General features: G+C 64.9%; 47 protein-coding genes (1 of these 47 running past the window's edge). 20 read left to right on the top strand and 27 right to left on the bottom strand.

Annotation, left to right across the window (positions count from 1 at the left end; translation table 11 throughout):
* The 6 genes from Q0030_RS34600 to Q0030_RS34575 form a co-directional block, all read right to left on the bottom strand.
* Window positions 1–433 carry the 5' end (the start) of an SMP-30/gluconolactonase/LRE family protein gene (locus Q0030_RS34600; RefSeq protein WP_298377727.1) on the bottom strand. The gene continues 467 nt to the left of window position 1, outside the view, so only the first 433 of its 900 coding nucleotides appear in the window; it begins with the start codon at window positions 431–433; the stop codon falls past the left edge of the window.
* Between the two features lie 199 nt (window positions 434–632).
* On the bottom strand, window positions 633–1,058 hold the full coding sequence (locus tag Q0030_RS34595) for a globin family protein (protein ID WP_298377725.1): 426 nt from the start codon (window positions 1,056–1,058) through the stop codon (window positions 633–635).
* Window positions 1,059–1,145: 87 nt separating this feature from the next.
* On the bottom strand, window positions 1,146–1,940 hold the full coding sequence (locus tag Q0030_RS34590; RefSeq protein WP_298377722.1) for an ABC transporter ATP-binding protein: 795 nt from the start codon (window positions 1,938–1,940) through the stop codon (window positions 1,146–1,148).
* A 12-nt stretch (window positions 1,941–1,952) separates the two neighbouring features.
* The gene (gene ntrB / locus Q0030_RS34585; RefSeq protein ID WP_298377720.1) at window positions 1,953–2,855 is read right to left on the bottom strand and encodes a nitrate ABC transporter permease; all 903 of its coding nucleotides are present in this window, start codon (window positions 2,853–2,855) and stop codon (window positions 1,953–1,955) included.
* A gap of 60 nt (window positions 2,856–2,915) precedes the next feature.
* Window positions 2,916–4,226: a CmpA/NrtA family ABC transporter substrate-binding protein gene (locus Q0030_RS34580; protein WP_298377717.1), complete on the bottom strand. Its 1,311-nt coding sequence runs from the start codon at window positions 4,224–4,226 to the stop codon at window positions 2,916–2,918.
* Window positions 4,227–4,571: 345 nt separating this feature from the next.
* Window positions 4,572–5,486 (bottom strand): intradiol ring-cleavage dioxygenase, encoded by a 915-nt coding sequence (locus Q0030_RS34575; RefSeq protein ID WP_298377714.1) that lies wholly within the window; start codon window positions 5,484–5,486, stop codon window positions 4,572–4,574.
* 145 nt (window positions 5,487–5,631) lie between these two features.
* Between Q0030_RS34575 and Q0030_RS34570 the strand changes: the two genes are divergently transcribed.
* From Q0030_RS34570 to Q0030_RS34560, 3 genes are all read left to right on the top strand, one after another.
* On the top strand, window positions 5,632–6,906 hold the full coding sequence (locus Q0030_RS34570) for a serine hydrolase domain-containing protein (RefSeq protein WP_298377711.1): 1,275 nt from the start codon (window positions 5,632–5,634) through the stop codon (window positions 6,904–6,906).
* Between the two features lie 126 nt (window positions 6,907–7,032).
* Window positions 7,033–8,541 (top strand): sensor histidine kinase, encoded by a 1,509-nt coding sequence (locus tag Q0030_RS34565; RefSeq protein WP_298377708.1) that lies wholly within the window; start codon window positions 7,033–7,035, stop codon window positions 8,539–8,541.
* A gap of 101 nt (window positions 8,542–8,642) precedes the next feature.
* Window positions 8,643–9,962 carry a dicarboxylate/amino acid:cation symporter gene (locus Q0030_RS34560; protein WP_298377705.1) on the top strand — a complete coding sequence of 440 codons (1,320 nt, stop codon included), beginning with the start codon at window positions 8,643–8,645 and terminating at the stop codon, window positions 9,960–9,962.
* 50 nt (window positions 9,963–10,012) lie between these two features.
* Here the strand turns inward: Q0030_RS34560 and Q0030_RS34555 are convergent, their stop codons facing one another.
* Window positions 10,013–10,324 (bottom strand): hypothetical protein, encoded by a 312-nt coding sequence (locus tag Q0030_RS34555; RefSeq protein WP_298377702.1) that lies wholly within the window; start codon window positions 10,322–10,324, stop codon window positions 10,013–10,015.
* Window positions 10,325–10,892: 568 nt separating this feature from the next.
* Here Q0030_RS34555 and Q0030_RS34550 point away from each other — a divergent pair.
* The 3 genes from Q0030_RS34550 (at window position 10,893) to Q0030_RS34540 (ending at window position 13,608) form a co-directional block, all read left to right on the top strand.
* Window positions 10,893–11,288 carry a helix-turn-helix transcriptional regulator gene (locus tag Q0030_RS34550; RefSeq protein WP_094194089.1) on the top strand — a complete coding sequence of 132 codons (396 nt, stop codon included), beginning with the start codon at window positions 10,893–10,895 and terminating at the stop codon, window positions 11,286–11,288.
* Between the two features lie 439 nt (window positions 11,289–11,727).
* Window positions 11,728–13,059 (top strand): L,D-transpeptidase family protein, encoded by a 1,332-nt coding sequence (locus Q0030_RS34545; RefSeq protein WP_298377694.1) that lies wholly within the window; start codon window positions 11,728–11,730, stop codon window positions 13,057–13,059.
* A 222-nt stretch (window positions 13,060–13,281) separates the two neighbouring features.
* Window positions 13,282–13,608 carry a hypothetical protein gene (locus tag Q0030_RS34540; protein WP_298377692.1) on the top strand — a complete coding sequence of 109 codons (327 nt, stop codon included), beginning with the start codon at window positions 13,282–13,284 and terminating at the stop codon, window positions 13,606–13,608.
* A gap of 102 nt (window positions 13,609–13,710) precedes the next feature.
* Here the strand turns inward: Q0030_RS34540 and Q0030_RS34535 are convergent, their stop codons facing one another.
* Window positions 13,711–15,477 (bottom strand): carbamoyltransferase C-terminal domain-containing protein, encoded by a 1,767-nt coding sequence (locus tag Q0030_RS34535; RefSeq protein ID WP_298377689.1) that lies wholly within the window; start codon window positions 15,475–15,477, stop codon window positions 13,711–13,713.
* 251 nt (window positions 15,478–15,728) lie between these two features.
* Between Q0030_RS34535 and Q0030_RS34530 the strand changes: the two genes are divergently transcribed.
* Genes Q0030_RS34530 through Q0030_RS34515 form a run of 4 tightly spaced genes read left to right on the top strand, consistent with a single transcriptional unit; the run spans window position 15,729 to window position 19,993 of the window.
* Entirely contained in the window at window positions 15,729–16,796 is a 1,068-nt protein-coding gene (locus tag Q0030_RS34530; protein WP_298377686.1) for an LLM class flavin-dependent oxidoreductase, read from the top strand.
* A gap of 16 nt (window positions 16,797–16,812) precedes the next feature.
* The gene (locus Q0030_RS34525) at window positions 16,813–18,420 is read left to right on the top strand and encodes an amino acid adenylation domain-containing protein (protein WP_298377683.1); all 1,608 of its coding nucleotides are present in this window, start codon (window positions 16,813–16,815) and stop codon (window positions 18,418–18,420) included.
* The gene (locus Q0030_RS34520) at window positions 18,417–18,734 is read left to right on the top strand and encodes an acyl carrier protein (protein ID WP_298377680.1); all 318 of its coding nucleotides are present in this window, start codon (window positions 18,417–18,419) and stop codon (window positions 18,732–18,734) included. Before Q0030_RS34525 ends, Q0030_RS34520 begins: the two co-directional genes overlap by 4 nt.
* Before the next feature lie 11 nt (window positions 18,735–18,745).
* Entirely contained in the window at window positions 18,746–19,993 is a 1,248-nt protein-coding gene (locus Q0030_RS34515; RefSeq protein WP_298377678.1) for a hypothetical protein, read from the top strand.
* 52 nt (window positions 19,994–20,045) lie between these two features.
* On the opposite strand, the gene Q0030_RS34510 is transcribed toward Q0030_RS34515, so the two are convergent.
* The 8 genes from Q0030_RS34510 to Q0030_RS34475 form a co-directional block, all read right to left on the bottom strand.
* Complete coding sequence (locus Q0030_RS34510; RefSeq protein WP_298377675.1) at window positions 20,046–21,128, bottom strand: isocitrate/isopropylmalate dehydrogenase family protein; 1,083 nt, start codon at window positions 21,126–21,128, stop codon at window positions 20,046–20,048.
* 134 nt (window positions 21,129–21,262) lie between these two features.
* Window positions 21,263–22,333: an alcohol dehydrogenase gene (locus Q0030_RS34505; protein WP_298377672.1), complete on the bottom strand. Its 1,071-nt coding sequence runs from the start codon at window positions 22,331–22,333 to the stop codon at window positions 21,263–21,265.
* Window positions 22,334–22,476: 143 nt separating this feature from the next.
* A complete protein-coding gene (locus Q0030_RS34500; RefSeq protein WP_298377670.1) occupies window positions 22,477–23,445 on the bottom strand; it encodes an oligopeptide/dipeptide ABC transporter ATP-binding protein in 969 nt (322 codons plus the stop codon).
* Window positions 23,442–24,428 carry an ABC transporter ATP-binding protein gene (locus Q0030_RS34495; RefSeq protein ID WP_298377668.1) on the bottom strand — a complete coding sequence of 329 codons (987 nt, stop codon included), beginning with the start codon at window positions 24,426–24,428 and terminating at the stop codon, window positions 23,442–23,444. Before Q0030_RS34495 ends, Q0030_RS34500 begins: the two co-directional genes overlap by 4 nt.
* Window positions 24,425–25,294 carry an ABC transporter permease gene (locus tag Q0030_RS34490; protein ID WP_298377666.1) on the bottom strand — a complete coding sequence of 290 codons (870 nt, stop codon included), beginning with the start codon at window positions 25,292–25,294 and terminating at the stop codon, window positions 24,425–24,427. Before Q0030_RS34490 ends, Q0030_RS34495 begins: the two co-directional genes overlap by 4 nt.
* Window positions 25,281–26,231 carry an ABC transporter permease gene (locus Q0030_RS34485; protein ID WP_097670383.1) on the bottom strand — a complete coding sequence of 317 codons (951 nt, stop codon included), beginning with the start codon at window positions 26,229–26,231 and terminating at the stop codon, window positions 25,281–25,283. The genes Q0030_RS34490 and Q0030_RS34485 overlap by 14 nt, the downstream gene beginning before the upstream one ends.
* 6 nt (window positions 26,232–26,237) lie before the next feature.
* Window positions 26,238–27,779 carry an ABC transporter substrate-binding protein gene (locus Q0030_RS34480; protein WP_298377661.1) on the bottom strand — a complete coding sequence of 514 codons (1,542 nt, stop codon included), beginning with the start codon at window positions 27,777–27,779 and terminating at the stop codon, window positions 26,238–26,240.
* Window positions 27,780–27,896: 117 nt separating this feature from the next.
* The gene (locus Q0030_RS34475; protein ID WP_298377658.1) at window positions 27,897–29,072 is read right to left on the bottom strand and encodes a CaiB/BaiF CoA-transferase family protein; all 1,176 of its coding nucleotides are present in this window, start codon (window positions 29,070–29,072) and stop codon (window positions 27,897–27,899) included.
* A 213-nt stretch (window positions 29,073–29,285) separates the two neighbouring features.
* Between Q0030_RS34475 and glgA the strand changes: the two genes are divergently transcribed.
* Together glgA and Q0030_RS34465 are read left to right on the top strand one after the other, a co-directional pair.
* The gene (gene glgA / locus Q0030_RS34470; RefSeq protein ID WP_298377655.1) at window positions 29,286–30,713 is read left to right on the top strand and encodes a glycogen synthase GlgA; all 1,428 of its coding nucleotides are present in this window, start codon (window positions 29,286–29,288) and stop codon (window positions 30,711–30,713) included.
* Window positions 30,714–30,902: 189 nt separating this feature from the next.
* Window positions 30,903–31,961 (top strand): class I SAM-dependent methyltransferase, encoded by a 1,059-nt coding sequence (locus Q0030_RS34465; protein WP_298377652.1) that lies wholly within the window; start codon window positions 30,903–30,905, stop codon window positions 31,959–31,961.
* 79 nt (window positions 31,962–32,040) lie between these two features.
* Here the strand turns inward: Q0030_RS34465 and Q0030_RS34460 are convergent, their stop codons facing one another.
* The 5 genes from Q0030_RS34460 to Q0030_RS34440 all read right to left on the bottom strand — a co-directional run bounded on the left by Q0030_RS34460 (window position 32,041) and on the right by Q0030_RS34440 (window position 39,795).
* A complete protein-coding gene (locus tag Q0030_RS34460; protein ID WP_298377778.1) occupies window positions 32,041–33,579 on the bottom strand; it encodes a L,D-transpeptidase in 1,539 nt (512 codons plus the stop codon).
* A gap of 245 nt (window positions 33,580–33,824) precedes the next feature.
* Complete coding sequence (locus tag Q0030_RS34455) at window positions 33,825–35,021, bottom strand: MFS transporter (protein ID WP_298377649.1); 1,197 nt, start codon at window positions 35,019–35,021, stop codon at window positions 33,825–33,827.
* A gap of 130 nt (window positions 35,022–35,151) precedes the next feature.
* Window positions 35,152–35,685, bottom strand: a complete 534-nt coding sequence (locus Q0030_RS34450) for a PRC-barrel domain-containing protein (RefSeq protein WP_298377647.1) — start codon at window positions 35,683–35,685, stop codon at window positions 35,152–35,154.
* 48 nt (window positions 35,686–35,733) lie between these two features.
* Complete coding sequence (locus Q0030_RS34445; RefSeq protein WP_298377645.1) at window positions 35,734–37,935, bottom strand: amylo-alpha-1,6-glucosidase; 2,202 nt, start codon at window positions 37,933–37,935, stop codon at window positions 35,734–35,736.
* 96 nt (window positions 37,936–38,031) lie between these two features.
* Window positions 38,032–39,795 carry an ABC transporter ATP-binding protein gene (locus tag Q0030_RS34440; protein ID WP_298377643.1) on the bottom strand — a complete coding sequence of 588 codons (1,764 nt, stop codon included), beginning with the start codon at window positions 39,793–39,795 and terminating at the stop codon, window positions 38,032–38,034.
* Window positions 39,796–40,104: 309 nt separating this feature from the next.
* Here Q0030_RS34440 and Q0030_RS34435 point away from each other — a divergent pair, with 309 nt between their 5' ends.
* From Q0030_RS34435 to Q0030_RS34410, 6 genes are all read left to right on the top strand, one after another.
* On the top strand, window positions 40,105–41,172 hold the full coding sequence (locus tag Q0030_RS34435) for a glycosyltransferase family 4 protein (RefSeq protein ID WP_298377641.1): 1,068 nt from the start codon (window positions 40,105–40,107) through the stop codon (window positions 41,170–41,172).
* Between the two features lie 301 nt (window positions 41,173–41,473).
* Window positions 41,474–42,727 (top strand): ABC transporter substrate-binding protein, encoded by a 1,254-nt coding sequence (locus Q0030_RS34430; protein WP_298377638.1) that lies wholly within the window; start codon window positions 41,474–41,476, stop codon window positions 42,725–42,727.
* Between the two features lie 16 nt (window positions 42,728–42,743).
* On the top strand, window positions 42,744–43,613 hold the full coding sequence (locus tag Q0030_RS34425) for a branched-chain amino acid ABC transporter permease (protein WP_097670375.1): 870 nt from the start codon (window positions 42,744–42,746) through the stop codon (window positions 43,611–43,613).
* A complete protein-coding gene (locus Q0030_RS34420; protein WP_298377635.1) occupies window positions 43,613–44,599 on the top strand; it encodes a branched-chain amino acid ABC transporter permease in 987 nt (328 codons plus the stop codon). Before Q0030_RS34425 ends, Q0030_RS34420 begins: the two co-directional genes overlap by 1 nt.
* Before the next feature lie 10 nt (window positions 44,600–44,609).
* A complete protein-coding gene (locus Q0030_RS34415; protein WP_298377632.1) occupies window positions 44,610–45,359 on the top strand; it encodes an ABC transporter ATP-binding protein in 750 nt (249 codons plus the stop codon).
* The gene (locus Q0030_RS34410) at window positions 45,352–46,056 is read left to right on the top strand and encodes an ABC transporter ATP-binding protein (RefSeq protein ID WP_298377629.1); all 705 of its coding nucleotides are present in this window, start codon (window positions 45,352–45,354) and stop codon (window positions 46,054–46,056) included. The genes Q0030_RS34415 and Q0030_RS34410 overlap by 8 nt, the downstream gene beginning before the upstream one ends.
* A gap of 168 nt (window positions 46,057–46,224) precedes the next feature.
* Here the strand turns inward: Q0030_RS34410 and Q0030_RS34405 are convergent, their stop codons facing one another.
* The 3 genes from Q0030_RS34405 to Q0030_RS34395 are packed head-to-tail and all read right to left on the bottom strand — an operon-like array spanning window position 46,225 to window position 51,330.
* Complete coding sequence (locus Q0030_RS34405) at window positions 46,225–48,168, bottom strand: alkyl sulfatase dimerization domain-containing protein (RefSeq protein ID WP_298377626.1); 1,944 nt, start codon at window positions 48,166–48,168, stop codon at window positions 46,225–46,227.
* 47 nt (window positions 48,169–48,215) lie between these two features.
* Complete coding sequence (locus Q0030_RS34400) at window positions 48,216–50,036, bottom strand: NAD(P)/FAD-dependent oxidoreductase (protein ID WP_298377624.1); 1,821 nt, start codon at window positions 50,034–50,036, stop codon at window positions 48,216–48,218.
* 49 nt (window positions 50,037–50,085) lie between these two features.
* Window positions 50,086–51,330, bottom strand: coding sequence for an acyl-CoA dehydrogenase family protein (locus Q0030_RS34395; protein WP_298377621.1), 1,245 nt, complete (start codon window positions 51,328–51,330; stop codon window positions 50,086–50,088).
* A gap of 103 nt (window positions 51,331–51,433) precedes the next feature.
* Here Q0030_RS34395 and Q0030_RS34390 point away from each other — a divergent pair, with 103 nt between their 5' ends.
* The gene (locus tag Q0030_RS34390) at window positions 51,434–52,222 is read left to right on the top strand and encodes an IclR family transcriptional regulator (protein ID WP_298377619.1); all 789 of its coding nucleotides are present in this window, start codon (window positions 51,434–51,436) and stop codon (window positions 52,220–52,222) included.
* A gap of 96 nt (window positions 52,223–52,318) precedes the next feature.
* On the top strand, window positions 52,319–53,299 hold the full coding sequence (locus Q0030_RS34385; protein WP_298377617.1) for a tripartite tricarboxylate transporter substrate-binding protein: 981 nt from the start codon (window positions 52,319–52,321) through the stop codon (window positions 53,297–53,299).
* A gap of 21 nt (window positions 53,300–53,320) precedes the next feature.
* Here Q0030_RS34385 and Q0030_RS34380 read toward each other — a convergent pair whose 3' ends face one another.
* Genes Q0030_RS34380 through Q0030_RS34370 form a run of 3 tightly spaced genes read right to left on the bottom strand, consistent with a single transcriptional unit; the run spans window position 53,321 to window position 57,244 of the window.
* Window positions 53,321–54,424: an ABC transporter ATP-binding protein gene (locus Q0030_RS34380; RefSeq protein ID WP_298377614.1), complete on the bottom strand. Its 1,104-nt coding sequence runs from the start codon at window positions 54,422–54,424 to the stop codon at window positions 53,321–53,323.
* Between the two features lie 15 nt (window positions 54,425–54,439).
* On the bottom strand, window positions 54,440–55,477 hold the full coding sequence (locus tag Q0030_RS34375; RefSeq protein ID WP_298377612.1) for an extracellular solute-binding protein: 1,038 nt from the start codon (window positions 55,475–55,477) through the stop codon (window positions 54,440–54,442).
* A gap of 24 nt (window positions 55,478–55,501) precedes the next feature.
* Window positions 55,502–57,244, bottom strand: a complete 1,743-nt coding sequence (locus tag Q0030_RS34370) for an iron ABC transporter permease (RefSeq protein WP_298377610.1) — start codon at window positions 57,242–57,244, stop codon at window positions 55,502–55,504.
* Window positions 57,245–57,671: the final 427 nt, after the last annotated feature.

Raw genomic sequence — 57,671 nt, 5'->3', positions numbered from 1 at the left:
CGGTGAAATAGATGTCGCCGTTCGAGGCGATGTGCAGGTCGTTGCAGCCGCGGAACGATTCCGAATTGCGCGAGCGCAGCAGCGGCACGACCTCGCCCGATTTGGCGTCGAGCTCCATCAGTCCGTGGCGGTAGTCGGCGATCAGGATGCGGCCCATCGGATCGATCTTCAGCCCGTTCGGCCAGCCGTCATATTCGGCGACCTGCGTCCATGACTTGTCCGGCGCGATCCTGAAGATGCGGCCAAACGGAATGTCGACGATGTAGAGATTGCCTGACGCATCGAACGACGGCCCCTCGATGAAGCAATCGGTCACCGCGCCCGGCCGGTTGGCGTCGGCCCATTCGCTCGCCACCTTGCGGCGGAATTCGGCGGGAACGGCAGAGAAGATTTCGGTCGGGATCAGTTTCGGCGGCGTTTCCAGGAACATCATTTTTATTGGCTCGCACCCGTTTGCAGAACGGGGGACAATAGAGGAGATCGCTGGTGTCGTCGAATTCCGCACCGGCTCACGTCGTCATTGCGAGCGAAGCGAAGCAATCCATACCTCCGCTTGTGGTGAGATGGATTGCTTCGTCGCTTCGCTCCTCGCAATGACGCTGGACCGCCGTTCTGGCGCTTATGGCATTTACCTACTCCGCCGCCTGCGCGCTGCCATAGGCTTCGGAAATCATGTAGCCGGACAGCGTGCCGTAGGCCGCAGTCCATGCGGCGGCGACGTCAGGCGTCCAGGCTTCGCCGAGGCCTTTCTCCAAGGTCCACAGTAATGCGCCGCCGACCACCGGATAATGCTCGGGCGTGGCGCCATAGCCGACATGGCGCTTGGCGAGCGCGCTCGCGGCGGGAAGCACCGACGATAGATTGCTCAATCCATTGACGACGACGGCAAGCGTTCCCATCAGCTTCTTGCGCTGCTCGGTCATATCAGAGGGAAACATCGCCTTCACGCCGGGCGCGACCTCGAACAGGCGGTCGTAGAAGATGACCGCTGCCTGCTCCGAGGTCGGTGCGACCTCGGCGAAGGTCTGCTGAACGAGCTTGACCTGGTCTTCCGTCATGTGTGCCTCCATGCACGCTGCTGCCTCGCCGCGCCATTGCGGCGAGGCAGAAAAAGCTCTCACGTGAGCAAGGCGCTGCTCATCGCGCTACGCCGCCTCGACGAAGCTGTGGCGCTCATAGAGGAATTCGAGCACGCGCTGCCGGCACTTCAGGTAGCCGGGGTTGGTCGCGAGCTCGAGCCGCTTGCGCGGGCGCGCCAGCGGCACCTCGAGCACCTCGCCGATCCGCGCGCTCGGGCCGTTGGTCATCATGACGATACGGTCCGACAGCAGCACGGCCTCGTCGACGTCGTGGGTGATCATCAGGATGGTGTTGCCTAGCTTCTGATGCAGCGCCATCACCGAATCCTGCAGATGCGCCCGGGTCAGTGCGTCGAGCGCGCCGAACGGCTCGTCGAGCAGCAGCACCTTCGGCTCCATCGCGAGCGCCCGCGCGATGCCGACGCGCTGCTTCATGCCGCCTGAAATCTCGCTCGGTCGCTTGTCCTTGGCATGCGCCATCTGCACGAGGCTGAGATTGTGCATCACCCAGGCGTCGCGCTCGGCCCGGCTCTTGGTCCTGGCAAACACCTTGTCGACGCCGAGCTTGACGTTCTCGTAGACGGTCAGCCACGGCAGCAGGCTGTGGTTCTGGAACACGACGGCGCGATCCGGCCCCGGCGCGTTGACCTCGCGGTTCTCCAGCAGCACGCCACCATTGGTGGCGCCGGTGAGGCCGGCGACGATGTTGAGCAGGGTCGACTTGCCGCAGCCGGAATGACCGATGATCGAGACGTATTCGCCCTTCTCGATCGTCAGGTTGATATCCTTCAACACCTCCGTGGTGGCGCTGCCGCGGGTGAAGGTCTTGTCGATGTGATCGAGCTTCAGATAGGCCTGCATGACTTGTCCTCCTCAGTTCGCAGCCGTGCCGCGGGTCACGACTTTGCCGAGGCCGGCAATGAGCCGGTCGAGCACGAAGCCGATGATGCCGACATAGAACAGCGCCAGGATGATCTCGCTGATGTGCGAGGAATTCCACGCATCCCAGATGAAGAAGCCGATGCCAACGCCGCCGATCAGCATTTCCGCAGCGACGATCGCGAGCCAGGACAGGCCGATGCCGATGCGCAGACCGGTGAACATGTAGGGGGCGGCCGCCGGGATCATGATCTTGGTGAAGAACTCCAGCGGATTGAGCTGCACCACGGCAGCGACGTTGCGGTAGTCCTGCGGAATGTTGCGGATCCCGACCGCGGTGTTGATGATGATCGGCCACACCGAGGTGATGAAGATGACGAAGATCGCCGAAGGCTGGCCGTCGCGGAATGCCGCGAGCGAGAGCGGCAGCCAGGCCAGCGGCGGGATGGTGCGCAGCACCTGGAACAGCGGATCGAGCCCGCGCATCGCCCAGACTGACTGGCCGACCAGCGTGCCAAGCCCGATGCCCGCGATCGCCGCCAGCGAATAGCCGTAGGCGACGCGCTGAAGGCTGGCGGAGAGATGCCAGAACAGGCCCTTGTCGATGCCGCCATTGTCGAAGAACGGATCGAGGATCAGCTCCCTGGTGTCCTTGAACACTTTTGAGGGCGGCGGCAGGCTGGAGCCGGCGCGCCGGCAGATCAGCTCCCACACCACCAGCAGCAAGGCGATCACGATCAGCGGCGGCACCACGCGCGCCGCGATCTCCTTCGCCATCTTTGCGTAGGTTTCGGCGCGCGGCGCGCGCTTCGGCGTCATGGTCACGACCGGCGCCGCGGCCGTGGCCTGCGGGATCGCCACCGCTGACACTTCGGTCTTCATGGCAGGCATCGACATTGACAGACAATCTCCGTGGTCGAAGGGAGAGCCGCGCGATGCGCGCGGCTCCACTCAAAATCAGACGTCGACACGCTTGATGGACAACGACTTCAGGTAAGCGGCGGGATCGGCGGGATCGAACACCTTGCCGTCGAAGAAGGTCTCCTTGCCGCGCGAGGTCGACGCCGGAATGTCCGACACGCCGAGCTCCTTGGCGGCCTCCTTCCAGAGATCCTCCCGGTTGACCTTGGCGATCAGCGCCTTGGTGTCGAAACCCGCCTCGTACTTGCCCCAGCGGATGTCCTCGGTCAGGAACCAGAGGTCGTGGCTCTGATAGGGATAGGACGCGTTGTCCTTCCAGAACCGCATCTGCTGCGGCGAGTTGTCGACCACCCGGCCGGTGCCGTAGTCGAACTTGCCCTTCATGCGGTCGGTGATGTCTTCCACCGGGCAGTTGATCCACTGCCGCTTGGCGCAGATCGCCGCGGTCTCCTCGCGGTTGTCAGCCTTTTCGCACCACTGCTGGGCTTCCATCACCGCCATCAGCAACGCCTTCGCGGCCTTCGGATTCTTGTCGACCCAGGCGGCGCGCAGGCCGAACGATTTCTCCGGATGCTTGTCCCAGAGCTCACCTGTCGTGATCGCGGTGTAGCCGATCTCCTGATGGATCAGCTGCAGATTCCATGGCTCGCAGACGCAGAAGCAATCCATGGTGCCGACCTTCATGTTGGCCACCATCTGCGCGGGCGGCACCACGATGGTCTCGATGTCCTTGTCGGGATCGATGCCGCCGGCGGCGAGCCAGTAGCGGATCCACAGATCATGCGTGCCGCCCGGGAAAGTCATCGCGGCCTTCACCGCCTTGCCGGAGGCCTTCTTCTTCTCGAGCGCCGCCTTGAACGGCGTGGTGTCGACGCCGACCTTGAGATCGGCATATTCCTTGGCGACCGAGATGCACTGACCGTTCAGATTGAGCCGCGCCATGATGTACATCGGCGTCGGCTGATTGTTCTGCGTCACCTTGCCGGCCGAGATCAGGTACGGCATCGGGGTCAGGATATGCGCGCCGTCGATGCCGTTGCCCTCGGAGCCGAGCACGAGATTGTCGCGGGTGGTGCCCCACGAGGCCTGCTTCTGCACCTCGACATCGGGCATGCCGTATTTGGCGAAGATGCCCTTCTCCTTGGCGACGAACAGCGGCGAGGCGTCGGTGAGCGCGATGAAGCCGAGCTTGGCGCCCTTCACTTCCGGACCCGCGCCTTGCGCGAATGCACCAGCGGGAAAATTGAGCCTGGCTGCGGCGAGCAACGCGGCGGCACCGCTGGTTGCCTTCAGGAGCTGGCGACGGCTGATCGCACGGCCTGGAGGCTTGTTGGTGGGCTTGGTCATCGGTCGTCCTTTGCGTCGTTGCGTTGCGGTGTTGCGTCTTTGCGTCGAGCACCGTCCATCGGGTGGCGACGCGCGCAGGGCGCAAAAGGGCATGCACCGGGGATGCCCCGGACTGGCGGCGTCAGAAATCCGATGGGGTGGCCTCGAGGGACGGCTTCAATGGCGTCGGCACCTGACTATTCAAGCCTTGTGCCAAGCTACCGCAGTGCAAAAATCGATTTTAATGCAATGTTTTGCGCAACTTGTCGCAGCGCGCACGGAGTCCCCGCGCGCTGCCAAAGAATGCGATTCGCCCAATTCTTGTGCGCCGCACATGAATTGAGCAGAGCGCTTGGACCGCAGTGATCAGGCGTCTTCGGCGACCTTGGTTCCGAGCGGCGCAGGCGCCATTCCGCCGCCGGGCTTCACGTGGAATTCGTAGGTCATCAGGCTCCACGGGCCATCCGACCGCTGGCCGTCGGGCATCACAGGATCGGTGCGCCGCTCGACCTTGGCGATCAGTTCGTCCTTCACGCCGAACACGACATCGGAGTCGATGTACTTGTCGCCTTCGACGAAGACATGCGTGATCAGCGGCTCATGGCCCTTGGCGTTGACCAGGAAGTGGACATGCGCCGGCCGCATCGGATGCCGGTTGGTCTGCGTGATCATCTGCCCGACCGGACCGTCGGTCGGGATCGGATAGCTGCACGGCACGATGGTGCGGAAGAAGAAGCGGCCGTCGGCATCGGTAATGAAGCGCGCCCGCGAGGACGGGCCCTCGGTGGCATAGCTCGGCTTCTGCGAGTCATAGAAGCCGTCATCGTCCGCGTGCCAGATATCGACCGGCACATCGGCCAGCGGCTTGCCGTCGAGGTCGGTGACGCGGCTCTGCACGAACATCCGCTCGCCGGGCAGACTTGCCGAGATGTCGGTGCCGTGCGGCGTCACCTTGTGCTCGCCGACATAGAACGGGCCGAGCACCGTGGTCTCGGTCGCGCCGTCGCGATCCCTGTGGTTGACGGCATCGACCAGCATCGACACGCCGAGCACGTCGGACAGCAGGATGAATTCCTGGCGGATGTCGGTGCACTTCTGCCCGGTGCGGGTCAGGAAGCCGATCGCGTGGTCCCACTCCTCGAAGGTGAGATCGGTCTTGCGCACATAATCGTGCAGCGACTTCACCAGTTCCTGCATCAGGAACTTGGCCCGCGGATCGGGCGTCTGGTCGAAGCTGCGGATGACGGCTGTGGTGAGCTCGGTTTCGTTGAACTGGGTCATCTCGGCGTTTCCCTTCGGCTCCCTTGAGGGCGCGATTGCAGGGGCGACCGTACACCACCGGCCCTGTGCCGGTAAGCGGCAGCCGGTTGGTGAAAGGGACACTTTTCGGCTATCAAGTCTGCCTCGCAAGCCGGAGAAACGCCTGATGTTAGCCCCCACGCCTGCCTCGCCCGAATCCGCGGGAATGTCGACCACAGCGCTGAACCGCCTCGAAGCGCATCTGAAGAGCCGTTACATCGATTCCGGCCGCTTTCCCGGCACGCAGCTCTTGATCTACCGCCGCGGCAAGATCGTGCATTCCACCGTCCAGGGCTTTGCCGATCTCGAGCGCAAGGTGCCGGTCAAGGACGACACCATCTTCCGCATCTATTCGATGACCAAGCCGATCACCTCGGTGGCCTTCATGATGCTGGTCGAGGAAGGCAAGGTCGCGCTCGACGAGCCGGTCGCCAAATACATTCCGGAATGGAAGAACCTCGGCGTGTTCGTTGCCGGCACCGCGCCGGCCTTCCTGACCCGCCCGCCAACGCGGCCGATGCTGATCGTCGACCTGCTGCGCCACACCTCGGGCCTCACCTACGGCTTCCAGCAGCGTTCCAATGTCGACGCGGCCTATCGCGAAAAGAAGATCGGCGAGGTCATCAAGGCCGGCACGCTCGACAGCATGATCGAGGATCTGGCGAAGATCCCGCTGGAGTTTTCGCCGGGTGAAGCCTGGAATTACTCGGTCTCCACCGACGTGCTCGGCTATCTCGTCGGCAAGATTTCAGGGGTGCCGTTCGAGCAGTTCCTGAAGGAGCGGATCTTCAAGCCGCTCGGCATGAACGACACCGACTTCTTCGTGCCGGCCGACAAGGCGCACCGCTTTGCCGCCTGCTATTCCGCCGACCCGCAGGGCGGCTTCAACCCGCTCGCCGCCGAGCGCAAGGGCACGCTGACGCTGCAGGACGATCCGACCACCAGCTCGTTCCTGTCGCCGCCCTCGCTGGTCTCGGGCGGTGGCGGGCTGTGCTCGACCGCGGCCGACTATCTGACCTTCTGCCGCGCGCTGCTCAACGGCGGCGAGCTCGGCGGCGTCCGGCTGCTCGGTCCGAAGACGCTGAAGCTGATGGCCAGCAACCATCTCCCCGGCGGGGTCGACCTGCCGGCGATGTCGCGTTCGATGTTCGCCGAAGCCGCCTATAACGGCATCGGGTTCGGCCTCGGCTTCGCCGTCACCATGCACCCTGCGCAGACCCTGATTGCGGGCAGCCCAGGCGAATTCAACTGGGGCGGCGCCGCGACGACATCGTTCTTCATCGATCCAGCCGAGGAGCTGATCACGATCTTCATGACCCAGGTGCTGCCGTCGAGCGCCTATCCGCTGCGCCGCGAGCTGCGCACCATGGTCTACGCCGCGATCACCGAGAGCAATCTCTGACCAAGGGCTCTTCCGCGGCGCACGGTGTGCGCCGCGGAATTTTTCAGATAGCCAGTCATTTCCTTTGGCGGATCTTTCCCGCCTCCCCTCCGCTCACAGCGAAATGGGCACCGATCCGGGGACTTCGTGCCGAAACTGACATTGCCAGTGCGTCTCGCGCTTCTGGTCGCGGGGACGATGTTGCCGCTGATCGTTTTCGCGGTCGGGATCGTCTTCCACAATTACCAGCGGGATCGTCAGGCGGCCACACAGCGCGTGCTGGAGACGGCGCGCAGCATCCGCCTGCTGCTCGATGCGGAATTGCAGCGCATGACCGGCGGGCTGCAGGTGCTGGCGCTGACCAACTCGCTGCGCGACAGCGACTTCGACAATTTCCGCCGCGTCGCGGCCGGCTTCCTCGACCAGTACGGCAAGGACGGCGTGGTGCTGGTGGCGGACCGCAGGGGACGCCAGGCGTTCTCCTCGCTGACGCCGGACACCGCAAGCCTGCCGCCGCGCAACAATCTCGAGATCGTCGAGAAGGTGTTTACGACGCGGCAGCCGCAATACTCCAACCTGTTCTTCGGCGAGGTGAAGCAGCAACTGATCATCACCGTCGAGGTGCCGGTGATCCGCGACGGCGAAGTGCTCTACGACATCTCCTTCAGCCCGCCGATCGAGGTCTTCCAGGCCATGATCGAGCGGCAGCGCCTGAACCAGGACTGGACCATCTCGATCTTCGACGGCGACGGCGTCAACCTCGCCCGCGTGCCGAATCCGCAGGCGACCATCGGGCAGCGCGCCTCGCCAACGTTGTTTGCCGAGATGTTCCGCCGCAGCGAGGCGACACTGCCGACGGTCTCGCTCGAAGGCGTCGCGCTGATCACGGGCTTCACCCGATCGCGCGTCACCGGCTGGACCGTCGCCGCTGGCATCGCCGAGAACTCGCTGGTGGCGCCGCTGTGGCGCTCGCTTGCGATCACAAGCGTGATCGGCGGCGTCCTGCTCCTGGTCGGCCTCGGCTTTGCGGTGCGGATGGCGACCACGATCGCGCGCGGCGAGATGCTGCACGACCTGCTGATCGAGGAGCTCAACCACCGCGTCAAGAACACGCTGGCGATCCTGCAATCGATCGCCACGCAGACCTTCCGCAGCGCGAGCCGCGCCGAGCGCGACAAGTTCGAGGGACGGCTCGGCGCGCTCGCCGAGGCGCACAATTTGCTCTCGACCGACAAATGGCAGGGCTCCGACCTGCAGGACGTGATCAGCCGCGTGCTGCGGCCCTATCTGCTGAACGCCTCCGAACGAGTCAGGATGTTCGGACCGCGCGTGCCGCTGTCGCCCCGGCTCGCCTTGGTGCTGTCGATGCTCCTGCACGAGATGGCGACCAACGCCGCCAAATATGGCGCGCTGTCCAACGACACCGGCACGGTGACGCTGGACTGGGAAATCCTCGGGGAGAGCTCCGGACCGAACCTCCGGATGATCTGGACGGAGGCCGGCGGCCCACCGGTCGCGGCGCCGGTGCAGCGCGGCTTCGGTTCCCGGCTGATCGAGCGCAGCGCCCGCGACCAGCTCGGCGGCGAGGCCACGGTGGATTTCCTGCCCCACGGCGTCGTCTACACGGTGACCAGCACGCTCGAAACCGGCGACTGACCGGGCAAATGCCCCCCAAACCTGCGACATCTTGGCACGCAAGTTGCTAAGATGGGGCGGGACCGGCCGGCAAGAACACCGGCCAAAAACAGGGGGAGTTCATGTCGACCATCGCAGCGGAAGCCACGGTTGCACGCAAGCCGCTCTACACATCGCTGTTCGTGCAGGTGCTCGTCGCGCTGCTGCTCGGCATCATCATCGGCATGGCCGCGCCCGATTTCGCGATCGGGCTGAAGATCTTCAGCGATGCCTTCCTGAAGCTGATCTCGATGATCGTGGCGCCGATCGTGTTCTGCGTGGTGGTGCACGGCATCGCGGGCGCCGGCGACCTCAAGAAGGTCGGACGCGTCGGCGTCAAGGCGCTGGTGTATTTCGAGGCGATGACGACGGTCGCGCTCGTGGTCGGCTTGATCCTGGCCTACCTGTTCGGGCCCGGTCACGGCATGAACATCGATACCTCGACGCTGGATGCCAAGGCGCTCGGCAACTATGCCAGCAACGCGCAGAAGCTGAAGGGCGAAGGCATCGGCAGCTTCCTGCTCAACATCATCCCGACCACCTCGTTTGACGCGCTGTCGCGCAACGACGTGCTGCAGGTCCTGTTCTTCGCCATCATCTTCGGCGTCAGCCTGGCGCTGGTCGGCGGCGAGAAGGGCGAGAAGATCTCCTCGTTCATCGACGCGGTCTCGACCGTGCTGTTCCGGGCCATGGGCCTGATCGTGCGCTTCGCGCCGATCGGCGTGCTCGGCGCCGTCGCCTACACGGTCGGCAAATACGGTGTCGGCTCGCTGAAGCAGCTGCTGTCGCTGGTGGCGCTGTTCTACGTCTCGGTCGCGATCTTCGTGCTCGGTGTGCTCGGCGGAGTGATGGCGCTGGCCGGCATCAATATCCTCAAGTTCCTCGGCTACCTGCGCGAGGAGCTGATGATCGTGGTCGCCACCGCATCCTCCGACGCGGTGCTGCCGCAGGTGATGCGCAAGCTGGAGCATTTCGGCGTCAAGGATTCGGTGGTCGGCCTCGTGATTCCGACTGGCTATTCGTTCAACCTCGATGCGTTCTCGATCTACCTGACGCTGGCGGTCGTCTTCATCGCGCAGGCGACCAACACACCGCTGTCGTTCGGCGACCTGCTGCTGGTGCTCGGCGTGTCGCTGATCACCTCGAAGGGCGCGCACGGCGTGCCGGGCTCGGCGATCGTCATCCTGGCGGCGACGCTCAACGCGGTGCCAAGCATCCCGGCGATCGGCCTCGTGCTGGTGCTCTCGGTTGACTGGTTCATCGGCATGGCGCGCGCGGTCGGCAATCTGATCGGCAACTGCGTCGCCACCGTCGTGGTCGCGGCATGGGAAGGTGACCTGGATCGAGACAAGGCCCGTCGCGTGCTCGAGGGCACAGAGGCGGTCGACGTGACCGCGGGCTGAGCCACGCGGCACCGGGCCTGCGGCGTCCCGCGCATGGCGCGGGCGCCGGCTTACTTGATCAGCCGCAGATACGGCGGCAACTGCCTGGTCGCCGGTTCCTGCACCGGCTCGTCCGACGCGATCAGGTCACACAGCGCCTTCAACTCGGAATCCGTCACCTTGTGCAGCTCCATCCGGAGCTCGAGGATGGCAAGGGACAACAGCCGCGCCGTCTCCGTGTTCGCCCGGTCAGTCAGAAATGCCTGACATTCTTCCAAGGTCGCCAGCAGCGCCAGCAACCGTTCTTCCGTATTTGCGACCGGCATATCTTCCACTCCCGAAGCCGCGAGGTAGAGTCGAGGTGTTCCCCTCTTCCGCTTCATTTGGCCTCTCCTGCCAGAGTTCGCCGGCTTTCCGTAGGCGCACAATTGTTCCCGATGATTCAGAACTTTTAGGCAATTGTCCAGCAACATTCCGAAAGCCTGACTTGGACTTACGTCAAACTTTTCGCATTGGCGACGATTCAGTCAAGCAACCGCAGACCGTCGCCGCGACCTCAGGATGCACTAGCTGGGGTTGCATCCATACTAGGACGCTCGTACAATATTGGCTGCCCGTAGAACTACGGGCGAGTGCAATGCCGCCCAGTAAGCATGCGCGCAAAATCTGTGTCGATCAAACTCGCGCTAGTTGTGGTTTGGTCAATATTTTGCCAAATGTAGAGGGCGGGGTGTCGACAGACACCTTGGCACGGTCGACTTCAGGTAGTCGACCGAGTCGGTACTTGGGTGCTTCCAATGCGCAAGTGCGTTTGGATACCATCCCGCGATCTTCTTGGATTTCGTCGTTCAGACGAACTGACGATCCACTCGAGCTTAACGCGGTACATCATGAACGTGTCCCTGACCCGACCGGGCCAGGGATTCTCGATTTGAAGGACGGGTCACGAGAATGAACAGATCAGCAGCAAAGAAGATGAAGCAGCGCAGCGCCGGCAAGCCGGACATTGAGTTGGGCAAGCGGATTCGTCTGCGCCGTGTGGAGCAGAAGATCTCGCAGGCGGAACTCGGCGACAAGCTGGGCGTCAGCTTTCAGCAGGTTCAGAAGTACGAGAAGGGCGTGAACCGTGTCGGCGCCGCCCGCCTTCAGCAGATCGCGAGCGCGCTGGACGTGCCGGTGACCTTCTTCTACGACGGCGACAACAAGGCCCGCGAAGTCGAGAGCCTGTTGTTCCTCGACAGCGCGTTCAGCCTCCGGTTGTTGCGCGCCTACAGCAAGATCAAGGATCAGACCGTACAGCGCCAACTGGTGTCGCTGATGGAATCGATCGCCGCCAACGAAGACTGAACGCTAGCACAGGTACGATCGCGATACCGCGAACGCGATCGACCAGGGCGAGCGGATCGGCCGCGACCGGTCATTGGGATCGCCACGCGCCGGTCGGACCGGGAAGATATCGAAGCGCTGCCATCGGCGATGGCAGCGCTTTTTCTTTGACCGGTCGGCGCTGCAAGGTCCGTGCCCCGGCTTCGGCACAACGAGCGAGCGATCTCCGCGTTGATGTACGCCACAAGGTCGAGCGGCCGCGATGCCAACGATGGCGACCGCCCTGGGCCGGCACGACGGTCACGGTAATGTTCCGACCGCAACCAAAACTTAATCAAGACGCAACGGTCTCGGGATAGATCATCACCTTCGAACGAACGCGCCGCCCTCCTCCATTCGTGCGGCCGGGGCCGTGCCTTCCGATTTTTCGCGCAAGCGACGCAGTCCGGAGAATCGAGATATGCAGAGAGTGACTCTCGTCGTCGTAGCCACGATGCTTGCGGCCCTACCGGCATTCGCCCAAACCACCGGCGCGCCCGGCCCGACTGCGGCAGTCCCGCCTCATCATGCCCTGCCGGCTGCGGCACCGGCGGCCACCCAGCCAAGCCAGGCCAAGCCGGCCGCGTCGGCCTCGGTCGCGGAAACGCGATCGGCTGCCGCGCTCGCGCTGTCGCGCGAGCCGACCTACGACCAGGGCAGCGCACAACGCATTCGCGACGTGGTGAAGAGCTATTCCGATCTCGCCGCCCGCGGCGGTTGGCCCACGATCCCCACGGACGCGAAATTTGCGTTGGGCGTCCAGGGCGCCCATGACGATCTGCTGCGCAACCGTCTGATCATCACTGGCGACCTTGCCGCCGACAAGGCCACCGGCTCCTATGATGAAGTCGTGGCCGACGCGGTGAAGCGCTTCCAGACACGCCACGGGCTCGCGGCGACCGGCTCGGTGACGCCGCGGACGCTGGCTGCACTCAACGTTCCCGTGCAGAAGCGGATCAAGCAGCTCGAGGCCTCGCTGGAGCGGCTTGACCAGATGGATTTCCAGTTCGGGCAGCGCTATGTCGTCGTCAACATTCCCGCCACCTTCGCCGAGGCCGTCGAGGACGACAAGGTCGTGCGGCGCTACCGCGTGATCGTCGGCAAGACCGAGAAACCCTCGCCGACGCTGACGTCCGAGATCACCGACGTCATTCTCAATCCGACCTGGACGGTGCCGTCATCGATCACGAAGACGGAGATCGCGGCCCATATGCGCAAGGATCCGGCCTACCTGTCGCGCATGCACATGGACGTGCTCGACGCCCACGACAACCCGATCGATCCGCGTTCGGTCGACTGGTCGGGCGATCACGCGCCGAATATCACGGTGCGTCAGCAGAGCGGCGCATGGAATGCGCTCGGCGCGGTCAAGATCGACATGCCGAATTCCTATTCGGTCTACATGCACGACACCAATCAGCACAGCCTGTTCAACGACGACTATCGCTTCGATTCGCATGGCTGCTCGCGCGTCGACAATGTCCGCGATCTCGCGGCATGGCTGCTGAAAGACCAGCCGCAGTGGACCCGCGCTGCCATCGATGCCGCGATCGCCACAGGACAACGCCAGGACGTCCGCATGCTGAAGAAGGTGCCGGTGGCCTGGATCTACCTCACGGCGTGGATGACGAAGGACCGGACCGTCCAGTTCCGCAACGACGTCTACGACCAGGACCAGCAACTCCTCGAAGCCACCGCCGAGGAAGCTGCCTTCTTCAACAAGGCCGCCGAACATCGGCCGACCGCGCAGTAGAGCACTTTTCCGCGAAGCGCCGCCAAAGGTCATCACGTTTTGTTTGCGCCTCGCCATTCTGTCGCGCGGCCAATTGTCGCCCGCGCATGGAGCGACCTCACAACTCCCGTATTTCCTGCGTTGAACCGGCATCGCCGGAACCGAGTGCATCTGCCTGGCTTTTTTGTCGCAGCAACGAAGCGGCCGCATGGACGTTTTCAGGCTTCAACCAAGGAGATCTCAATGAATATCAAGCTTGCCGTTATTGGACTGGCCGCGCTCGGAAGCGCAGCGTTGATGTCCGGTGCGGCATCGGCGATGCCGAACGGGCTTCCGCAGGCCAGCCACATCGCAGGCGAAACGTCCAATGTCGACAAGGTGCGCCAGGTCTGCGATCGCTGGGGCCGCTGCTACTGGCAACCGGGCTACGGCTACGCACCGCGCCATCACGGATGGCATCATCGTCCGCACTACTACCCCCGCCACCATCATCACGGGCACCGTCATCACGGCGGGCATCATGGTGGCGGCCATCACGGCGGCGGACATCACGGCGGACACCGCCGCTAATCATCAGCGAGGGGGCTTTGGCCCCCTCACCTTTTTCGCGCCAGAGCACGACAAGAATACAAGGTGCTGCCAGCGTCTCCGTCGCCGGGCGGCCAGTGCCGGCTACGTCTGTCCCACGCGGCGGACGAGCACGTTCTCGAGGAAGAGATACTCGATGCCGGTGCCGAGGAAGGTGTCGATGGCTTCGCGCGGGGTGTTGACGATCGGCTGCCCCTTCACGTTGAAGCTCGTGTTCAGCACCATTTCGCGGCCGGTCGCCCGGCCGACCGCCCGCAGCAGTGCGTGGAATTCCGGATTGTCCCTGACGCTGACCGTCTGCACGCGGGCCGAGCCGTTGACATGCGTGATCGCCGGCAGCGCGGAGCGATGCTCCGGGCGCACGTCGGCGGTCATGATCATGTAGGGAAGCTCGAGCCCCTCCGGCACCTCGAACCAGTCATGCACCTGCTCGAGGCTGACCGCCGGCGCAAACGGGCGGAAGGCTTCGCGCATCTTGACCATCGCGTTGATGCGGTCGCGCATCTCCGGATGTCCGGGATCGGCCAGGATGCTCCGGTGCCCGAGCGCGCGAGGACCGAACTCCATGCGTCCGCGGTACCAGCCGAGCACGCGTCCGGCCGCGATCAGTCTCGCCGCCACCGCGCAGGTCTCGTCGAGATCAGCAAAGCGCGTGATCTCGATGCGGCCGGCGGTGTCGGCCAGCGCCCTGTAAATCTCGGTTTGCGTGGGTGCGGGGCCGAGGAAGGGGACCGGCATCCGGACGTTCTTCACGCCACTGTCGCGCGATGCCGACCAGAGCGCGGCGCCGAGCGCGGAGCCATCGTCGCCTGCAGCCGGCTGAACGTAGATCTCGTCGAACAGGCCGGACTGCAGCAGGCGGCCGTTGGCGGTGCAGTTGAGCGCGACGCCGCCCGCCATCGCGAGCCTGCGCAGGCCGGTGCTGCGGCCGAAATGGCCGCAGATGTGGAGCATGACGCTGTCGAGGCATTCCTGCAGCGCTGCGGCGACGTCGCGATGGTCGTCGGTGACGTCGCCGTCGGGCGCGCGAGCCGGGATCAGATGCTCGCCGAGATGGCGTCGCGTCGCGCCGTAGGTTTCGCGATCCTGGCGCTCGATATTGAGGCGGAGCAGAGGAATCCTGATCAGGCCGTCGTCGCGCAGCTCCACAGTCCGTTCGAAGAAAGCACGGCGGCGGGCGGGATCGCCGTAGGGCGCGAGGCCCATGATCTTGTATTCGTCGGAGTTGAAATCGAAGCCGAGATGCAGCGTCAGCGTGGAATAGAGGATGCCGATCGAATCCTGGGCGGTGATTTCCGCGAGCTTGTCGATCGCGTTGTCGTGCGCGTGATAGACGGTGACGGCTTGGACTTCGCCCATGCCGTCGAGGATCACCACCAGGCATTCGTCCCAACCGGAGGTGTAGTAGGCGCTGGCGGCGTGGGACAGATGATGGTTGACGTGGTGGACCTTGCTGGCTGGAAATCCGGGCAGGTGCTGATCGACTTGCGCGAGCAGTTTTTCGCGCGAGAACACCTCCCTGTATTGTCGGGCGGAGGTCGGATCCAGCATGAAGGCTGCCTTGTAGGGCGCATAGTCGAAGCCGTGAGAGATCACGTCGATGTCGGATGGCTTCAGGCCAGCGGTCTCCAGGCAGTAGCTAATGGCGCCGATCGGGAAATCACCGGTGTGCTTCTTGCGGTTGAAGCGCTCTTCGGCGGCACCGGCGACGATCCTGCCGTCGACCACCAGCACCGCAGCGGAATCGTGGCCTTGTGAGATCCGATATTCGCGCTCCTCCAGGCCCGGCCAGTGCTTCCTCTTGAAGGGGATCGAGCTCTCGAATCCACTGATGCCGATTACTTTCGCCATTCAACACCCCCTGGACGGATCGCGCCCAAGCGAAAATCGAGCAGGTGCCGCGGCATCGTTGCAGAGAGGCGGCGGAAATCAAGCTCCGCAAAAGTGCAGTGCGCCGCCCCTGAATAGTCGGCCGGGCATCCGTTCCCATCGCTTGACGGAGTACCACCTTTGCGTCGGGGGAGCTCACGAACGCATCTGCTACCATGACCCGGTTCTCCACCAGCCATGGCGTTTCGACGCCTTTTGGATGGAGGTGGATGATGGATACGTTTTCCGACATTCGGTTCGACGTTTTCAGCACGTGCCCGCAATCCGGCGCGGTGCAGGCGGCGGACTATGTCGAACGGGTGAAGGCCGTCGCCCGCTGGAGCGAAGAGGCGGGCTGCAAGGGAATCCTGGTCTATACGGAAAACTCCCTGGTCGATCCCTGGCTCGTCTCGCAGGTGATCCTGCAGAGCACCACGGAACTCTGTCCGCTGGTGGCAGTGCAGCCGGTCTACATGCATCCGTACAGCGTCGCCAAGATGGTGAGCTCGTTTGCGCATATGTACGGACGCCGGCTCTATTTGAACATGGTCGCGGGTGGCTACACGACCGAGCTTGCGGCGCTCGGCGACGCGACGGCGCACGACAAGCGGTACGCGAGGCTCGTCGAATACACCGCCATCATCAAGCTGCTGCTGGAGAACGCCGAGCCGGTGACGCTCGAAGGGGAATTCCATGCCGTGCGGAATCTGAGGATGACGCCACCGCTGCCGCAGGAGTTGCTGCCCGGCGTATTCGTGTCTGGCTCCTCGGAAGCGGGGCTCGCTGCCGCCAAGGCGCTGGGCGCAACACCGGTGAAGTATCCCAAGCCGGCCGCAGAGTACGGGCAGGCCGACGCCGACTGCGTCGGGTCGGGTGTGCGCGTCGGCATCATCGCCCGCGCGAACGCCGAGGAGGCCTGGCGGGTCGCGCACGAACGCTTCCCGACCGACAAGAAGGGGCAGCTGGCGCACAAGCTGGCCATGAAGGTCTCGGATTCGGCGTGGCACAAGCAGATGTCAGATCTCGCAGCCGAGACGGCCACCGAGGAGACACCCTATTGGCTGGTGCCATTCGAAAACTACAAGACCTTCTGCCCGTATTTGGTCGGCGACTACGGGGTCGTCTCCGACGAACTCGCGCGCTACGCCGCGGCCGGCTACGGGACGTTCATCCTGGACATTCCACCCACCCGCGAGGAACTGGTCCATACGGGCGAGGTCTTCGGACAGGCGCTGACGAAGGCCCGGCGTCTGAAGTCATCAGCGCTTCGCGATCCGGCGCGTCAGGGCCTCGCAGGCTAGTCTAGGCGATCGTTCGATGGAGTTGCGCGCGGACGGATCACGGCGGGGATTGTGGACGGGCTTCCTGCGCTCGGCGAAATTGTTTCCCGGCCGTCCTGCTGTCGTCGCGCAGGGTACGTCGCTGTCGTATCGGCAGCTTCGCGACGCCGCGGTCCGCATCGCAGCCTGCATCCAGGCGCATCGTGAAGGGGCGTCGATGCCGCTGACCGGCGTGTTCGCGCATCGCAGCGCGACGGCCTTCGCCGGCGTGCTCGGATCGCTTCTGGCCGGAAACGGCTACGTGCCGCTGAACCGCACCTTCCCGGTCGAGCGCACCAGGTCGATGCTCGTCCGTTCGGAGTGCCGATCGATCATCGTCGACGCGGAATCCTTGCCGCAAATGGGCGCGCTCATGGCGGGCGTGGACGAACCGCTGCTCGTGATCGCGCCCTGTCTCGAGGACCCGGGCCCCTATCGCGGACGATGGCCCTTGCACATCATCGTCGGAGCTGCCGATCTCGAAGGATACGCCGACTGGCGCGAGCCGGACGCGCGCACGGACGCGATCGCCTATCTGCTGTTCACCTCCGGCAGCACCGGGGTTCCGAAAGGGGTGATGGTCGCACACCGCAACGTCGCAGCCTATGTCGACCATGCCGCGGATCGCTTCGCCATCACGGAGCTAGACGTCGTCTCGCAGACGTTCGACATGACGTTCGACCTGTCGGCATCCGACATGTTCGTGGCGTGGGAACGCGGCGCCTGCGTGTACTGCCCCTCGCAGAAGGCGCTGATCAATCCGGGGCGGTTCATCCGCGAGCAGGGATTGACGGTCTGGTTCTCGGTGCCCTCGATGGTCGCGCTGATGAAGCAGTCCGGCCTGCTGAAGCCGGGAGGGTTTCCCTCGCTCAGGCTGAGCCTGTTCTGCGGCGAGCCGCTGCCCGTCAGCTGCGTCGAGGCCTGGGCGATGGCCGCGCCGAACAGCGTCGTCGAGAACATCTACGGACCGACCGAGCTGACCATCGCGTGCACCGGCTACCGGTGGGATCCGAAGCGGACGCCGGCCGAAGCGGAGATGGGCATCGTGCCGATCGGCGCGCCGTTCCCGGGAATGAGCGTCCTCGTCGTCGACGGGCAGCTGAACGAGGTCGGGCCGGGCGCGGAGGGCGAACTGCTGATGAGCGGTCCGCAGATGTCGCTCGGCTACTGGAAAGATCCCGAGAAGACCGCCGCAGCCTTCGTCGTCCCGCCCGGACGGCGGGAGATGTTCTACCGCACCGGCGACCGCGTGCGCCGGCCCGCCGGCGATGGTCCCCTGACCCATCTCGGCCGCATGGACTCGCAGGTGAAGATCCTCGGCCACAGGGTGGAGCTCGGAGAGGTCGAAGCCGTGGTGCGCGAGGCCTCGGGCATCGACGGCGTCGTGGCGATCGGCTGGCCCATCACGTCGAGCGGCTACGGCGGCATCGAAGTGCTCATCGAAGGCAGGCCGGTCGATCTCGACCGGCTTCGCGCGGCGGTCGCCGCCCGGCTGCCGGACTACATGGTCCCGAGACGATGGCACGTTCGCAGCCGGCTGCCGCGCAACGCCAACGGAAAATACGACCGCGAGGCCATGCCGGCGGTCTTGGGAGACAGCCCATGAGCGGTCCGACCACGGATGACGTCCGCGCGTTCTTCGGAGCCTTCCTCAACCAGAAGCTCCAAGACCGCGGGCAGCGTCCGCTGCGCGATCTCCCCGATGATTACGACCTGCTGCTGTCGGGGGCGCTCGATTCGCTCGCCTTCGTCGAGATGATGATGGCGGCGGGCGAGCACTTCGACAGGGAGATCGATTTCGAGAACCTCGATCCAGAACAGATGACGCTGATCGGTCCCCTGTGCCTGTTCGTGTCCGAGCAATTGACGCAGCCTCGGTGGCGAGATGGGGCCACCGGGTCGTCGCCGCCATTCGGCTAGGGAGGGGATTGATGGCGGAGACCCGCGCGCCGGCGCAAATTCAGACACGCTCCAAGTATCACGCCGCCGATATCCTGCTCCGACTCCTGAAAAGCCGGCGCCGTCCTGCGTCCGCTCAAGCCGAAGCGGCAACGCTCTCCGGAAGCGCGTTGGCGCCGGCGAAGCAGCGGGAGGTCCGGTTCGCGGATTTCGAAAGCGTCGCGAGGCTGAAGGAACGCGGGGGCCTTGCGAAAGACAGCCCGGAGAACTGGGATCGGCTCTGGCGACAAAATCCCGCGATGTCCGCCGCCAAATCGCGGCCCAGCATGGGGTGGGTCTTGGAGACCGAGCATGGGATTGTCGGGTACCAGGGAAATATTCCCGTGCTCTACCAGCTCGAAGGCCGAACGATATTCGCCGCGACAGCCGCTGGCTTGGTGATCGAACCGGCGTACCGCACGCGCTGCATCGGCCTGCTGGCTTCGTTCTTTCGGCAGCGAGATGTCGATCTCCTTGTCATCACGCACTCGACAGCATCGGTGGTCAATCAATCAAAAGCCCTTCATGCGAGGTCGTTGCCTGACCCCGACTACGACAAGATCCTGTTCTGGATCCTGGATGTCCATCAGTTCGCGCGGGTGCTCGCAGCGAAGTTCGACGTCGGGAGCGGAATGGAATCTGTCGGAGCTTTCCTAGCCTCGTCGGCCATGCGTTTGGATTCGCTCCGCCGCGGACCACGGGGCCGTCTGACCGGCAAAGTAACGGAAATCGATGTGAAGGACATCGGGGACGAATTCGAAGCGCTGTGGCGACGCAAATTGGGCGAGGCCCCTCGGTTGCTGGCCGACCGAAGTCCCGCCTCCCTCAGGTGGCACTTCACGCTCCCTGGGAGCTCTTCGACGGTTGCCGTGCTCTGCTGCCATCGATTCCAGCGCTTGGCGGGGTATGCTGTCGTGCTGCATGCGGTCGACCGCGAGACAGGTTTGCGACGGTCGATGCTCGCCGACATCCTGGTGGAGCAGGATGACTCAGACGTGACCGAGGCGCTGCTCGAAGCGGCCTATGCGAACGCGGTCGCTTCGGGCGATCATCTCTTCGAGCTGGTCGGCGTGCCCGGACATATCCGACAGGTCCTGATGAGATGGAATCCCTACGTCAGGACTTACCCGACCGATCCGCTCGTCTACAAGACGACGGACGAAGGCCTGGCTCGCGCCCTCGAAGACGAGAGCGCCTGGTACGCCGGCCCGTTCGACGGCGACGCAACGCTGCTGCCGTGACGGCTCCGCTCAGCCGGCGCGCCGAATCGAGGCGGGCTCGGTCTCGTCGCCGTCAAAGCGCCGCCAGCACAGCCTTCGCGACGTCGGCGGTGCCGTTGCTGCCGCCAAACTCGAACGGCTTGATGCCGCCGGCATAGACCTTGTCGACGGCGCGCTCGATGCTTTCGGCAGCTTCAGCGGCGCTCTCCAGACCGTGCTTGTCGGCGAGCCAGTCCAGCATCATCGCAGCCGACAGGATCATCGCAGTCGGGTTGGCCTTGCCCTGCCCCATGATGTCGGGCGCCGTGCCATGACACGGCTGAAACACCGCGTAGCGGTCGCCGATGTCGGCCGACGGCGCCATGCCCATGCCGCCGATCAGGCCGGCGGTGAGGTCGGACAGGATGTCGCCGAACATGTTCTCGGTCACCATGACGTCGAAGTCCCAGGGGCGCTTCACCAGCGCAGCCGCAGCCGCGTCGATGTAGAGGTGATCGGCCCTGACGTCGGCATGACGCTTCGCGGTCTCGTCGAAGATGCTCCGGAAGAATGCAAACGCCTTGAACACGTTCGCCTTGTCGACACAGGTCAGCCCGCCACCGACGCGGCCGCGCGCCTTGCGGCGTTCGGCAAGCCGGAACGAGAACTCGAACAGCCGCTCCGAGGTCCGGCGCGTGATCACCATGGTCTCGCGCGCCTCGCTGTCGGTGACGACGCCCTTGCCCATCGAGGCGAACAGGCCCTCGGTTGATTCCCTGATCACGACGAGGTCGATGCCTTTCTGATCGGCGCCAACGATCGTGCTCGGCACGCCCGGGATCAATCGCGCGGGCCGCACGCCGGCATAGAGATCGAAGATCATCCGCAACTCGATCTGCGGCGCGATCTCGGTGTTGTCGGGGTAGCGCACCGACGGCAGGCCGCAGGCGCCGAGCAGGATCGCGTCGGCCTCCTCGCACAGCCGCACCGTGCTCTCCGGCATCGACTTGCCGGTCTCCTTGTAGTGGCCAGCGCCGGCCGGTGCCTCGGTGAAGCGGAATTTGAGGCCGGACGACGCCTCGATCTTGCGCAGCACTTCGAGCGCCGGCGCCATCACCTCGGGACCGATGCCATCGCCACCGAGAACTGCGATGTGAAGTGCGTCGTTGGCGGACATGGGGATCTCCGGAGTCGACAGGAAGCATTGTGCCCGTCATTGCGAGCGAAGCGAACCAATCCATGCCGCCGCTTGCGGAGATATGGATTGCTTCGTCGCTTCGCTCCTCGCAATGACGGATGGGCCGGGCCGCGTTACGGCGTCAGCACCGCGCGGCCGACGAGCTGGCCCTTCTGCAGATTGGTCAGCGCCTCGTTCGCCTTTGCCAGCGGCATCGGCGTGACCGGGATCGCCGGAATCTTCTTGGTCCGCACGAGGTCGAGCAGTTCCTCCGTCTCGCGCAGATTGCCGACATAGCTGCCCTGGATGGTGACCGCCTTGATCGGGATCAGCGGCAGCGCCCAGGTCGCGCCGCCGCCGAACAGGCCGACGATCACGAGCTTGCCGCCTTTGGTCAGGCAGTCGAAGCCGAGCTGCGAGGTCTGGGCATTGCCGACCAGGTCGATCGCGGCCCGGATCGGCTGCCCCGCCTTCTTGATGAGCTGCTCCAACGCGTCGGGCGCCTTGCCGTCGACGGTGGCGAGAGCACCGGCCGCCTCGGCCGCCTCGCGCTTCCTCGCATCGATATCGACCACGATCGCGCCCTTGCCGCCCATCGCCTTCAACAGCGAGAGCGCCATCAGGCCGAGACCGCCGGCGCCGAAGATCACGATCGGCGTGTCGAGATCCTTCTCGACCTTCTTCAGCGCGCTGTAGGTCGTGACGCCGGAGCAGGCGTAAGGCGCCGCCGTAACCGGATCGAGCCCCTTGAGATTGAGCAGATATTTCGGATGCGGCACCGTCATGTGATCGGCATAGCCGCCGTCGCAGTAGACGCCGAGCGCATTCGGCTTGATCGCGCACATGTTCTCGTCGCCGCCGAGGCAGGTCGGGCATTTGCCGCAGCCGAGCCACGGATAAGCCAGCGTGACGTCCCCGACCTTGAGGCCGCCCTTGTCGGCGTCCTTGACGTCGGGCCCGAAGGCGACGATTTCGCCGACCGTCTCATGGCCCATTGTGCGCGGCAGCGAGACGCCGCGGTCCTTCAGCGACAGCGGTTTGCGGCCATGGCCGAGATCATAGCCGCCCTCCCAGATGTGCAGGTCGCTGTGGCAGACGCCGGCGGCCTTGACCTTGATCAGCACCTGCGTACCCGACGGCTGCGGCGTCGGTTGATCGACCTCTTTCAAGGGGGCATTGAAATCGACGACCTGGAAACTCTTCATCGCTGTTCTCCCGAAGCTTTGTTCTTGCGGCGGACCTTGCCACGCCTGCCCGCCCGGGACAAACGCTCAAGCCCCCATTTTCGAGCAAGCCGCCATGCAGCGCGCTCGAAGGCCAACGCGCCACCATTCAGAGGCGTGACTAGTCAGATCAACGGATGATGGCAAGCCGCGAACTGGCCGGGCGCAACCACGCGCAGTTCCGGCACCTCGCTGGCGCAGCGCGCATCGGCCCGCGGGCAGCGGGTGCGGAAGCGGCAGCCCGACGGCGGCGCGATCGGCGACGGCGGCTCCCCGACCGGCACGCTCGTGGTCGGCCGGACATCCGGATCGGGCACCGGGATAGCTTCGATGAGCAGCGCGGTATAAGGATGCGCCGGCCGCGCAAACAGCTGCTCCGACGGACCGACCTCGCAGAGCCTTCCGAGATACATCACCGCGACGCGATCCGAGACCGCCTTCACCACGGCGAGGTCATGGGCGATGAACAGCAGAGTCAGGCCGTAACGCGCCTTCATCTCCTCCAGCAGATTGAGGATTTGGGCACGGATTGAAACGTCGAGCGCGGACACCGGCTCGTCGCAGATCACGAATTCCGGATTGAGCACCAGCGAGCGGGCGATGCAGATGCGCTGGCACTGTCCGCCGGAGAATTCGTGCGGCAGGCGTCCGCTCACCAGCGCCGGATCGAGGCCGACCGCCGACAGCACCTCGCTGACGCGCCGCCGGCGTTCCTCTGGATCCTTGACACCCGCGATCGCCAGCGGCTCGGCAACGATATCGCCGATCCGCCGCCGTGGATTGAGCGAGGCAATCGGATCCTGGAAGATCAGTTGCACGCGCCGGCGCATCTTGCGCAGCGCCTCGCCCTTCAGGGTGGTGAGATCGTGGCCGTCGAACACCACCTTGCCGGAGACGGCCTGGCGCAATTGCAGCACGGCGCGGCCGAGCGTGGACTTGCCGCAGCCGGATTCGCCGACCAGCCCCAGCGTCTCGCCGCGCGCGATCTCGAGGCTGACATCGGAGACGGCATGGATGGTCTTGCCCCCCACCGAATATTCGACGACGAGGTTTTCCACCTTCATCAGCGGATTGGGTGCGGCCTGCAACATCATGGGCCGACCCTCGCCGCGATCGGATGGAAGCAGGCATAGAGATGCTCCAGCGTCTCGGCCGGACTGAGCCGCGGCTTCTCCGTGCTGCAGCGCCCGGCGGAATAGCGACAGCGCGGCGAGAACGAGCAGCCCTTCAGCGGCCGGGTCGGATCGGGCGGCCGTCCCGAGATCGCCGGCAACGGCGTATGCGGCGGCACGTCGAGCTTCGGCAGAGCGGCGAGCAGCGCCTCGGTGTAGGGCATCCGCATCTGCTTGAACAGTGCAGGCGTCGGCGCGCGCTCGACGACGCGCCCCGCATACATCACCGCGACCTCGTCGGTGCGGCCTGCGACCACGCCGAGGTCATGCGTGATGATGATCATCGCCATATGACGGCGCTGCTGCTCGCGCGCCAGCAGATCCAGGATCTGCGCCTGGATCGTGACGTCGAGCGCGGTGGTCGGCTCGTCGGCGATCAGGAGTTTTGGTTCGCAGGACAGCGCGATCGCGATCGCCACGCGCTGGCGCATGCCGCCGGAGAGCTGATGCGGATATTGCGTCAGCCGCTGCTCGGGCGCCGGAATGCCGACCGCTGCCAAGAGTTCGATGCTGCGCTGCCTGGCCTGGGCAAGATCGAGCTCGAGATGTTCCTGGATGGTCTCGATCAGCTGGGTGCCGATGGTCAGCACCGGATTGAGCGAGGTCATGGGATCCTGGAACACGACCGCGAGCGAGCGGCCGCGCAGCTTGCGCAATTTCTCCGCCGACAGCGTCGTGAGATCCTGCCCGTCGAACATCACGCGGCCGGACAGCTTGGCCTTCTTGGGCAGCAGCTGCAGGACGGCGCGCGACAGCATGGTCTTGCCGCAGCCGGATTCGCCGACAATGCCGAGCGTCTTGCCGGAGCCGACGGCGAGATCGACATGATCGACCGCCCGCAGATTGCCGCGCGGTGTCGGCAGGTCCACCACCGCGTTCTCGACCGAAAGCAGCGTGCCGCTCATAGCGCACCCTGCCTCGGGTCGGTCAGCGCGCGTATCGTGTCGCCGATCAGGTTGAACGAAAGCACCGTCAGGAACATCGCGATCGCCGGAATGAAGGCGAGCTGTGGCGCCACCTCGAGGCTTTCGCGCCCCTCCCCGATCATGCTGCCCCAGCTCGAGATCGGCGGCGGCACGCCGAGGCCGAGGAAGGACAGCGAGCCCTCGACCACGATGGTGACGGCGACGCCGAGCAGGAAGAAGGCGAGCAGCGGCAGCAGCACGTTGGGCAGCAGCTCACGCAGCAGGATGCGCGCATGGGTGGCACCGAGCGCCTGCGCCGCGATGACGAATTCGCGCCGTGCCAGTGTCAGCGTCGCCGCCCGCGCCACCCGCATGAAGGCGGGAATGCCGAGCACGCCGAGGATGCAGGTCAGGTTGAAGATCGACTGGCCGAGATAGGCGGTGACCGCAAGCGCCAGGATCAGCGGCGGGAATGCCAGCAGCACATCCATGCTGCCGACCACGAAGGATCCGAAACGGCCGCGGAAATAGCCGGCGAGGATGCCGAGCGCGCCGCCGATAGTGACGCCGATCATGGGTGCGCAGAGGCCGACGATCAGCGAGATGCGTGCGCCATAGATCAGCCGCGACAGTTCGTCCCGGCCGAGGCCGTCGGTGCCGAGCCAATGCTCGGCCGAGATCGGCGCCCGCCGCTCTAGCATGTCCATGTCGGTCGGGCTCGGCAGCGGCAGCAAGTCGGCGAAGATCGCGACCGCGAACACCAGCACCATCCAGCCGATCGCACACCAGAACAGCATGCCCAGCCGGCGCCTGCGCCGCACCGGCGTCGCTTCGGTCTCGTCGAGGCTGAGCTCAAGCGTGGCCATGGCGGATCCTCGGGTCGAGCACGGCGTAAAGCAAGTCGACGATGAAGTTCATGATCACGAAGCCCGCCGCCACCAGTAGCACCACGCCCTGCAGGATGATGAGGTCGCGGGTATAGATCGCGCCGACCAGAAGGCGCCCGATCCCCGGCAATGCGAAGATCGATTCGACGATCACGGCGCCGCCGATCAGCCGGCCGATATTGATGCCGGTGATGGTGACGAGGGTCAGCGACGACGGCTTCAGCGCGTGCACGAACAGGATGCGCGACGGCTTCAGGCCCTTCGCCTTGGCGAGCGCGATATAGTCCTCCTGAAGCGCTGCGATCATGTCGGAACGCAGCACGCGCATGATGCCCGGCCATTCCGCGAGCCCGAGCGTCAGCGCCGGCAGCACCATGAAGCGCAGGTTGGCGACCGGGTCCTCGGTGAACGGCACGTAGCCCGTCGCCGGCAACATGCGCAGCTCGACCGCAAACAAATAGATCAGGAGGATCGCGGACAGGAACGTCGGCACCGACAGCATGCCGAAGGCCGAGCCGGTCATGAAGCGGTCGAACGCGGAGCCCGCCTTGGCGGCGCAGGCGATCGCCAGCGGCACGCCGATCGCAAGCCCGATCAGCTCGGCGAGGATCATCAGCTCGAACGAGACCGGGACGCGCTCGCTGACCGCCTGCCACACTGTCTGCCCGGTGCGGAACGATCGTCCGAAATCGCCTTGCAGTATGTGCCACAGCCAGCCGAGATAGCGCAGCCAGATCGGCTGATCGAGCCCCAAGTCGTGACGCAGGGCCGCGACATTCTCAGGCGTCGCCTGGTCGCCGAGGATCACGTACGCCAGATCGCCGGGCAACAGCGAGGCGATCACGAAGGTGAGAACCGAAACCGCGATCAGCACCGGTACCAGGTACAGGAGCCTGCGCGCGACGAAGAACAGCATGAAACGCTATTCCTTCCAGGCGTAGGAGACGTCGAGCACCCCGTTGAACATTTTCGGCACGCCCTTCACCTTCACGCTCGAGATCGCGTAGTAGGTGTTCTGGAAGGTCCAGAACCAGATCGCCTCCTTGTTGATCAGGCGGCTGATCGCGCAATAGTCCTCGGTACGCTGGGCGACGTCGGCGGTGGTTCGCGCATGCTCAAGCAGCCGGTCGAGCTCCGGATTGGAGTAGTTCGCCAGCGCGACCGGGCTGCCGGTGTGGAAATTGGCATACATCTGCGGATCGGGATCGGCGAGATCGACGATGCGCCACGGCGTGAGCTGGAACTGGCGCATGAAGGCGCGCGGCGGAATGGTCGCCTGATCGACCTGCTCGATCTCCATATTTGCGCCGATGCGCTTCCAGAATTGCTGCAACACCTGACCGCCGGTGCGGCCGCGCGGCGTCGCCGTGACCAGCATCTTGAACTCGACCGGCTTGCCGTAGTCCTTGAGCAGCGCCTTGGCCTTTTCGACATCGAAGGGCAACGCGCCGTCATCCTTGCACTTCACCCAGGACCCGTCGCCGTAGGGATTGCTGGCCGGCCGCGCCAGTCCGTTGGTGATCGCTTGCGACATCTTGTTGCGGTCGAGCGCCATCACCAGCGCCTGGCGCACGCGCACGTCGTCGAACGGCGGGACCTTGGTGTTGAAGGCAGCGACTGCAGCCCCCGAGCCTTCATAGGTATGCACGGTTAGACTGGTGTCCTTGCGCGCCTTGATAATGTTGTCGGCGTCGGCCTCGTCGTCCCAGACGATGTCGGCCTCGCCCGATTGCAGCGAGGCGAAGCGCGACTGCGCGTCCGGCAGCGGCTTCAGGATGATGCGGTCGAGGTACGGCTTGCCCTTGTCCCAGTAGTCCGGATTCTTCTCCAGCACCATGCGATCGCCGGCGTTCCAGGATTTCAGGATGTAGGGACCGGTGCCGACCGGGTTGCGATTGTAATCATCGCCCTTGGTCTTCCACGCGGTCGGCGACTGCATCACATTGTTGGAACTCTGGATCGACTGCGTCGCCGGAAAGTTCACCGCAGGGTCGCTGAAATTGTAGCGCACCGTGAGGTCATCAATGACATCCACGCTCTTGATGCTGGTGATGTAGAAGGCGCAGCGGCACTTGTTGGCCGGATCCTTCTGGCGGTCGAAATTCTCCTTCACCGCCTGCGCATTGAACGGCGTGCCGTCGTGGAATTTGACGCCGGGCCGCAGTTTGATGGTCCAGGTCTTGAAGTCCTCAGCATGCTCCCAGGACAGCGCGAGCTTCGGCTTCGGCTCGCCCTTCTCGTCGAGCGTCATCAGCGTGTCGAAGATCGCGGCTGCCGCGGTGTTGGCCGACGTATCGTAAACGCCGACCTTGAGCGGGTCGAAGCCCGCGATGTCCAGCTCCTGGCCGACGGTGAGCGTACCGCCCTGCTTCTGCGCATGCGCCGGTGCAGCGAATGCCGCTGCACCTAATCCCGCCACAAGAAATATGCGCGCAACTGCGTGCGCGCGCCCGGCCAGCTTCATCGATGCTCCCTCCCAGGTGGGCGACGTCCGGTGTTCCGGATCGTCGTACGTTGGGAGGCAGCTTGTCCGGAATCGCCGCGCGCGACAAGACCGTAAAACGGATGAAAAGCCGCAGGCTTAGCTGCGCACGGTTTTTGCCGGTTGCGCTGCGAAGCCTGCGATCTGATCGTCGGAGAGCCCGATCTCCTTCAGATAGGACCGTGTGTGCTCACCAAGCGTCGACATCCGCTTGGCCGCGCCGACTGCAGCACCGGACATCCGGAACGGCAGATTGAGCACCTTGAAGCTGCCGCCGCCGTCCTCGACCTCGGCCAGTGCGCCGCGATGGGCGATTTGCGGATCGGCGAGCGCCTCGCGCACGGTGCGATAGGCCGACGACGGCACGCCACATCCATTGAGCGCGGCAAGACAGGCCTGCGTGCTGATCGCGCGCGACCACGCCCCGACGCCCTCCATCAGGCCGGCCCAATTGTCCCGCCGATCGGAATATTTGGCGAAGCGCGGATCGGACACCCATTCGGGCCGGCCGATCACCTGCATCAGGTTCTGGAACGTCTTCTCGCTGGCGATCGCCACCATCACGTAGCCGTCGGTGGTTTCGATCGGACCGAACATCGGCCGCTGGGTTTGCTTCACCTCGAATTGCGACCATTGCAACTCGTTCAGGGTCAGGCTCAGCATCGATTCCAGCATCGAAACGTCGATATGCTGGCCCTTGCCGCTGGCACCGCGCTGATAGAGCGCCGCCGAGATCGCCCCGAAGGCGTAGACCCCGGTCAACACGTCGGCGTGATAGATGCCGCAATAATCCGGCCGGCTGCGGCCCGGTTGGTAGGCGAGATGCGCCATCTCGTAGCCCGAGGCGGCATGGATCACCGGCGCATAGGCCGGCAATTCCGCCGACGGGCCGGTCTGGCCATAGCCGGAGATCGAGCAAAAGATCAGCTTCGGATTGATGTCGCGGATCGACGCATAGTCGAGCTTGAGCCGCCGCATCACGCCGGGGCGGAAATTCTCCACCAGCACGTCAGCGGTCGCGATCAACCGGCGCACGGCTTCGACGCCGGCCGGCGACTTCAGGTCGAGCACGAGGCTGTTCTTGCCGATATTGAGTTGGCCGAACGCCGTCGAGCAATGGTTGCGCACCGGCGGCCGCGTCCGCATCGTCTCGCCTTCGGCGGGCTCGATCTTGATCACCTCCGCGCCCATGTCGGCGAGCATCCGCGTGCAATGAGGTCCGGCGATCGTGGTCGAAAAATCGAGCACGCGAAGGCCGTCAAAGCTCCGTGTCAAATTCCCCTCATCGTCAGCGGCTATTGTCGTTGCCAAGGCTTCCTCCAGCTTCGTCGTTTCCGTTGTTCGGCGCGGCGTGACCCTAAAGTGAGCCGCCCTGACAGGAAAGCGTCTCGTCCAGACCGGGACCGCGGGCCGTCTTGCATTTTACTCAAAGGCAGATTGGACCCGATCTTGCATAAGCCCTGTCACGGGCTGGAACGAGGGCGCTTGTTGAAGGTCTTATTCGTCACGACGGAGATGGACGATTTCGTCCGCGTGGGCGGGCTCGGCGCCGTTTCCGCTGCACTTCCCCGGGCGCTCCGCCCCTGGAGCGACGTCAGGATCATGCTTCCCGGCTACCGGGACGTGGTCGAACAGTTCACTCATATTGAAATCGTTGGACAATGCGCGGCTCTCGCCGAGATGCCGGCCTGCACGCTCGGGCGCGCATCGACCAAAGACGGGCTGCCGGTCTATGTGCTGCTGTGTCCGCAGCTCTACGACCGGCCGGGCAATCCCTATGGCGACGAGTCCGGCCGCGACTGGCCCGACAACGACATCCGCTTCGGGCGCTTTGCTTCCGCCGCTGCCGAACTTGCAGCCGGAACGCTGGACAAGAATTGGGCAGCGGACCTCGTTCACGCCAACGACTGGCAGGCCGCACTCACACCCGCCTACCTCGCGTGGCGAGGCGCGCGGATTCCATCGATCCTGACCATCCACAATCTCGCCTATCAGGGCCTGTTTCCGCGGGACTCGCTGCGGCGGATCGGCGCACCGGAAAGCTCATTCCACATCGACGGGCTGGAGTTCTACGACAAGCTGTCCTTCCTCAAAGGCGGCCTCGTCTACGCCTCGCATCTGACCACGGTCAGCGCGACCTATGCGAGGGAGATCACGACCGCTGAGCTCGGCTGCGGGCTGGAGGGCGTGCTGCGCGTGCGCTCCGACGCCGACCAGCTGACCGGCATCCTCAACGGCATCGACGAGAGCTGGGACCCGCGCCACTGCGCACAGCTCGCCCAGCCGTTCGGCGCCGGCGACTGGAAGGGCAAGCAGGCCAACGCCGACTATGTCCGCCGGCAGTTCGGGCTTGCGGTCTCGCGCGGGCCGATCTTCGGCCTGGTTGCGCGGCTCGTGCATCAGAAGGGCGTCGACCTCGTGCTGTCGGCGGCCGACGAGATTATCAGGGACGGCGGACAAATCGTCGTCACCGGCAGCGGCGAGCCGGCGATCGAGGACGCGCTGGTGGCCGCGCATCGGCGCCGGCCCGACGCGATCGGCGTCATCATCGGCTTCAATGACGCGCAGGCGCGCCGGATCTTCGCCGGCAGCGATTTCACCCTGATGCCGTCGCGCTTCGAGCCCTGCGGCCTCAGCCAGATGTATGCGCAGCGCTTCGGCTCGCTACCGATCGGCCACCAGACCGGCGGGCTTGCGGAGACCATCGCCGACGGCGAGACCGGCTTCCTGTTCTCGCAGCCCTCGGCGGAATCCTTCCTCGGCGGCGTCAGGCGCGCGTTCGACGCCTATCGCGCCAAGGATCGCCTCAACGCCATGCGCGCCAGCGCGATGGCCAAGTCCTACAGCTGGGACCTGTCGGCCGCCTGCTACGGCGCGCTGTACAAAAAACTGATCATGCCGCGGGCAGCAGCGTAAGGCGTCTGCCTCGCAGGCTTGTGAAGTCGCCACTCTGGCATCCCAGCCGCTTTGAGACATTCAGCCTCCGCCGCCGAACCTATTCGTGCGATCATGTCCGCGCCCAAGGCCTTCTGCCTGGACGATAGCGCACAATGAAATTGGCAATGATGGACTTTTTGCAAAACCCAATTGCGATGGAGGAACATCATGGACGTCAACGAGGAGCGTCTTAATTCATTCATGGGAAAGATGATTGGTGATGTCGGCGCGGCGATGAACGCCTCGTTGATGCTGCTGGGCGACAAGCTCGGGCTCTACAAGGCTCTGGCGCAGCAAGGACCGATGAACGCGGCGGCCCTGGCCAAGGCAACAGGAACAGCCGGGCGTTACGTTCAGGAATGGCTCTCCGCGCAGGCCGCTTCCGGTTACGTCGAGTACGACAGCGCGACCGGAAAATTCTCGATGCTGCCCGAGCAGGCGCTCGCGCTCGCCGACGAGGAGAGCCCGGTCTTCCTCGGCGCCGTGGGGAGCCTTGTCGGCGCGACGTTTCTCGACGAGCCGAAAATCACCGACGCCTTCAAGACCGGCAAGGGCGTCGGCTGGAACAAGCGCAGCGAGTGCCTGTTCTGCGGCACCGCCCGCTTCTTCCGCACCAGCTACAAGCACTATCTGGTGCAGGAGTGGCTGCCGGCGCTCGAAGGCGTCGTCGACAAGCTGAAGAAGGGTGCGGTTGTCGCTGACGTCGGCTGCGGCCACGGCGTCTCGACGCGGTTGATGGCGGAGGCGTTTCCGAAATCAACCTTCTACGGCTTCGACTATCATGACGGCTCGATCCAGGCGGCGCGGATGGCCGCGAAGGAGGCGGGTTTGTCGGACCGCGTCCATTTCCAGACGCACTCGGCCAAGGACTTCCCAGCCAACAAGTATGACCTGGTGTGCTTCTTCGATTGCCTGCACGACATGGGAGATCCGGTCGGCGCGCTCAGGCACACCCGCTCCACCCTCGCCGACGACGGCACCTGCCTGCTGATCGAGCCGTTCGCCAACGACCGGCTGGAGGACAACCTCAATCCGATCGGACGGGTCTACTACGCCGCGTCGACGATGATCTGCACGCCGGCGTCGCTGGACCAGGAGGTCGGGCTGGCACTCGGCGCGCAGGCTGGCGAGACCAGGCTGCGCGAGGTGGCGCGCCAGGGTGGCTTCTCACGCTTCCGTCGCGCGGCGGAAACGCCGTTCAACCTGATCCTGGAAGCTCGCCCGTAACGGCGATACGCGATTGGACGGCGGTGTCACACCGCCGTCCGGCGCTCAGAGTGCTCGCTGATCCCGCGGCAGCGCCCTGCTACCAGTCCTGCTGCGACTGCCAGTAGTATTGCCCGCCGCGCCGGCGCGGATTGGCAGCTTGCGGATTGCCATAATACGGGGAACCGTACTGGGTCGGCGCTTGAGGATTGCCGTATTGGGGATAGCCGTATTGGGTGCCAGACTGGGGATTCCAGCTGCGCTGAGAGAAGAAGCCGAAACCGTCCCCGCTCGCAACCATGTCGTCGGTTTCCATCGGCCGGGTCGGCTTGCGTGTGATGAAACCGCCCTGGGGTTGGTTGCTCAGCACGGCAACGAACTCGGTGCGGTAGTTGGTCTCGGCGCTCAGCGGCTCGTCCGAGATGATGATCGATGAGCGCGGCACGGCGGTCGGCGCAATCCTATCCAGCACGTCCTGCGGAATGGTGACGCGGTCGAGCGCGTCCTTGGCGTTGTCACCGTCGTCGATCGTCACCTCGGTCCAGCGCAGGCCGGTGTCGTTGCGCGCCATCGCCGTGAAGATATGCGTGCCGATCGGCTGGTCCGGATCGCGAATCGTGACGGGAACCTCGATGCTAGAATCGAAGACCTCGCCACCGTCCGCCCATGGCTTATGGGTGTTGCGCCGGACGTAAAGCTTCTGCGTCGCGCGGCTGATGTAGACAGAGACCGGCTCGAGCGCGAGCTTCGCTTCGGTCGCCGCCTTCTGGGTGTCGACCTTCTTGGTCTCAGCCGCCTTGGCGGCGTCCTTTGCGGTCGCGGCGGCGTCGAGCTTCGGCTTGGCGTCGCCCTGGGCCGCCTCGAACTGCGTCGTCGCTTCCGCGGCCTTGGCGGCAGCCTTCTGCTTCAGCTCCTCGGCGCGCGCCTTGGCCTGGTCGGTCTTGGCATTGGCCAGCGTCTTGTCGGCGAACGCAAGTTCGGCGTCGGCACGGGTCTTGGCCTTTTCCAGCTTGCGCAATGATGCCGGTGTGAACAGTGCAGCTTCCTTGGTCGCGGCCACGGAAGCCTTCTTTGCCTCGTCGGCCACCTTGGCAGCATCCGCGGCTTCGCGGGACAGCGTCTCGGCACGTGCCGGAGCAGCCGCGATGGCCTGGGCGTTCGGCACGAACAGCGCCGGATGGGTGAAATCCTCCGGCGCCGGGTCGTTCGGCGCGATGATCACCCGCATCCCGATTCGCGTCCTGTCGAACAGCTTCTCGGCGAAGTCATAGGGCATCCGCACGCAGCCGTGCGAGGCCGCATAGCCGGGAAGCGGGCCGCCATGCAGCGCGATGCCGTTCCAGGTGATGCGCTGCATGTTCGGCATCCAGGCATCGTCGTACATGGTCGAGTGATGGTCCTTGTCCTTCTCGACCAGCGCAAAGACACCGGCCGGCGTCTCGCGTCCCTTGACGCCGCTCGACACCGGCGCGCGGTAGATCCAGCCGTCCGCGTCGTAGAAGGTCACCTTCTGGGCCTTGATCGACACGATCGCCATGATCGGCTCGCCCGCGGCGCGCGGCGCGGTCGCCTCGACCGTTGCCGCAGGACGCAGCTGCTTTGCCGCGGCGCCGCCGGTCAATGACGCAAGTGTGACCATCGCCGCGAAAGTCACAAAGGCGGGAGGCCCCCAACGCCGCATCGCTCCGGTGATTTGCGCCGTCGTCGTTCGATTTTTCATGCCATTCCTCGGTCGAAATGCCTGCCCGCGCTGCGTCGATCCCTACCAGATCACGATTTTGGATTGATTAATCCACGGGACTATCGGCTCGTTCCGCCAGCAAATCACTCATATATGACGGCGCATGCATGAGGAAGGGCGCCGCGGGGCCAAACCTGCCTGCGTCATGCCCTCCGCCGCGTCTCCGGCATCACCAGCCAGATCATGAACAGCCCCAGCGCGGCGACGCCGGCCAGGCCCATGAAGGCGGTGCTGCTGCCGAGCTTGTCGCTGACATAGCCGGCGAGCACGGTGCTGAGCGACGCGCCGATGCCGACCGCGGTTCCGACGATGCCCTGTGCCAGGTTGAAATGGCCGCTGCCGAACGCCACGTCGGCCACGATCAGCGGCACCATGACGCTGAAGATCGCCGCGGTGATGCCGTCGAAGATCTGCACCATAACCAGCAGATAGGGATCCCGCACCGTTGCGAACAACAGGCCGCGGATCACCAGCGAGGCGAATGCAAGCAGCAGCAGCGGCCGCCGGCCCCAGGCCTGGGCCTTGCGGCCGACCGACGGCGAGCACAGCGCGACAATCGCCTGCGGCACGATGATGCAGGCGGCGATCAGGACCGGCGCCCATTGGCTCGACCGCGTCGTCACCACGCCCGCCATCAGCGGCAGCATCGCGGCATTGGCGAGCTGGAACAGCATCATCGCGCCGGCAAAGATCAGGAGCGACCGCTGCCGCACCAGACCGACGATACTGGTCGCTCGTTTGTCGGGAACTTCGCGCTTCACCTCGCCGTGGGCCTGCGCGATGTCGATCTCACGCTCCCGGATCCGCGCCAGCGACAGCAGCGTCGGGATCGCAAGGATGAAGGTCACGAGGAACACCGATCGGCTCGACAAGAAATAGCCGCAGGCGCCCATCAGCGCCGCGGCCGAGCCGCTGCCGAGCGAAGCGAAGCGGGCATTGCGGCCGAGCCGCTCGCCGATCGCCAGCGGCCCGACGAGGCCGAGGCTGATCGCGGCGATCGCCGGACCCAGCACGCAGCTTGCGAGCGCGTGCAGCGTGGCGGCGAGCGTCACCACCGGAAAGATCGGCCAGAGCGCGTAGGCCAGCGCGGCGGCGCCGATCGCGGCCACCGCCCAGCCCGCGACGACCCGCTCCGAGCGCGCCGCATCGACGATCGCGCCGCCGGGCACCTGGCCCAGCAGGCCGATGATGCCGCCGATCGAGAGCACGAAGCCGATCTCGACCTGGGTCCATTTCTGCGTCGTCAGGTAGACCGCGATGAATGGGCCGAAGCCGGTTTGCACGTCGGCGAGGAAGAAGATGAACCAGTCGAGCCCGCGCTGGCTCTCGCGCGACGGCATGCGCGGTTCCTCGGGACCGGGTTGATCGGAGACGATCGGCACAATTTTGGTGCCGCCGGCTGATCGCTCGCCACGACCGTCGCCAACCGTCTCGACGGAAGAGTTCGGACGCGCGACCAGCTTTAGCCCCCTAATGTTCGTAATCCCATGGATGAAGATTGCCGGCCGCGCCAAGCACGATCAGCGGCGTATCTTCCTTGTATTCGGGCGCAGCGCTCACCTGCTGCTTGTTGAGGTCCAGCGTGATGCTGTCGCTCTTGCTGGAAACGCCGGCGAAGCGCAGCGCGTTCCAGTCGACCACGATCTTGCGGCTGCCGACGCCGAGAAAGCCGCCGAAATCGATCACCGCGGCGCGAACCTTGCCGTCGCGGTCGACGATGACGTCGACGATGCGGCCCATGTCCTCATTGGCGGAACTGCGCACGTCGCGCCCGAGAATGCCGTGCGCATCGCGCGCGCCGATCACGGTCACCGAAGGCGGCGGCGACGGCTCCTTGGCTTGTTCCTTCGGTGCAGCGGCTGCTGGCGGCGGAGGAGTCGCTGGCGTCGCCTGAGCCGCCGGCGGCGACGACGTCGGCGCCGGAGCTTCGTCGTCAGCGGCGCGGACACCCGCGCATGCCAGCAGCGCCGCTCCAACCAGCATCACCATGATCCTCGGACGCATATACCTCTCCCCACGATTTTCCGGCGCGCGCGTGCCGTGCGACGACGCTCAATGCGTCAGCACGATCGACACCTGGATCTGGCCGCGCGTGCGCAACACTTCGAGTGACACCTCGTCGCCGTGACGGCGCAGCCGCAAATCGACGCTGGACGCGCCGAGCCTGAGGTCGCGCAGCACGACGTCGTTGAGAAATTCCGGCAGCCGCGGATCGCGCAAGCGTATCTCGCCGCGCGTGGTGTCGAACTCCAGCCCGAGTGCGGCCTCCAGCAGCGTGAACGGCGTCGCGCTTGCCCAGGCCTGCGGTGCGCAGGCCACCGGATAAAGCACCGGGCCACGCCGGCGCTCGCGACGGAAGCCGCAAAACAGCTCGGGCAACCGACGCAGCTCCATATAGCTCGCGGCATCGAACAGGCCCTTGAACAGATGCGCGACCGAATGTTTCAGGCCGTAGCGGGCGAAGCCGAGCGCGATCAGCGCATTGTCGTGCGGCCAGATCGAGCCGTCGTGATAGGACATCGGGTTGTAGCGCGCCTCGCCCGCGGCGACGGTGCGGATGCCCCAGCCCGAGAAGAATTTCTGGCTCATCAGGTCGGCGGCAACCCGTCGCGCGCGGTCCTCGCGCACCATGCCGGAAAACAACGTCTGTCCGGCATTCGACGTGCGCACCTTGCACGGCTGCTTGGCGCCGTCGAGCGCAAGCGCATAGGTACCGAGCTCCTCGCACCAGAACGCCGCCTCGAACCGCTCGCGCAGCCGCTCGGCCTCGGCCTCCAGCCTCGACGCCTTGTCCACAAAGCCGAGCTTGCGTGCCGCCCGCGCGGCAAGCTGCTTGCCGGCGAACACATAGCCCTGCACTTCCGCCAGCGCGATATTGCCTTCGGCAAGCGTGCCGTCGGCGTGGAAGATGGCGTCAAAGGAGTCCTTCCAGCCCTGGTTCCGCAAGCCCTCCTCGGTGGCGCGCTGATACTCGACGAATCCATCGCGATCGGGATCGCCCGGGCCATCGATCCATTGCAACCCAGCCTCGACCGCCGGCCAAAGCTCACGCAACGTCTCCAAATCGCCGGTGCGCTCCAGATAGAGCCCGGCGAGCAGCACGAACAGCGGGGTCGAATCGACGCTGCCGTAATATTGCGCGAACGGCACCTCGCGCAGCGCGGCCATCTCGCCGCCGCGCATCTCGTGCAGGATCTTGCCCGGTGCCGCATCGGACAGCGGGTCGACCACCTTGGCCTGGAACAGCGCAAGCCGCTTCAGCACGCCCTTGGCGATCCGCGGATCGACCCACAGCATCTGCAGCGCGGTGATCAATCCGTCGCGGCCGAACGTCGTCGAATACCAGGGAATGCCGGCATAGGGATAACGGCCCTGCGGCGTCTCCGTCATCAGCATGTTGAGGTCGGCCATCGCCTGGCACAGCACCTCGTTGAAGATGTTGTTCGAGGTCTCGATGCTGGCCGCGCCGGCCGACGAATTCCGCATCTCGCGGCGATGCGCCAGCAGCCCGCGGAAGAACGGCACCGGCTTGTGCATGATCGGCTTGTTGCAGGAGACCGCGACGAACAGCGACGTCGCCTGCCCCGGCTCGAGATCGAAATGATAGGTCGCGGTGTTGACCGACAGCCGGGTCGGCCGCGGATCGAAATGCAGCGCGGTGATCCGCGTCTGCTCGTCGAGCCCACAATATTCCAGCACGACGTCAGTCGGGCCGAGCAGCTTGCTCGAGCCGATGCCCCGCCGCGGCCGCCGCTCGCCGCGCACCTCGAACAGATCGGCGAAATCATTGTCGAACCGCAGCGTGAGATCGAAGCTTGCGGCAAGATCGCCGTGGTTCTGCAGGCCGATGCGCTGATAGGCGGTGCCGCGCCACAGGAAGATCGAGCGCACGATGTGCAGCGTATCCTTCTGCAAGGTCAGACGGCCGTCGCGATAGACGTCGGAGTTGGTGAGATCGACCGTCAGCGCCGAATTGTCGTCGCGCATGTTGGAGCCGAGCAGCAGCGGCTGCACGTCCTCCAGCACCATCTCCAGCCGCGCGAGGTAGCGCGTATCGGCATTGAACAGGCCGTCCGGCCCGCCGGCCGAGGCACCGATATCGCCGTGGCTATCGAGCACGATGAAGGTGTCGTCATGCTTGAGCGAGCGCCGCGGCCGCGCCGCGGGCCCGGTCATCGGAATGTAGAACGGCGATTCGGCGACGTGCTCAATGATGCGAGCAGTGATGATCTGCGTAACGACGTCAGCTGCCATCTGAACCTCTGGCGACTTTGCTTAGGCCGACTCTTGGCCCGACTCTCGGTTCGAACGAACGCACCGGAACGCAAGAACGCGCTTGATGACGCGGGGTCAGGCCGCGCTGGTGGAGAGGCGGCCCATCTCGCGCGCGACCAGGTCGCGGTAGGGGCCCCTTCCCTTCACGAGGATATCGGGCGGACCGTCCTCGACGATCCGGCCGCCCTGCAGCACGAGCACGCGGTCGAAGCTGCGCAGCGTCGCGAGGCGGTGCGCGATCGCCACCACCGTACGCCCGCGCATCAGGCGCGACAACGCCTCGCGGATCGCCTCCTCGGAGTCCGCATCGAGCGCCGCGGTGGCCTCGTCGAGCAACAGGATCGGCGCGTCCTTCAGGAAGGCGCGCGCGATCGCGATCCGCTGGCGCTGGCCGCCGGAGACCTTGACGCCGCGATCGCCGACGATGGTGTTCATGCCCTCCGGCAGGCTTTCGATGAAGTCGCACCGCGCCGCGATCGCCGCCCGCAGCACCTCGTCATCGGTGGCGTCCGGCCGGCCGTAGCGGATGTTCTCCAGGATCGAACGGTGGAACAGCGAGATGTCCTGCGGCACCACCGAGATCGCCGCGCGCAGGCTCTGCTGCGTGACCCGCGAGATGTCCTGGCCGTCGACGGTGATGTTGCCCTGCTCGACGTCGTAGAAGCGCTGCAGAAGGGTAAACAGTGTTGACTTGCCGCCGCCGGACTGGCCGACTAGGCCGACCCGCTGGCCGGGCTGGATGCGCAGGCTGAAGCGCTCGAACACCTGCAAGCCACCGGGATAACGGAACGAGACATTGTTGAAGGCGATCGCCGCGCCGCTCTTCACCAACACCTCGGCTTCCGGATGGTCCTTCAGCTCGTGCGGCTGCAACAGCGTCGCCAGCGCCTCGGTCAGGCGAGCGACATGCTGGGTGACGTCGACCAGCGCAACGGCGAGATCGCGGGTGGCGCTGAGGATCGAGATGCCGAGGGTGCAGACCAGCACGACGTCGCCGGTGGTGGCTTGGCCCTGCTGCCAGAGCGAGAGCGCCCAGGCGAGCATCGCGATCGTCAGAATGACGGTCACGCCTGCGTGAACGAGGCGGAGCTTTTCGAGATAGCGCAGGGAACGGCCGCGCGCGACGAGTTCCCGATTGACCGTCGCGTCGAAGCGGTCGTGCTCATAGCCGAGGCCGCAGAACGCGCGCACCAGCGGCAGGTTGTTGATGACGTCGACCATTTCGCCGTCGACAGCGGCGGCCCTGTTGGCAAAGTCGTCATGCAGCGGCCGGCCGGCGGCGGCCATGCGGAACATCGCCACCACCATGGTTCCCGCGATCAGGATCAACACTGCTGACATTGTCACGCTGACGGTTCCAACCAGGGTGATCGCGGCGAAGGTCGCGATGCAAGGCGGCAACACGTTCCATACGAACATGTTCTCGACGGTGTAGACCGCGTTCGACGTCGCCGTGATCCGGCTGGTCAGCATGCCCGGTAGCCGGTCCGTGAAGTAGCTCGGCGCGTGGCCGGTGAGATGACGGAACATGTCGCGGCGAAGGTCGCCGCTGACGCTGACGAAAGTGTAGCTCGCGGTCCAGCTCGCGATCCGCCACAGGAAGTTGTCGGCTGCGATCAGCGACATGAGCAGAGCGAATGCCAGCCATACGCCATTTGCGGCCGACGGCCCCGCCGACAATGCGTCGACCAGATTCTTCACGCCGTATTGCGTGCCTACCGAGCAGGCAACTGCCGCGACGACGGCCGACAAAATCACAACATGCGACGGAAGCCGCCGGCGCAGATAGCGCAGCACAAAGGGGAACGGGCGATGCGCGTATCCTGACAGATGGTCCATGACGTCCTGCAAAGCTGTTGAAGGTGAACGAGAAAATTTAGTCGAAACTCTCGTGCACGATGACGCGAAGGGCGGCGGTGGGATTCCTTGATGCAGCCATCACTGCGCGACAATTTTGCAACGTTGGCGTCCGCAAAAACGTGTTGGAGCGAGATGGCATCAGCAAGACCACAGTGTGATGGAAGAAAGAAGCGGCAGATCTCCCACACCTAAGGAACCTCGCACGTGCGAGAACGTTCCCGTCTTTGGCATGTCGCTGCCATCAGAGGGCTGAGGGTTCATCCACATTACAAACATGGAGACGGAGAAATGCGCATCGCGCAGGTTGCCCCGCTGACGGAGGCTGTTCCCCCCAAGCTCTACGGCGGCACCGAACGGGTCGTGCACTGGCTGACCGAAGAACTTGTAACACTTGGACATGACGTGACGTTGTTCGCCAGTGGCGATTCACAGACCTCCGCGAAGCTCGATGCGACCTGGCCGAAGGCACTGCGGCTCGACGGTTCCGTCCGCGACCCCAATGCGCTGCACATGGTGATGCTGGAGCGCGTCCGGCAGAAGGCCGACGACGACGAGTTCGACTTCCTGCACTGTCACCTCGACTATTATCCGTGGTCGCTGTTCGCGCGGCAGCCGACGCCGTTCGTGACCACGCTTCACGGACGGCTCGACCTGCCGGAGCACCAGCCCGTCTTCAACACCTTCTCCAAGGTCCCGGTGATCTCGATCTCCAACGCGCAGCGGCGGCCGGTGCCGCAGGCGCACTGGGTGCGCACCATCCATCACGGCCTGCCGGAGAATCTGCTGACGCCGCAACCGGCCAAACAATCCTATCTCGCCGTGCTCGGGCGCATCGCGCCGGAGAAGGGCGTCGATCGCGCGATCAAGATCGCAACCCGCTGCGGCATTCCGCTGAAGATCGCAGCCAAGGTCGATCGCGCCGACCAGGAATATTACGACGAGTTGATCAAGCCGCTGATCACCAGCAATCCGCTGGTCGAGTTCATCGGCGAGATCAGCGACCGCGAGAAGCCGGATTTTCTCAGCGGCGCGATCGGGCTGTTGGTTCCAATCGATTGGCCGGAGCCGTTCGGCCTCGTGATGATCGAAGCGATGGCCTGCGGCACGCCCGTCATTGCGTATAACCGCGGTTCGGTGCCGGAGATCATCGAGGACGGCCTGACCGGCTTCATCGTCGAGGACGAGATCAGCGCGGTCGCGTCCGTCGGCCGCCTTTCGACGCTCAATCGCGATGCGATCCGCAAGCAGTTCGAAACCCGCTTCACCGCGCGCCGCATGGCGCTCGACTATCTCGCCGCCTATCGCAGCCTGATGGAGGCCAAGCCCCGCTTCAAGCTGGTGGCGAGCGCGGAATAGCCGTTGCAGCGGCCGATCGAATGATCCGGCGGGCCGGCCGGCACCCTCTGTGCCGGTCCGTCGGGTCATTCGATTGTCAATAATACCGCCGCATCCGGCGACAACTCCCAAGCAGCGACGCGGTTCGCACGTGCGCGTCGCGCGATTGCTGCGACGCATCAGTCGCAATTCGTTCCCCGCGCGCCCGGCCGATATCGCCTTTGCGATTGCCGAATTACGTGCTCTTATGCGGCCCGCTTGAGCAAAAAATAATAAGCGAGCGGACGGAGCAACCGCGCCGCGGTCGCACAGGGGGAACGCCATGACAGGGGACCGCAGGTCGTCGGCCATTAATAATACAGCGTCGACCAAAGCCTCACGCAAGAAACTGACCCGCCGCAAATTCCTGGTCAAAACCGGCGGCGTGCTCGCGGCCGGCGCATTCGGCGCCGTCCCGCTGCGCGGCTGGGCTGCCGACCCGATCAATATCGGCGCGCTCTATCCGAGCACCGGCAGCATGGCACAGATCGGCGTCGGCTGCGTTGCAGCAGCCAAGCTCGCGGTCGACATGGTCAACGAGGCCGGCGGCATCAAGTCGCTCGGCGGCGCCAAGCTCAACCTCATCGTGTCCGACGTGCAGAGCGACACCACGGTGACCCGCACCGAGACCGACCGTCTGATATCAGGCAACAAGCTGTCGGCAATCCATGGCTGCTACGCCAGCGCGCTGACCTTGATCGCGAGCGAGGTCTGCGAGCGCGCCAGGGTTCCGATCATCACCGGATCAAGCTCCGACCAGCTCAACAAGGGCCGCACCTACACCTTCACGCCGTTCGCACGCGCCTCGCAATTCGCCAAGGCGCAGCTGCAAATGGCGAAGCTGGTCAGCGAGCAGGCCAAGGTCGCCGTCATCTTCGAGAACACCGCATTCGGCACCTCGACCTCGAACGGGCTGAAGGAGCTGGCGCCCGGCGAAGGCGTCGAGATCGTGATGTTCGAGCCCTACTCGGCCGGCTTCACCGATGCGAGCCCGCTGATCAACAAGGTCAAGGCTTCCGGCGCCAACACGCTATTCTCGCTGTCCTATCTCAACGACCTCATCCTGATCGTGCGCACCGTGAAGCAGGTCGGGCTCAACATCGCGATCAATGGCGGCTCGGGCGGTTTCGTGATGCCGGACTTCTACAAGAATGTCGGCAAGGCCGCCGAGGGCCTGCAAGGCGTCGCGCACTGGAACCACGACGTCAATGACGATGCGCAGAAGGTCAATGCCGAGTTCAAGAAGCGCACCGGCGAGTTCGCGTTCGAATATGCCGGCGGCCTGGTCGCGCAGACCTTCATGCTGGCCGACGCGCTGGAGCGCGCCGCCTCCGCCGATCCGAAGAAGGTGCGTGAGGCGCTCTCGACGCTCGACGTTTCCTCGGGCTTTGCGGCGATGGCGCCCGGTGGCAAGGTGAAATTCGGCCCCGACGGCAAGAACGTCTATGGCCGTCCGGTCGGCGTGCAGTGGCAGAATGCCGATCTCGCCAGCATCTTCCCCAAGGAAGACGCCCGCGCCCCGCTGATGAAGACCTGAACCGCGGTCGCATCGCATGTGGGAGACACTGGCCCAGGCTGTCATCAACGGCCTGCTCATCGGCGGCATCTACGCGCTGGTCAGCATCGGCGTCACGCTGATCTTCGGCGTGGTCAAGATCGTCAATTTCGCCCAGGGCGAGTTCGTGATGATCGGGATGTACATCTCGTTCTTCCTCGCCACCCAGTTCGGCATCGATCCGCTGGTCTCGCTTGTGGTCTCGATGCCGGTGCTGTTCCTCGCCGGCGTCCTGATCCAGCACTTCCTGATCCGCAGGGTGCTTGGGCCGAACGACATGCCGCAGATCTTCCTGACCTTTGCGCTGTCGCTATTGCTGCTCAATCTCTCGCTGATGCTGTTCAGCGCCAATTACCGCACCGTCCACACCTCCTATTCGGATGAAGCGTGGCACATCGGCGGGCTGTACATTCCGGTGGCAAAGCTGATCGCCTTCGCGGTCGCGATGGCGCTGAGCGGGCTGCTCTGGGTGTTCCTCCACACCACCGATCTCGGCCGCGCGATGCGCGCGGCGTCGCAGAACCGCGACGTCGCGATGCTGATGGGGATCAACCCGAACCGCGTGTTCGCGGTGGCGTTCGGCACCGCGCTGGCGCTCGCGGGTGCCGCCGGCTCGCTCTTGATGCCGTTCTATTCGGCCTATCCATTCGTCGGCCAGGTGTTCGTGCTGATGGCGTTCGTTGCGGTCGTGATGGGCACGCTCGGCAATGTGATGGGCGCGCTGGTCGCGAGCCTGATGATGGGCGTGGCGGAATCGCTTGGCATCCAGTTCGTCGGCGCCGATTCCGGCCTGATCGTGGTGTTCGCGCTGCTGCTGTTGACGCTTGCCTTCAGGCCGAGCGGTCTCGGCGCCAAAAGGGGCCGCTGATGCAGACCTCAGGCAATATGAAGTGGCTGTGGCTGGCGATCGGGGCCATCGTCATGCTCGCTTTGCCCCAACTCGTCACCTCGTCGTTCGCGATCGACATTCTCATCCGCATCCTGCTGTTCTCCTTCATCGGCGTCGCCTGGAACCTGATGGGCGGCTATGCCAAGCAGCTCTCGCTCGGGCACGCCGCCTATTTCGGGCTCGGCGCCTACACCTCGACCATTATGCAGGTGAATTACGGCATCTCGCCCTGGATCGGGATGATCGCGGGCGGCGTTGTCGCGATGCTGGCGAGCCTGCCGATCGGCTGGCTCTGCTTCCGCCTGCGCGGCCCCTATTTCACCATCGCGACGATCGCGACCGCCCAGGTGCTGATGCTGATCTTCCTGAAATTCCGCGACTTCGCCTGGGGCGCCGAAGGCACCACGATCCCGAACCTCGGCAGCGCGCCGGTGATGATGCAGTTCGAGGAGAAGTCCTCGTATTACTACGTCGTGCTCGGCCTGCTCGTCGTTGGCCTCTGGATCACCCACCAAATCGAGAAATCCTGGATGGGTTATTACCTCGTCGCGATCGGCGAGGATGAGGATGCGGCCGAGGCGGTCGGCGTCAACGCACCGAAGGTCAAGCGCGACATCTACATGATCAGCGCGTTCCTGACCGCGCTCGCCGGTACCTTCTACACCCAGTACATCTACTTCATCGATCCCGCGACCGCGTTCAGCTTCAGCGTCTCGATCGAGGCAGCTCTGGTCTCGATCGTCGGCGGCATTGGCACGCTGTGGGGTCCGGTGATCGGCACCGTGCTGCTGGAGACCACCTCGGCGCTGCTGCAAAGCTGGCTCGGCAGCTCGGTCGGCGGCATCCAGCTCACGGTCTATAGCCTGATCCTGATGGCTGTCATCCTGTGGCGGCCGACCGGGCTGATTGGGTTTGCGACCGACGTCTATCACCGCACCATCCGGCGCAAGCCGGCGCGTGCCTGAGGTCGTTGCGATGGCGGAAGCATTGGTCATCAAGGGTCTCAGCAAGCGCTTCGGCGGCCTGCGCGCGGTGCAGGACGTCAGCTTCACGGTGCAGGAGAACGAGACGGTCGCGCTGATCGGGCCGAATGGCGCCGGCAAGACCACGAGCTTTCATTTGATCACGGGATTTCATCGCCCGGACTCCGGATCGGTGCTCGCCTTCGGCCAGGAGGTCGTGGGCCTCAGGCCGCACGACGTCTGCGCGCTCGGCATGGCCCGCACCTTCCAGGTGGCAAAGCCGTTCGGCGCGATGACGGTGCTCGCCAATGTGATGACCGGCGCCTTCCTGCGCGACCGCCATGTCGCCGCCGCGCGCGACAAGGCGCGAGAGGCGATCGAGTTCGTCGGCCTCGGCGCCAGGGAGCAGACGCCGGCCAAGGACCTCACCACGATCGACCAGCGCCGGCTCGAGATGGCCCGCGCGCTGGCGACGCAACCAAAAATCCTGTTGCTCGACGAGGTGATGGCTGGTCTCAACCCGGCCGAAATCGACCAGGCCGTGACGCTGGTGAAAAAACTCTCCGCCAGCGGCCTGACCATCGTAATCGTCGAGCATGTGATGCGCGCGATCATGGCGGTCGCCCGTCACATCGTGGTGCTCGACCACGGCCAGAAGATCGCCGAGGGCACGCCAAAGGAGATCGTGGAGAATCCGGAAGTGATCCGCGCCTATCTCGGCTCCTACGTGCATCCGCCGGCGCAGGGAGACGCCCATGCTTGAGCTCTCCCGCGTCAGCGCCAGCTACGGCTCGGTCCCCGCCATCACCGACGTCAGCATCTCGATTGGCGAGGGCGAAGCCGTCGGTCTGCTCGGGGCCAACGGCGCCGGCAAGAGCACGACGCTCCGCGCCGTCTCCGGGCTCGTCAAGCTGTTCGCCGGCAAGGTCACGTTCGACGGCGTCGACCTCGCCACGCTGCCGCCCTACCGGATCCCCGAACTCGGCATCGCGCATGTCCCGGAAGGCCGCCAGGTATTTCCCGAAATGACGGTGCAGGAGAATCTCGAGATCGGCGCCTATACGCCGAAGGCCAAGGCGGATCGCGCGCGCACGATGGAGCTCGTCTACAGCATCTTCCCGCGGCTCGCCGACCGCAAGAAACAGCTCGCCGGCACCATGAGCGGCGGCGAGCAGCAGATGGTCGCGGTCGGCCGCGGCCTGATGCTGAAGCCGCGCCTGCTGATGCTCGACGAACCTTCGCTGGGCCTGGCGCCTGTAATGACCGATGTCACCTTCGAGAAGATCGGCGAGATCCACAAGATGGGCACCGCGATCCTTTTGGTGGAGCAGAATGTCAGCCGCGCGCTGTCGCTGGTGCAGCGCGCCTACGTGCTGGAAAGCGGCAACGTGATCATGCAGGGCTCCAGCGCCGAGCTTGCGGGCAACAAGCAGGTGCAGGCGGCGTATCTCGGGATCTGAGAGGCCCGACTATCGAACCGTCATCCCCGCGCAAAGGCTTTGCCTTTGTCGCTGGAGGAGCGCGAAGCGCGTCTCGAAGGATGCACGGCCCGACCGGTGGCCGTCGACCCTTCGAGACGCCGCTACGCGGCTCCTCAGGGTGACAGTCGACGTTTTGAGTATGTGGCTCTAGCTCACCACCGTCCGCTTCGGCTCGACGATCTCGAACATCCGCGGGAATTCGTCCATCAGCATCATCAATTCGCCGAGCCGCAGCGGCTCGCCTGATACCTTCACCTTGCCTGCACCGACGGCTTCCGGGAACGTGGTCAGCTTGGCGATGACCTCGTCGAGCACGCTGCGCGCCAGCGTGAAACTGGCGTGGGCGTCGACGGCCTGCGCGCCCTTGACGTAGGTCAGCGCCGAGTTCTCGAGATTGAGCACGAAGGTCTCGCCGGTGTCGGTAAAGCTCCAGTTCAGCACGATGCGCTTGCCCTCGGCCTTGGGGCCGTTGAGGCGGACGCCGAGCACGTCCCAGAGCTGCTCGGTGCGGAGCGCAGCCAGCGTCTCGCGCGGCATCGGCGAGCGCGGCGGTGTCTTCGGCATGCCCTGGCGCAGCTCCTGGGCACCGAACAGATAGGCGTTGCGCCAGGTCGAGCTCTCCGCGGCGTAGCCGAGCTGCTCGAACGTGTCGGCCAGCAATGCGCGCGCCGCCTGATTGTCGGGCTCGGCGAACACGAGGTGGCTGACGGCCTGCGCCACGAAGCGGAATTCACCCTTGGCGAAATCAGCAGTGGCGCGTTTCAGGATCGCGTCGGCCCCGCCCATATATTCGACATACTTCTTGCCGGCCGCGATCGGCGGCAAGGCATCGAGATTGACCGGATTGGCGTCGTACCAGCCGAGATACTTCTGGTAGATCGCCTTCACATTGTGCCGGATGTGACCGTAATAGCCGCGGCCGTGCCAGGCGCCCTCCAAGCTCTGCGGCAGCCGGATCGTCTCGGCAATCTCGGCCGCGTTGAGGCCGTGGTTCATCAGCCGGATGGTCTGGTCATGCGCGTATTTGTAGAGGTCACGCTGCTGGCGGATCATGGTGTCAATCCGCTCCTTGCCCCACACCGGCCAATGATGCTGGCCGCACATCGCCTCGGCCTTGCCGCCCCACATCTGCAGCGCCTCGCCGAGATATTTCGACCAGGCCAGCGCATCGCGGACGTCAGCACCGCGGAACGGCAGCAAATTGTGGAAATTATGCGTGCAGTTCTCCGCGAGGTTCAACAGCTTGTAGCGCGGAATGAAGAAATGCATCTCCGCCGGCGCTTCACTATTCGGCGCCATCTGGAATTCGAACTCGACCCCGTCGATCACGCGCTTGTCGCCGGTCGCGATGATCAGGTCGGTCGGGCGCAACAGCGCCACGCCGCCCGCCGCCATGGTCTTGCCGAGACCGCAATCGACCTGGCCGCGCACGCCCTTGGCGAGGAACGGCCCGAACTGGTATTGCGCGCGGCGCAGCATCGCGGGCCCCGCGATGATGTTCTCGGAGACCGCGTGCTCCATGAAGAAGTTCGGCGCGATGATCGGCACGCCGGCCGCCAGCATGGCGTCGTCGAGCACGCCGCGCGCGCCGCCCCAATGGTCGGTGTGGGTATGGGTGAAGATCACGGCGGCGACCGGCTTCTTACCGCGATGCTGGAAGTACAGTTCCATCGCGGCGCGCGCGCCCTCGATCGAGGTCAGGGTGTCGACCACGATGACGCCCTTGTCACCCTCGATCAGCGTCATGTTGGCGATGTCGAGGCCGCGCACCTGGTAGACGCCCGGCACCACCTCGAACAGGCCATGATGCATATTGAGCCGCGATTGCCGCCACAGGCTCGGATCGACGGTCGCGGGCGCCTTTTCCTCGGAGAGGAAGCCGTAAGGCTCGAGGCTCCAGACCACCCTGCCCTGGGTCGAGGTAACGCGCGCGTTCTCGATGGTGCCGAGGAAGCCGCGCGCGGCGTCGTCGAAATCCCTGGTGTCGGCGAACGGCAGCGCTTTCAGCGTCGCCTCGTGCTGCGCGATGACCGGCGCGGACGCCGCCTTCGGAAGTTCGCGCGACGTCTCACCTGCGGTGGTCTGGGTCATACTCAGGCACTCCCTCGTTTGGCAGAAATCAGTCCCGATCGCGTCATTCAGCGGAATTGTAGGCCTTCGAACTGACCGCTGTTGCGCCACTGGTCGATATATTTGAAGTAGGCCAACGCGCCGGCCGGATAGCCGACATGGAGCTTGGCCGCCGGCCCCGGCTCGCGTCCCTCATTGTTGTAGTAACCTGGCGTGCAATCGGGCCCGCCGATCATCCGGCCGACCGCGGTCAGCAGCAGCTCGACCCAGCGGTTCTCGGCTTCCTTGCTGACTTCGATCTCCTTGAAGCCGTTGTCCTGGGCGTGAGCGACCATCAGGGCGATGGTCCGCGCAGCTTCGGTCAGGTTGTGCGGCACGTTGGAAATGAGGTTGGCGCCCTGCGTCGGCTGCACGAAGAACACGTTGGGGAAGCCATGCACGTGGATGCCGTGCTTGGTGCGCATGCCGTTGGCCCAATGCGCCGACAGCTTGATGCCGTCGCGGCCGGTCAGATCGAAGCCCGCGCGCCTGCGATATTCAGTCCCCACCTCGAAGCCCGATGCGTAGATGATGCAGTCGAGCTTGTATTCCTTGCCCGCGACGACGATCCCGTCCTCGGTGATCTCTTCGACGCCCTTGCCGTCGGTATCGATCAGATGCGTGCCCGGCGTGTTGAACGCCTGAAGATAGGCGTCGTGGAAGCATGGCCGCTTGCAGAGCTGGCCGTACCAGGCCTTCAGATTCCTGGCCGTCTCGGCATCGCCAACGATGCTGTCGACCCGGTTGCGGATCTCCTCCATCTTTTCGAAGTCGGAATCCTCGAACACCGCCCGCATATTTTCCACGGTGCGCTGCTCGCGCGGCAGCAGCATCACCTTGGCGCGAATCCGCTTCGACAAATCGGTCCAGCCGTCCTGCACCAGGTCTTCCTCGGCCGACCCACCGGCCTGGTTGGCGGTGAAATTCTCCAGCCAGCGCTGTTGCCAGCCCGGCGTTGCGATATCGGCGAACCAGTCCGGATCGATCGGGCCGTTGCCGCGCACGTCGACCGACGACGGCGTGCGCTGGAACACGTAGAGCTCCTTGCAGGCGCGCGCGAGGTGCGGGATGCACTGCACCGACGTCGCACCAGTGCCGATGATGCCGACGCGCTTGTCGGCAAGCTTCTCCATCGGCGCGCCTTTGGGATCGCCGCCGGTGTAGTCGTAATCCCAGCGGCTGGTGTGGAACGAGTGGCCCTTGAAGCGCTCGATGCCGGGAATGCCGGGCAGCTTCGGCACATGCAGCGGGCCGGTGCCGATGCCGACATATTGCGCGGTGAAGGCGTCGCCCCTGGTGGTACGGACGATCCAGCGCGATTGCGCCGCATCCCAATCGAGGCTCGTCACCTCGGTGTGAAACAATGCATTGTCGTAGAGATTGAACTGCCGGCCGATGCGCTGGCAGTGCGCCAGGATTTCCGGCGCATGCGCGTATTTCTCCGTCGGCATGTGGCCGGTCTCTTCGAGCAGCGGCATGTAGACCATCGACGCCGTGTCGCATTGCGCGCCGGGATATCGATTCCAGTACCAGGTGCCGCCGAAATCGCCGCCCTTCTCAACGATGCGGACATCCTTCACCCCGGCCTCGGTCAACCGCGCCGCGGTGGCGAGCCCGGCAAAGCCGCCGCCGATGAAGGCGAAGGTGACATGATCGGTCTTCGGCGCGCGCTCCGTCACCGGCGTGTAGGGATCCTCGAGATAGTGCGCGAGCTGGCCCTTGATCTGGAGATACTGGTCATTGCCGTCAGGACGCAGCCGCTTATTGCGCTCCTCCTGATATTTCAGGCGCATCCGCTCCTTGTCGATCGCGGAGGGCTTGGCGTCTCGGGCTTGCTCGGTCATCGTCATCGGAAGGGCGCCTCGTTTCAGGATAATTCGGTGGACACTTTAGCGCCGCTCAGGCGGGATGTGCAGCAAGATAGGGCGAGTTGGCGATCGACCATTCCGGCATCGGCTCCATCCGGAATATCTGCCGCAGATGCACCTCGTCGGGGCCGTCGCCGATCCGCAGCAGACGTCCCCACGCCAGCGCCTGATGGATCGGCGTATCGTCGGAGCCGCCCATCGCGCCGAACACCTGCATCGCGCGATCCGCAATCTTCTGCAGCATCGCCGGCACCGCGACCTTGATCAGCGAGACATCGCGCCAGGCGCCGTGATGGCCGGCCTGATCGAGCCGCCAGGCGCAGCGCCAGGCGAGCAGCCGCGCCTGCTCCAGTTCGACGCGGGCTTCGGCGATCCAGCGCTGGACGGTATCGTACTGGATCACGGTGCGCCCGAATGCACTGCGCTCCGCGGCGCGCGCCATCATCAGCTCGATCAGGAGCTCGCAGAGCCCGATCGAGCGCATGCAATGGTGGATACGCGCCGGACCGAGCCGAACCTGGGCGACCTTGAACCCCTCGCCCTCGGCACCGAGCAGATTCTCCGCCGGCACGCGCACATTGTCGAACACGAGCTCGCCGATCGGCGCTGTATGATCTTCGCAACCCATCCAGCGCAGCCGCCGCACCAGCCGCACGCCGGGCGCATCCATTGGCACGATGATGCAGGAATGCCGGCTGGTGCGTTCGGCGCCCGCATCGGTGACGCCCATCACGATCAGGAAGCTGCAGCGGGGATGCGCGGCGCCGGTGATGAACCATTTGCGGCCGTTGAGGATGTAGTGGTCGCCGTCGCGCACCATCCGCGTTGCAATGTTGGTGGCGTCGGATGAGGCGACATCCGGCTCGGTCATGCCGAAGGCGGAGCGCGTCTCGGCGTTGAGCAGCGGCGCCAGCCAGCGCTTCTTCTGCGCCGGCGTCGCACAGGCCTGCAACGCGATCATGTTCGGCACATCGGGCGCCTGGCAGTTGAACACCTCCGGCGCCCAGAACAGCCGCCCCATGATTTCCGCCAACGGCGCGTAGTCGAGATTGGAGAGGCGCGTGCCCGGTTCATCGTCCGCCAGTTCGGGCAGGCCAAGATTCCACAAGCCCGCTGCGCGCGCCTTCCGCTGCAGCTCGGCCATGAAGGGCGGCGTGTCGTTGTGCTCGCGGACATGGTCGAGCCAGGCGCGATGGCGGGGCAGCACCTCCTTCTCGAAGAAGGCTAGCAGATCGCGCCGCCAACGCTCCGATCGCTCGGATAGAGCGAAATCCATGCCGCCTCCCGCATTTTGGGCGGCAGATAAGCCTATCTCGAAACGATTTGCAAATTCATTTCGATATATTGACATTTCTGGCCATTTAAGACCATTATTTCGTATGGCGGCATTGTCCACTCTCGAATCCCAGGCGGATCCCTCCTTTGCGACCACCCTGGCGCACGGGCTCGATCTGCTGGCGGCCTTCCGCAACCACGCCGGCCCGCTCTCGAATGCGGAGCTTGCCGAGCACACCGGCCTGTCGCGGCCGACCGTTTCGCGCCTGACCTACACGCTGGAGCAGCTCGGCTACCTCAGGCGCGATGCCAAGGGCCGCTTCGTGCTCGGACTCGGCGTGCTCGCTGCCGCCTATCCGGTGCTGTCGTCGCTGAAGGTCCGCCAACTCGCGCGTCCGCTGATGCGCGACTTCGCCGCCTACACCGGCGGCACGGTGTCGATCGCGATGCCGTTCGGGCTCGACTTCATCTATGTCGAAACGCTGCGCACGACGGACGCGGTGCCGCACGTGCCTGACGTGGGCTTCGTCTCCTCGCTGGCGCCGACCGCGGTCGGTCGCGCGCTGCTGTCGCTGTTCACGCAGGACGAACGCGACGCCTATGTCGCGCGTGTGAAGGCCGAGCGCCCTGAGGAGCTCGACTACGTCGAACGGCGCACGCTGCCGGACATCGAGCTCTGCAACGAACGCGGCTTCGCGGTCTCGCTCGGCGAATGGCGACGCGAGATCTTCGGCGTCGCCGCCCCGCTCTATCGCACACCCGCCGGCGAGTGCCTGTCGGTCAATTGCGGCATCCCCTCGTTCCGCTTCAGTGCCGAGCAGATCGAGCGCGAATGCGGGCCGCGCATCCTCGGGCTCGCCCGCAGCATCCGCTCGCTGGTGGCCAACGACTAAGGCATGATCCGGAAAAATGTGAAGCGGTTTTCCGAAAAGATCATGCAATAAAAGTACGCATCGCGCAGACGATGCGGCAGATATGGGGAGGGAGACATGCGCGGCATCGCAACCGCCGTTCGACTGCTCGCGACCATCGCATCCGTCCTGCTGGTTAGCGCCGGCGCCAACGCGCAGGACAATTATCCGAGCCGGCCGATCCACATCATCGTGCCCTACCCGGCCGGCGGCATCGTCGACATCGTCGCCCGCGCGGTGACCGAGCAGGTCGGCCGCGACTGGAAGCAGACCGTCGTGGTGGAGGCGCGGCCCGGCGGCAACAGCAACATCGGCACGGCCGCCGTCGCACGCAGCGAGCCGGACGGCTACACCTGGGTCGTCACCGGTCCCGCGCTGCTGGTCAACCCGGATCTCTACAAGGACGCCGGCTGGAGCGCGGCAAGGGATTTCAGATGCGTCGGCCTCGCCGTCTGGAATCAGAGCGTCGCGCTGGTGCATCCGTCGATGCCGGTGAAGAGCATCGGCGAATTCGTCGAGCTGGCCCGCAAGCAGCCCGGAGAGTTCAATTTCGGCAATCCCGGCACGGGATCGTCGATCGACCTCAGCGCGCAAAAACTGTTTCAGGTCGCCGGCATCAAGCTGACCAATGTCGGCTACAAGGGCCAGCCACAGGCGCTGATCGACCTGATGACCAACCTGATGCATTTCGAGATCGTCTCGCTCGAACTTGCGCTGCCACATATCAAGGCCGGCAGCGTCAAGCCGCTCGCGGTCTTCACCGACAAGCGCGTCCCCGACCTGCCCGACGTTCCGACCATCGCCGAAGCCGGCTTTGCCGAGGCCGCCTACGTTCCCTGGTACGGCATCTACGTGCCGGCCGCGACGCCGGCGCCGCTGCTCGAGAAGATCAATTCGGCGATCAACAAGGCATTGCAGAACCCCGACGTGCAGCGCCAGCTGTCGCTTGCCAATATTCCGGGCAAGCCGATGTCGCTCGATGAGCTCGCTGCGCTGATGAAGGCCGATCAGCAGAAGCTGACGACCGTGATCAAGTCTTCGGGAATGGCGCTGCAATAGCTTCTGCTCAGTAGATTATGTTTAGTCTTGGGACGCCGGCCCATTGTCACGGTAAGCCCACAGGCATTCGCGCGGCAGCGCGACCTGCGCCTCGACGCCGACCTGATGGCGCGCGGCGGTGCCGAGCTCGATCGCCTCCAGCCGTTTGCCGAACAGCTCGATGCCGTAGGCGGTCTGCGTGCCCTGGTAGCGTCGGTCGAGCACCTTTGCCGCAAACGTGTTGGCGCCATCGGGCCGGCCGATTACGATGTTCTCGGGCCGCAGCGCCACGCGCACCTTCTCGTCGGGCTTGAGCGCCTGGAACAGCGCGACCTCACCTCGCCGGCCGTCGCCGAAATCGACTACGCCATAGCCGCCGTTGCAGGCGACCAGCGTCCCGGCGAGCTCGTTGGTCGCGCCGGTGAAGTTGGCGACGAACAGATCGGCCGGTCGATTATAGATCACGTCGGGCGTGTCCATCTGCAACAGCTTGCCGTCGCGCATGACGCCGATCCGGTCGCCGAGCACCACGGCCTCGGCCTGATCATGGGTGACATAGAGCGCGGTCATCCCGGTCTGCTTGAGGATGACGCGGAGGTCGTCGCGCAACCGCAGGCGCAGCTTGGCATCGAGGTTCGACAGCGGCTCGTCGAGCAGCAAGAGTTGCGGCCGGTACACCATGCTGCGCGCCAGTGCGACGCGCTGCATCTGCCCGCCTGAGAGCGCCACCACCGGCCGGTCGGCATAATCGGACAGCCCGACCAGCGCCAGTGCGTCGTCGACCATGCGAGCGGCATCGGTGCGGCCGACCGTGCGGTGCTTCAGCGGATAGATCACGTTCTGCCGCACCGTCATATGCGGCCACACCGCATAGGACTGGAACACCATGCCGAGGTTGCGCGCGCGCGGCGGCACGAGGATGCCGCGCGCCGGTGACGAGACCACCCGCCCGGAAATGCTGATCTCGCCATCGGTCGGATGCTCGAGCCCGGCAACGCAGCGCAAGGTCGTTGTCTTGCCGCAGCCGGACGGCCCGAGCAGCACCACGATCTCGCCGGCCGGCACGCCAAAGCTGACGCCATCGATCGCCGGACGGCCGATCGCGAACTGTTTCCTGAGATCGGTGACCTCGAGCGTTGCCGTCATCGCTGCACCATCAGCCTATTGCCGATACCCGTAGATTTTGTCCCAGTCCGCGACCCACGCCGCGTGAAGCTTCACGTACTCGTCGAACTTCGGATACCAAAGCTTGACCACCTTGGGATCGAACCCCTCCGGAAAGGCTGGCGGCTCCTTCAGCGAGGTGAGATTGCCGAGCTCCTTGATCATGAAGGTCTGCCCTTCCTTCGACAAGCACCAGTTCAGGAACAGCCTTGCCGCATTGGGATGGGCCGCCGTCTTCGGAATGCCGCTCGCATAGGGATTGACCGGCGCGCCTTCGGGCGGAAAGAAGATCTCGATCGGGGCGCCGTCCTTCTTCTTTTGATAGATCACGTTGTAGAGCAGCGGCGCGATCGCGATCTCGCCGCGCACCAGCGCATCGGCCGTCGGCGCGCCGGAGGGATAGAGCACCGGATGGGTCGCGGCCTGCCTGGCCCAGTAATCCTCGCCGAGCACCTGGCGCTCGAACATGATCCGGGTCCAGGTGGTGCCGCCGGACTGCGCGAACACCTGTCCGATCAGCTTGTCATATTGCGGCTTGGTCAGGTCCATCCAGGATTTCGGCGGATCCTTCACCAGCTCGGTGTTGTAGCCGATCGACCAGGCGATGGTGGCACGCGGCCACAGTTTTGGCGAGATCAGCGCGTCCTTGCTGTAATCGGCCGCGTTCGGCGGCGCATAGTCCTGGAACAGATACTCCAACGGCTGCATCAGCGCGCGATCGGAGTGGTCGACGACGTCGGCGATCAATTTGCCGGCCGCGGCTTCGGTCTTCACGCGGGTGATGAGCTGGCCGCCGGGCGCACGGACCATCTCGACCTTGATCTCGGGAAAGCGCTTGTTAAACGCCTTGATCACCTGCTGCTCGATCTCGGCAAAATTCGCGGTGTAGAACACGAGCTTGCCTTCGGCCTTCGCGGCCGCGATCAATTCCGGCGAGCCGAACTCCTGCGCCCGCGCGGCCGGTGCCAGCGCGAGAATTGCCATGCCCGCCGAGGCCAGTGTCAAGGCCAGTGTGGTGAAGGTTCGTCTATCCATCGCCAATCCTCCCCGTGTTCGTTGTTATCCGGTCCGCGCCACGTTGCCCTGCGCCGCCCCGCGCGACAGCCAGTTGGCGCCGCCGATCAGGACACCGAGCAGCACGGTCTGCACCAGGCTGAAGGCCGCGGTCTTGCCGATATTGCCGCCTTCGTAATAGTCGAGCAGCAACACCGACATCACCATGGTGTTGCTGGTGTAGAGGAACAGCGACGAGCCGAGCTCGCGGATCGCCAGCACGAACAGCAGCGTCATCGACGCCAGCACGCCCGGCCGCGCCAGCGGCAGCACGATCGTCCTGATGGTGCCGAGCATGCCCCGGCCGCAAACCCAGGCGGCCTCCTCGAGCTCGCGGTGGATCTGCAGGAACGAGGTCGACAGCGCCTTCACGGTGTCGGGCATGAAGCGCGCGATGAAGGCCAGCGACAGAATCCAGATCGTGCCGTAGAGCCCGCCGGGCACGCCGATCCAGGCCCAGAGATAGGCGACGCCAACCACGAGCCCGGGAATCGCGACCGGCAGCGTCGAGATCAGGTCGATGGCACCGCGGCCGGCGACGCGGGTGCGATGGATGGTGTAGCCGATCGCAAAGGCGAGCGCGCCGCCGATAACAGCGGTGATGATTCCGACCTCGATCGCGTTGTAGATCGACTTCATCGTCAGCGGATTGTCGAAGATGCTCTCGAAATGCGTCAGCGAATATTGCCGCATGTCGAACAGGCTGGCGGCGTCGCGGATGAACATGAACTTGCGGAACGCCGCGACGATCAGCGCCAGCGACGGCAGTACGACGACGATGACGAGGTAGACGATCCCGAGCCCAAATGTGAGCCAGCGCCACGGCCCGAGATCGAGGCTGCGCGGCCGGAACGCCTTGCCCGCAACGGTCGTGTAGCTGCGCCCGCTGAGCATTTTCTGCTGCAGATAGACCAGGATCCCCGTAACCACCATCAGGATGATCGCGACGGCGGCCGCGGTGTTGTAGAGCGGCGGCGACCAGTTGGTGAGCTTGAAGATATAGGTCGTCAGCACATTCAGATTGGTCGGCGCGCCGAGCACGGCCGGGATGCCGTAGATGCCGAGCATCACGATGAACGACAGCAGCATGCCCGAGACGATCGCCGGCATGATCAGCGGAAACGTCACCGTGAACAGGGTGGCGAACGCGCTGGCGCCGGAGATCTCCGCCGCCTCCTCCAGGCTCGGGTCCATGTTGCGCAGCGCCGACGATGTGAACATGTAGACATAGGGCGCGTAGTAGATGCCGAACACGAACACCAGGCCCCACATCGAATAGAGATCGATGCGCAGGTCGGAGCCCATCCACTTGAACATCGTGTTGATCAACCCGGTCTTCGGCGAGCCGAGGATCGCCCAGGCCACACCGGCCACCAGCGGCGGCGCGAACAGTGGCAGGATGCTGGCCGCGGCGATGAAACCCTTGAACGGCGTGTTGGTGCGAACCACGATCCACGAGAACAGCAGCCCGATCGCGACCGCGATCACCGTGCCGCCGCCGCAGGCGATCAGCGTGTTGAGCAGGGCTTCGCCGACATTCGGATTGGCAAGCACCGCGAGGAAATTGGCGATCGACAGATGGCTCAGGCTGAGACGGATGCCGTCGACCACCGGATTGGTGTCGGTGAGCGCGCCGAGCAGCAGCATGAAGACAGGATAGATGACGAGGAAGCTGAGGATCGCCAGCAGCGCCGCGACCCAGAGGCCCGTGAATGCGCGGCGCCGGGTTCCCTCCCTGGCGCTTCGCATGGCTTCGCTGCGCCAGTCGGCCTGTCCGTGCAATGCGCGCGTCCCCTCTTGCGGCGCGATCTGACGTCGCGCCTGCTTGCATACCAAGGGTAGTCGATCGCGACTGTGACGCAAGCTATCCGAAAGTCGTCTAAGCGCGCTTCTGTGACGCAGCCCGGGAACAAGAATTCGATCGATCGTGCTCACGCGCCACAATCTCAGGGTGTCCCTGCGAAAGCAGGGACCCATACTCCGCGGCGGAGGTTGCTGGCGGGACTCGTCGTTCCAGCGTCGCACAACGATGCGCGTTAATGGGTCCTGGCTTTCGCCGGGACGGCGATGAGGATGGTTCTCGCGCGATACGACACACCGGCGGTGCGTACTTCATCTCGGTGTCATCGCCCGGCTTGATGTTCAGCCCGGGGACATGACCGACGGGTGTTCGGGG

Source organism: uncultured Bradyrhizobium sp. (genome assembly GCF_947648125.1).
Lineage (GTDB): Bacteria > Pseudomonadota > Alphaproteobacteria > Rhizobiales > Xanthobacteraceae > Bradyrhizobium.
Note: the sequence above shows the minus strand (reverse complement) of the source record. Positions and strands in the feature narration are given on the sequence as shown.

Bases quoted from the DNA above. Each gene is read 5' to 3' on its own strand.
- Q0030_RS34415 (WP_298377632.1), top strand. From the start codon at position 44,610: ATGGCGGAAGCATTGGTCATCAAGGGTCTCAGCAAGCGCTTCGGCGGC.
- Q0030_RS34525 (WP_298377683.1), top strand. From the start codon at position 16,813: ATGGAGTTGCGCGCGGACGGATCACGGCGGGGATTGTGGACGGGCTTC.
- Q0030_RS34375 (WP_298377612.1), bottom strand. From the start codon at position 55,477: ATGGATAGACGAACCTTCACCACACTGGCCTTGACACTGGCCTCGGCG.
- Q0030_RS34550 (WP_094194089.1), top strand. From the start codon at position 10,893: ATGAACAGATCAGCAGCAAAGAAGATGAAGCAGCGCAGCGCCGGCAAG.
- Q0030_RS34445 (WP_298377645.1), bottom strand. From the start codon at position 37,935: ATGGCAGCTGACGTCGTTACGCAGATCATCACTGCTCGCATCATTGAG.
- Q0030_RS34455 (WP_298377649.1), bottom strand. From the start codon at position 35,021: ATGCCGTCGCGCGAGAGCCAGCGCGGGCTCGACTGGTTCATCTTCTTC.
- Q0030_RS34560 (WP_298377705.1), top strand. From the start codon at position 8,643: ATGTCGACCATCGCAGCGGAAGCCACGGTTGCACGCAAGCCGCTCTAC.
- Q0030_RS34440 (WP_298377643.1), bottom strand. From the start codon at position 39,795: ATGGACCATCTGTCAGGATACGCGCATCGCCCGTTCCCCTTTGTGCTG.
- Q0030_RS34500 (WP_298377670.1), bottom strand. From the start codon at position 23,445: ATGATGTTGCAGGCCGCACCCAATCCGCTGATGAAGGTGGAAAACCTC.
- Q0030_RS34595 (WP_298377725.1), bottom strand. From the start codon at position 1,058: ATGACGGAAGACCAGGTCAAGCTCGTTCAGCAGACCTTCGCCGAGGTC.
- Q0030_RS34495 (WP_298377668.1), bottom strand. From the start codon at position 24,428: ATGAGCGGCACGCTGCTTTCGGTCGAGAACGCGGTGGTGGACCTGCCG.
- Q0030_RS34545 (WP_298377694.1), top strand. From the start codon at position 11,728: ATGCAGAGAGTGACTCTCGTCGTCGTAGCCACGATGCTTGCGGCCCTA.
- ntrB (WP_298377720.1), bottom strand. From the start codon at position 2,855: ATGTCGATGCCTGCCATGAAGACCGAAGTGTCAGCGGTGGCGATCCCG.
- Q0030_RS34385 (WP_298377617.1), top strand. From the start codon at position 52,319: ATGCGCGGCATCGCAACCGCCGTTCGACTGCTCGCGACCATCGCATCC.
- Q0030_RS34400 (WP_298377624.1), bottom strand. From the start codon at position 50,036: ATGACGATGACCGAGCAAGCCCGAGACGCCAAGCCCTCCGCGATCGAC.
- Q0030_RS34410 (WP_298377629.1), top strand. From the start codon at position 45,352: ATGCTTGAGCTCTCCCGCGTCAGCGCCAGCTACGGCTCGGTCCCCGCC.
- Q0030_RS34490 (WP_298377666.1), bottom strand. From the start codon at position 25,294: ATGGCCACGCTTGAGCTCAGCCTCGACGAGACCGAAGCGACGCCGGTG.
- Q0030_RS34485 (WP_097670383.1), bottom strand. From the start codon at position 26,231: ATGCTGTTCTTCGTCGCGCGCAGGCTCCTGTACCTGGTACCGGTGCTG.
- Q0030_RS34370 (WP_298377610.1), bottom strand. From the start codon at position 57,244: ATGCGAAGCGCCAGGGAGGGAACCCGGCGCCGCGCATTCACGGGCCTC.
- Q0030_RS34380 (WP_298377614.1), bottom strand. From the start codon at position 54,424: ATGACGGCAACGCTCGAGGTCACCGATCTCAGGAAACAGTTCGCGATC.
- Q0030_RS34505 (WP_298377672.1), bottom strand. From the start codon at position 22,333: ATGAAGAGTTTCCAGGTCGTCGATTTCAATGCCCCCTTGAAAGAGGTC.
- Q0030_RS34435 (WP_298377641.1), top strand. From the start codon at position 40,105: ATGCGCATCGCGCAGGTTGCCCCGCTGACGGAGGCTGTTCCCCCCAAG.
- Q0030_RS34390 (WP_298377619.1), top strand. From the start codon at position 51,434: ATGGCGGCATTGTCCACTCTCGAATCCCAGGCGGATCCCTCCTTTGCG.
- Q0030_RS34555 (WP_298377702.1), bottom strand. From the start codon at position 10,324: ATGAAGCGGAAGAGGGGAACACCTCGACTCTACCTCGCGGCTTCGGGA.
- Q0030_RS34450 (WP_298377647.1), bottom strand. From the start codon at position 35,685: ATGCGTCCGAGGATCATGGTGATGCTGGTTGGAGCGGCGCTGCTGGCA.
- Q0030_RS34535 (WP_298377689.1), bottom strand. From the start codon at position 15,477: ATGGCGAAAGTAATCGGCATCAGTGGATTCGAGAGCTCGATCCCCTTC.
- Q0030_RS34530 (WP_298377686.1), top strand. From the start codon at position 15,729: ATGGATACGTTTTCCGACATTCGGTTCGACGTTTTCAGCACGTGCCCG.
- Q0030_RS34480 (WP_298377661.1), bottom strand. From the start codon at position 27,779: ATGAAGCTGGCCGGGCGCGCGCACGCAGTTGCGCGCATATTTCTTGTG.
- Q0030_RS34465 (WP_298377652.1), top strand. From the start codon at position 30,903: ATGGACGTCAACGAGGAGCGTCTTAATTCATTCATGGGAAAGATGATT.
- Q0030_RS34575 (WP_298377714.1), bottom strand. From the start codon at position 5,486: ATGACCCAGTTCAACGAAACCGAGCTCACCACAGCCGTCATCCGCAGC.
- Q0030_RS34590 (WP_298377722.1), bottom strand. From the start codon at position 1,940: ATGCAGGCCTATCTGAAGCTCGATCACATCGACAAGACCTTCACCCGC.
- Q0030_RS34425 (WP_097670375.1), top strand. From the start codon at position 42,744: ATGTGGGAGACACTGGCCCAGGCTGTCATCAACGGCCTGCTCATCGGC.
- Q0030_RS34520 (WP_298377680.1), top strand. From the start codon at position 18,417: ATGAGCGGTCCGACCACGGATGACGTCCGCGCGTTCTTCGGAGCCTTC.
- Q0030_RS34540 (WP_298377692.1), top strand. From the start codon at position 13,282: ATGAATATCAAGCTTGCCGTTATTGGACTGGCCGCGCTCGGAAGCGCA.
- Q0030_RS34420 (WP_298377635.1), top strand. From the start codon at position 43,613: ATGCAGACCTCAGGCAATATGAAGTGGCTGTGGCTGGCGATCGGGGCC.
- Q0030_RS34405 (WP_298377626.1), bottom strand. From the start codon at position 48,168: ATGACCCAGACCACCGCAGGTGAGACGTCGCGCGAACTTCCGAAGGCG.
- Q0030_RS34510 (WP_298377675.1), bottom strand. From the start codon at position 21,128: ATGTCCGCCAACGACGCACTTCACATCGCAGTTCTCGGTGGCGATGGC.
- Q0030_RS34430 (WP_298377638.1), top strand. From the start codon at position 41,474: ATGACAGGGGACCGCAGGTCGTCGGCCATTAATAATACAGCGTCGACC.
- Q0030_RS34515 (WP_298377678.1), top strand. From the start codon at position 18,746: ATGGCGGAGACCCGCGCGCCGGCGCAAATTCAGACACGCTCCAAGTAT.
- Q0030_RS34580 (WP_298377717.1), bottom strand. From the start codon at position 4,226: ATGACCAAGCCCACCAACAAGCCTCCAGGCCGTGCGATCAGCCGTCGC.
- Q0030_RS34395 (WP_298377621.1), bottom strand. From the start codon at position 51,330: ATGGATTTCGCTCTATCCGAGCGATCGGAGCGTTGGCGGCGCGATCTG.
- Q0030_RS34460 (WP_298377778.1), bottom strand. From the start codon at position 33,579: ATGGTCACACTTGCGTCATTGACCGGCGGCGCCGCGGCAAAGCAGCTG.
- Q0030_RS34570 (WP_298377711.1), top strand. From the start codon at position 5,632: ATGTTAGCCCCCACGCCTGCCTCGCCCGAATCCGCGGGAATGTCGACC.